We start from the raw sequence: 47,500 nt of genomic DNA on the forward strand, positions 1-47,500 counted from the left end.
TGTACCGCAAACCGACACAGGTAGGCGAGGAGAGAATCCTAAGGTGTGCGAGAGAACTCTGGTTAAGGAACTCGGCAAAATGACCCCGTAACTTCGGGAGAAGGGGTGCTTTCTTAACGGAAAGCCGCAGTGAATAGGCCCAAGCGACTGTTTAGCAAAAACACAGCTCTCTGCGAAGCCGTAAGGCGAAGTATAGGGGGTGACACCTGCCCGGTGCTGGAAGGTTAAGGAGAGGGGTTAGCGTAAGCGAAGCTCTGAACTGAAGCCCCAGTAAACGGCGGCCGTAACTATAACGGTCCTAAGGTAGCGAAATTCCTTGTCGGGTAAGTTCCGACCCGCACGAAAGGTGTAACGATTTGGGCACTGTCTCAACCAGAGACTCGGTGAAATTATAGTACCTGTGAAGATGCAGGTTACCCGCGACAGGACGGAAAGACCCCGTGGAGCTTTACTGTAGCCTGATATTGAATTTTGGTACAGTTTGTACAGGATAGGCGGGAGCCATTGAAACCGGAGCGCTAGCTTCGGTGGAGGCGCTGGTGGGATACCGCCCTGACTGTATTGAAATTCTAACCTACGGGTCTTATCGACCCGGGAGACAGTGTCAGGTGGGCAGTTTGACTGGGGCGGTCGCCTCCTAAAGTGTAACGGAGGCGCCCAAAGGTTCCCTCAGAATGGTTGGAAATCATTCGTAGAGTGCAAAGGCATAAGGGAGCTTGACTGCGAGACCTACAAGTCGAGCAGGGACGAAAGTCGGGCTTAGTGATCCGGTGGTCCCGCATGGAAGGGCCTTCGCTCAACGGATAAAAGCTACCCCGGGGATACCAGGCTTTTCTCCCCCAAGAGTCCACATCGACGGGGAGGTTTGGCACCTCGATGTCGGCTCATCGCATCCTGGGGCTGTAGTCGGTCCCAAGGGTTGGGCTGTTCGCCCATTAAAGCGGTACGCGAGCTGGGTTCAGAACGTCGTGAGACAGTTCGGTCCCTATCCGTCGTGGGCGTAGGAAATTTGAGAGGAGCTGTCCTTAGTACGAGAGGACCGGGATGGACGCACCGCTGGTGTACCAGTTGTTCTGCCAAGGGCATAGCTGGGTAGCTATGTGCGGAAGGGATAAGTGCTGAAAGCATCTAAGCATGAAGCCCCCCTCAAGATGAGATTTCCCATAGCGTAAGCTAGTAAGATCCCTGAAAGATGATCAGGTTGATAGGTTCGAGGTGGAAGCATGGTGACATGTGGAGCTGACGAATACTAATAGATCGAGGACTTAACCATATAATATGTAGCAAATGTTATCTAGTTTTGAAGGAATATGCCTTCATAGTTTGGTGATGATGGCAGAGAGGTCACACCCGTTCCCATACCGAACACGGAAGTTAAGCTCTCTAGCGCCGATGGTAGTTGGGACCTTGTCCCTGTGAGAGTAGGACGTCGCCAAGCAACTAAAAACACAAGTCATTTGACTTGTGTTTTTTTTATATTGTTAAAAAGAATGGGAAAGAAGTAATGGAAATACAAACACGTTGCCCAAGAGTTAATCATATTATATAAAAGATGGGTGTATATTTTTCTGTAAATTGTTAAGGATTAGAAGTATAAAATAGGTTCACTTAAATAGGGAGGGAAGATTATGAAATTACAAAGTGAAGTTTGTATTGTTTGTGAGACAAAAAGAAAAGAAGGTATATATGTTTATAATAATTTAATATGCCATGAATGTGAAAAGGATATGGTGAATACAGAGACAGATGATCCGAAATATATATATTATTTAAAGCAGCTTCGAAAATTAGAAGTATCATATTTTTAAATAGGCATATGCCTATTATTTTTTTTGTTCTGTATAATAGATAGAGAATGAATAATAAGGAAGAGATGTAGATGAATCAAAATCGTATGCCTTTATATGAGGCGTTAATAGAGTTTAAAGAAAGAGGGCCGTTATCCTTTCATGTTCCTGGTCATAAGAATGGTTTAAACTTCCCTCAGGAGGCAATAAGAGAGTTTAAAGGTATTCTATCTATTGATGTAACTGAATTAGCAGGACTAGATGATTTGCATAGTCCGTTTGAATGTATAGATGAGGCACAACAATTATTGGCTGAAGTTTATAATACAAAGAGAAGTTATTTTTTAATTAATGGTTCAACAGTCGGGAACTTAGCAATGATTTTGTCTTGTTGCGGGGAACATGATATTGTTCTTGTACAAAGAAATTGTCATAAATCAATTATTAATGGTTTAAAACTTGCGGGAGCAAATCCCATTTTTTTAGATCCATGGATTGATGAAGCTTATAACGTACCAGTGGGAGTTCGTAATGAAATTATTAAGAACGCAATTGGAAAGTATCCAAATGCGAAAGCACTTATTTTAACGCATCCTAATTATTATGGTATGGGGATGGATTTAGAGGCAAGCATCGCTTTTGCACATGCACATAAAATCCCTGTTTTGGTAGATGAGGCACATGGGGCACATCTATGTTTGGGAGAACCATTTCCGAAGTCAGCATTAACATATGGTGCAGATATTGTAGTTCATTCTGCACATAAAACATTACCCGCAATGACAATGGGTTCCTATTTACATATAAATAGTCATTTAGTAGACGAAGATAAGGTTACTACTTATTTAAGTATGCTACAATCTAGTAGTCCATCGTATCCAATTATGGCTTCCTTGGATATAGCACGCTTTACAATGGCGCGTATAAAAGAAGAAGGTCACAGTGAAATTGTTGAGTTTTTACGAAGATTTAAGGAACAATTACGTTCTATTCCCCAAATCGCCATTTTAGAATATCCGTTGCAAGATGAGTTAAAGGTCACCGTACAAACTCGTTGTCAGTTATCAGGGTACGAATTACAGTCTGTATTTGAAAAGGTCGGTATATATACAGAGATGGCTGATCCGTACAATGTCCTATTTATTTTACCCTTACAAGTAAATGAGGGATATATGAAGGTTATAGAGATGATCCGAGTAGCATTGCAACATTATGAGGTGAAAGACAAGAGGGAATCTATTCGTTATACTTATAATGGTGAATTCTCTCTTTTACCGTATACGTATAAACAACTAGACGGATATGAAACAAAGATAGTATCTATAGAAGAGGCTGTTGGAATGATAGCGGCGGAAATGGTGATTCCGTATCCACCTGGAATTCCATTAATTATGTATGGAGAGAGAATTACTTCAGAGCATAAAGAGCAAATTATGTATTTAGAAAGAGCAGGAGCTCGTTTTCAAGGTAATACGAAATATATGAAAGTGTATGATATAGAAAGTAGGTTTTAGGATGAAGGGATTATTTGTAACAATTGAGGGCCCAGAAGGTTCAGGTAAAACAACGTTAATTAAAAGCTTATTGCCATATTTTGAACAAAAAGCACAGAAGGTAATGGCGACAAGGGAACCAGGCGGTATTGCAATTTCTGAGGACATTAGGACGATTTTACATAAACAAGAATATACGATGATGGAAGCACGTACAGAAGCGCTTCTTTATGCTGCTGCGCGCAGACAACATTTAGTAGAAAAAGTTATGCCAGCACTTAATGAGGACTACCTCGTGTTATGTGATCGTTTTATAGATAGCTCTTTAGCATACCAAGGCTATGCAAGAGGATTGGGTATGGATAAGATATTTGAAATAAATCGTTTCGCAACAGAGGACTGTATGCCTAGTTTAACAATTTATCTAGACATTGAGCCTGAGGTTGGTTTGGCTCGGATTGAAAAAGATGCAGGACGTGAAGTAAATCGACTAGATATGGAAGATATCTCTTTCCATAAACGTGTGCGCGAAGGGTATTTACAAGTTGTAGAACGTTTCTCGGATCGTATTGTATTGGTAAATGCTGATCAACCGATGGAAAAACTTATAGAAGAAGTTGTTCAGATTATAGAAGATAAATTGTTATAATAGAAGGAAAGAATGAAATAAGTGAGGTATGCATTATGACGAAGACGTGGGAGCAGCTTTCTGCTATACAACCCATCGGTGTAAAAATGTTGATGAATAGCATTGCAAAAGAGCGTATATCCCACGCTTACTTGTTAGAGGGAGGGAAAGGGACAGGAAAGTTTGCGACAGCAATTCAAATGGCAAAGAGTTTCCTCTGTTCTGAGCGGAATGGAGTAGAGCCCTGCCATGTATGTACAAACTGTAAGCGAATTGATTCAGGTAACCACCCTAACTTACATATTGTAAAACCAGACGGATTATCTATTAAGAAGCAGCAAATTCATGATTTACAAGAAGAGTTTTCCAAAACAGGATTAGAGGCAAATAAAAAAATATATATTATTGAGCACGCAGATCGTATGACAGCAAATGCGGCAAATACACTTTTGAAATTTTTAGAAGAACCAAGTAGTGATACAACTGCTATTTTACTTACTGAACAAAGTCATCAAATTTTAAATACGATTTTATCTCGCTGCCAAGTTGTTACGTTTAGACCGTTACCTACGGAATCTTTAATTAGAAGATTACAGGATGAAGGGATTACAGCATCTTTATCGACACTTGCTGCTCAACTTACAAATAGTTTTGATGAAGCTTTAGCTTTATGTAGTGATGAATGGTTTGCACAAGCACGAGCTTTAGTGATAAAATTATGTGAAGCGCTCGAAAAAGATAAAACCTCTATTTTTTTTGTACAAGAAAAATGGGGAAAACACTTTGGAGAGAAAGAACAATTACAGCAAGGTTTAGATATGTTACTCCTTATTTATAAGGATTTATTATATGTTCAACTTGGAGAAGAAGATCGTCTTGTTTTTCATGAGCAGAAAGAGATGTTTGAATCGTTTTCCTATGCTCAGAAGCGCATTGTATCAGCTCTCTTTAATATATTAGAGGCAAAAAATAGAATCAACGCTAATGTAAATGCGCAGCTTGTGTTCGAACAGTTAGTGTTGCGGTTGCAGGAGGGATGACCGTTTTGTATGATGTAGTAGGTGTTCGCTTTAAGAAGGCCGGAAAGGTATATTACTTTGATCCAAACCAGTTCGATATCTCTGAAAATGAGTTTGTCATTGTAGAAACGGTAAGAGGTATTGAATACGGAAAAGTAGTTATTACCAAAAAACAAGTTGATGAAAACGACGTTGTATTACCGCTAAAAAAGGTTATTCGTATTGCAAATGAAAATGATCGTACCATTGTTGAAGAGAACAAACATGCTGCCAAAGAAGCATATCAAGTCTGTCAACAAAAGGTAGTAGAGCATAATCTTGATATGAAACTTGTAGATGTAGAGTATACATTCGATCGTAATAAGATTATTTTCTATTTTACTGCGGATGGTCGGATCGATTTCCGCGAACTAGTGAAGGACTTAGCCGCAATTTTTAGAACAAGAATTGAACTAAGACAAATTGGTGTTCGTGATGAAGCGAAGATGCTAGGTGGTATTGGTCCATGTGGTCGTATGCTTTGTTGTTCTACTTTTTTAGGGGATTTTGAACCTGTATCCATTAAAATGGCAAAGGATCAAAATTTATCATTAAATCCTGCAAAAATCTCTGGTTTATGTGGTCGCTTAATGTGTTGCTTAAAATATGAGAATGATGAATATGAGGCAGCAAAGGAACAACTTCCTGATTTAGATCAACGTATACAAACCCCGCATGGTACTGGCCGTGTTATCGGATTAAATATTTTAGAAAGATTAATTCAAGTGGAACTAGTAGACAAGGAACGGATAGTAGAATATACGTTAGATGAGTTAGTGAATAAAGGGGTCGTTTCGAGTCAAACCACAGATTAATGAGGTGGGTGCTTGTGGAGAAAAAAGATATTTTTGAATCGGTTTCTAGTATGGAAGAGCAAATTGGACATTTATATAAACAGTTGGGAGAGTTAAAACAGCATCTTGCAGAGTTGTTGGAAGAAAACCAGCATATAAAAATGGAAAATAACAATTTGCGACACCGTTTTGAAGAAGTGCAGAATAAAGAAAAACAAAAAACTCAAAAACGTAAAGAAGTGAAGCCGAAAACAGATATTGGTGAAGGCTATGACAATTTAGCGAGACTATATCAAGAAGGTTTTCATATTTGCAATCTACATTATGGAAGTGTACGTAAAGAGGGAGATTGTTTGTTCTGTCTTTCATTCTTAAATAAAAAGTGAAATTACCTTTCCAATTATAATTGGAAAGGTAATTTTTTATACATGAAATAGGGTAGGTTAAGGGTAAGAAAAGGAGCAGTATATGAATTTATATGAAGATGAACGTTTAGATTACTTATTAGCACAAGACATGAAGATTATACAAAGCCCATCAGTATTTAATTTTTCTTTAGATGCCGTTTTACTTGCAGATTTTGCATGGGTACCAATTCAAAAGGGGAATTTACTTGATTTGTGTACAGGTAACGCGGTTGTTCCCCTTCTATTAAGTACAAGAACAAAAGGAAATATTACTGGTGTGGAAATTCAAGAACGCTTATATGATATGGGAGTAAGAAGTGTTCAATACAATGGGTTGGAAGAAAGAATTCACCTCATACATGGAGATTTGAAAGATATGCCAGAGAAACTTGGACGTCATCAATATGATGTTGTTACATGTAATCCACCATATTTTCAAACACCTCAAACTTCAGAGAAAAATATGAATGAACATTTAGCGATAGCTCGTCATGAAATTATGTGTACATTAGAAGATGTTGTATCTGCAAGTAGTCAGTTAGTAAAACAAGGTGGGAAAGTAGCGTTTGTACATCGTCCAGGGCGATTACTAGACATTGTCACATTAATGCGTAAATATAAAATTGAACCAAAGCGTGTACAATTTGTTTATCCTAAGGTTGGAAAAGAAGCAAATACATTGTTAATTGAAGGAATTAAGGATGGAAATGCAGATTTGAAAATTTTACCGCCTCTCGTTGTATATGAGAACAATAACGAATATACAAAGGAGCTACGTTCAATTTTATATGGAGAAGAATAAGCACTTTTTTTATGTGGTAGAGTGCTCTGATGGAAGTTATTATGCTGGATATACAAACCATATAGAAAAGAGAATTCAGACTCATAATAGCGGCAAAGGGGCTAAGTATACACGCGTCAGGCTTCCTGTCGTTTTAAAATATGTAGAGACCCACGATGATAAGCGTACAGCTATGCAAGCGGAGTATTACTTTAAGCAATTAACGAGAAAACAAAAAGAGGCATATATGCAAAAAGGAGAACGCTATGTGGCAACAAAAAAGCTTTCAACAAAATGAAAAGGGAGTTTTATATTTAGTACCAACTCCTATTGGAAATCTAGAAGATATGACATTTCGTGCAATCCGAATTTTAAAAGAAGTTGATTTAATTGCTGCTGAAGATACGAGACAAACGAAAAAACTTTGTAATTATTTTGAAATTGAAACACCTGTCACGAGTTATCATGAGCACAATAAAGAAGTAAGTGGGAAGAAACTATTAGAGAAATTAGAGGATGGAAAGAATGTAGCACTTGTTAGTGACGCTGGTATGCCGTGTATTTCTGATCCAGGTTACGATATTGTCGTTGAGGCAGTAGCTGAGCAATATCATGTAATTCCGCTTCCTGGAGCAAATGCAGCCCTTACAGCATTAATTGCATCCGGTCTTGAAACAAAGCAGTTTTATTTCTATGGTTTCTTGCAGAGAAACAAAAAGGAACGGAAGATGGAGTTAGAAAAGCTTCGTTATGTACAAACTACAATGATGTTTTATGAAGCACCTCATCGTTTAGATGATACTTTAATTTCGATGCAGGAAGTATTGGGAAATAGAGAGATTGTATTATGTCGAGAGTTAACGAAAAAATTTGAGGAATTTATTCGAGGAACAATCGAAGAAGCAATTGAGTGGACGAAGCAAAATGAAGTACGTGGTGAGTTTTGTATTTTAGTAGCTGGTTCAACAGAAGAACCTGCTCCAGAAGAACAATGGTGGGAATCTTTTTCGGTATATGATCATATTGAATATTATATAAATGAAAAAAGTATGAATTCAAAAGAAGCGATTAAAACAGTCGCTAAAGATCGAGATTTGTCGAAAAGAGATGTATATCAAATCTATCATGTCGATAAAAAATAAGCTTCTCATAATTGAGAAGCTTATTTTGCTGTTTCGATATAATCTTGAAGTTCGTTTAAGATTTGCTCAGCGCCTTCTTTGCTTAAGATGATTTTACCTTCAGCTAAAGAAAGGTTACCGTCAGATACTTCACCAGTTACTTGGCAAGTCATGTTTGGTTTATATTTCTTTAAGATGATTTTTTCGTCATCAACATAGATTTCAAGAGCGTCCTTTTCTGCAATACCTAAAGTACGGCGTAATTCGATTGGAATTACTACACGACCTAATTCATCAACTTTACGAACAATACCAGTAGATTTCATAATTTTTTTCCTCCTAAATAAATAGTTTATAAGTTTCGAGTCTATTTTTAGATTCGTCATTTTTCGACAAAATACCCTATGGACATATGATACCAATCATTTACATTTCCGTCAATTCTTAAATTCTATATTTTTTAAAAAGATTTATAGATTTCTTATTTCTTATATATAATAGATTGAGAGGAAATTCCACAATTATTTATATTATTTTCTGAAAAAATAATAAATTAAAAGTGGATATTGTATATTTTTTTGAAATATGAGCAATAGATGATAAAGATATTGAGCATTAAGACCTAAATTGAAAATTAGGTTGGCGTAAAGAAGATAAGTTAGATTTGGGCTGCTCGTAAAAGCCCAATTAACGTGGGCTAATAATTAGTGGGGAGGAACAAAAACCCTACTGATTAAAGTTTCACTTTATATATGAGTTTTTGATATACTGTTTATAAATACATATGAGGTTATTCGGGAGGTCCAAAACAATGACAGAGGAAAATAAGTCCTTTTATATTACTACCCCAATTTATTATCCAAGTGGAAAATTACACATTGGACATGCTTATACGACAGTAGCAGGAGATGCGATGGCACGATATAAGCGTATGCAAGGTTATAATGTGCATTATTTAACAGGAACTGATGAACATGGACAGAAGATCCAAAAGAAAGCAGAAGAGTTAAATATTACGCCACAGGCATATGTTGATAACATTGTTGCAGGAATTAAAGAGCTTTGGGAGAAGATGAATATTTCTTATGATGATTTTATTCGTACAACTGAAGATCGTCATAAAGATGTTGTCGAAAAAATCTTTAAACAATTAGTAGATCAAGGTGACATTTATCTTGATGAATATGAAGGTTGGTATTCTGTACAAGATGAGACGTTCTATACAGAGCACCAATTAGTAGATCCAATTATGGAAGGCGACAAAGTAGTTGGAGGAAAAAGCCCAGATAGTGGTCATGATGTAGAACTTGTTCGTGAAGAATCTTATTTCTTTAGAATGGGTAAATATGTCGACAGACTATTAAAGTTCTATGAAGATAATCCACATTTCATTCAGCCGGAGTCTCGTAAAAATGAAATGATTAATAATTTTATTAAACCGGGATTAGAAGATTTAGCAGTTTCTCGTACTTCATTTGACTGGGGAGTTCGTGTTCCTGGTAACCCAAAACACGTTATTTACGTATGGGTTGACGCATTATCTAACTATATTACGGCGTTAGGTTATGGAACAGCAAATGAAGAGAAATATAAAAAATTCTGGCCTGCAGATGTGCATTTAGTTGGGAAAGAAATTGTTCGTTTCCATACAATTTATTGGCCGATAATTTTAATGGCATTAGATTTACCTCTTCCGAAGAAAGTCTTTGCTCATGGCTGGATTTTAATGAAAGATGGAAAGATGAGTAAGTCAAAAGGAAACGTAGTAGATCCAGTTACATTAATCGATCGTTACGGATTAGATGCATTACGTTATTACCTACTTCGTGAAGTTCCATTTGGATCTGATGGCGTATTTACACCAGAAGGATTTGTGGAGCGTATTAATTTCGACTTAGCAAATGACTTAGGTAATTTATTAAATCGTACAGTAGCTATGATTGATAAGTACTTTAGCGGAGAAATCCCTGCATTTAAAGCAAATGTGACGGAATTTGATGAAACGTTAGTAGCGTTTGCACAAGATACTTTGAAAAAAGTAGAAGAAGCAATGGAGAATATGGAGTTCTCTGTAGCGTTAGGATCTATTTGGCAACTAGTTAGTCGTACGAATAAATATATTGATGAAACACAACCATGGGTATTAGCAAAAGATGAGAATGATCGTGAAAAGTTAGCCTCTGTAATGGCTCATTTAGCAGAAGTACTTCGTCAAACAGGTATTATGCTTATGCCATTCTTAACAGTAGCACCAAGCAAGATGTTTGCTCAGCTTGGCCTTACTGATGAAGCTCATAAATCTTGGGAAAGTCTATCTACAATTGGCTGCATTCCAGCTGGAACAAAAGTAGAAAAAGGAAACCCAATTTTCCCTCGTTTAGAAATGGAAGTGGAAGTAGAGTACATTAAAGAACAAATGAAAAGCTCTGCTCCTAAAGTAGAAGAGAAAAAAGAAGAAGAACCGAAGGCAGAAGAAATTACAATTGATGATTTCTTTAAAGTAGAATTACGCGTAGCTGAAGTACTATCTGCTGAACCTGTGAAAAAAGCAGACAAGCTGTTAAAAATTCAACTAGACTTAGGTACAGAAAAGCGTCAAGTTGTTTCTGGAATTGCAAAATTCTATTCGCCGGAAGACTTAAAAGGTAAAAAGGTTATTTGTGTAACAAACTTAAAACCTGTAAAATTACGCGGTGAATTATCGCAAGGTATGATTTTAGCGGGTGAAGAGAATGGCGTATTGTCATTAGCATCAATTGACCAAAATCTACCAAATGGTACAAAAATCAAGTAATTAAGACAAGAAAAGAGATGTTTCACGTGTAACATGTGTGAAGCGTCTTTTTTCTTTTTATACTCTCTATTTTTGCATTAAGATTGTAGTATTGTTATCGTTAAGTTATTAAAGAACTTATTTTTGTAGAATAAACTTGATTTCAATATAAAAGGAGTTATGTATTATGTTGTTTGATACACATTCACATTTGAATGCAGAGCAATTCGAAGGAGATTTGCAAGAGGTTATTGCCCGAATGAAAGAAGCGGGAGTTACTTATACAGTTGTTGTTGGTTTTGATGAAGTAACGATAAAAAAGGCGATGGAATTAGCTGAAGCCTATGATTTTATTTACGCTGCGGTTGGGTGGCACCCAGTTGATGCGATCGACATGACAGAAGAACATTTAGCTTGGTTAGAAGAACTTGCTTCTCATCCTAAAGTCGTTGCACTTGGAGAAATGGGCTTAGATTATCACTGGGATAAGTCTCCAAAAGAAATACAGAAAGAAGTATTCCGTAAACAAATTGCATTAGCGAAAAAAGTAAAATTGCCGATTATTATACATAACCGCGATGCGACTCAAGATATTGTTGATATTCTAGAAGAAGAGAATGCAGCTGAAGTAGGAGGCATTATGCATTGCTTTAGCGGCAGTGTAGAGGTAGCAGAGCGATGTGTTGATATGAACTTTTTAATTTCGTTAGGTGGACCAGTTACATTTAAAAACGCTAAGAAGCCGAAAGAGGTTGCTACGGAGATTCCATTAGAGAAATTGTTAATAGAGACGGATTGTCCGTATTTAACACCGCATCCATTTCGAGGGAAACGAAATGAACCGAGTTATGTAAAACTCGTAGCAGAAGAAATTGCGAATTTAAAAGGGATTTCTTATGAGGAAGTAGCAGAAATGACAACTAAAAATGCAAAAGTTTTATTTGGTGTTGAATAAAAAAGAATGGGGAAACCTGTTCTTTTTTATTTTGAGAAAAACTAGTAGAAGTGATGAAGAAAATAAATGTGAATGATGAAGTGTTACAATAAGGACAGAGAACAAAGATTTTTCTATTCTATTTTTTAAAATATAAGAATGGGGAAAATAATAATGGAAAAGTCGTCATTTTTTTGTTTTACTAAGTAGAGACGAAATGAGTGTGGAGGCAAGCATGAAAATAAAAGAGATTATCGTTGTAGAAGGTAAAGATGATACAGTTGCGATTAAGCGTGCTGTTGATGCGGATACAATTGAAACGAACGGTTCAGCAATCGGTGATCATGTTATTGAGCAAGTTAAATTAGCGCAGCAAAAAAGGGGCGTTATTATTTTCACAGATCCGGATTATCCTGGAGAGCGTATTCGAAAAATTATTTCTGACAAGGTTCCTGGCTGTAAGCATGCCTTTTTACCGAAGGAAGAAGCGCTTGCTAAAAGGAAAAAGGGTGTTGGGATCGAACACGCTTCTAATGAGTCGATTCGCCGCGCTCTAGAGAATATACATGAAGAAATGGAAGCTTACACGGGTGAAATTAGTTGGAGTGATTTAGTCGATGCAGGCTTAGTGGGCGGAGAAATGGCAAAGAGCCGCAGAGAAAGAATGGGTAAGCTATTAAAGATTGGTTATACAAATGCAAAACAGTTACATAAACGATTACAGATGTTTCAAGTTTCAAAGGAATCATTTGCAGAAGCTTATAAGCAAGTAATACAGGAGGAAAAAAAATGAAGGATATCGCAACGCCAAATCGTACAAAAGACATTGTTGAAAAGTATGGATTTTCATTCAAAAAAAGTTTAGGACAAAACTTTTTAATTGATACAAATGTATTAAATCGTATTGTCGATCATGCAGAAATTGGTTCAGAAAGTGGTGCAATTGAAATTGGACCAGGTATTGGTGCATTAACAGAGCAATTAGCAAAGCGTGCTAAAAAAGTAGTGGCTTTTGAAATTGATCAAAGACTATTACCAATTTTAGATGAGACGTTAGCGCCATATGGTAACGTTACAGTTATTAATAAAGACGTACTAAAAGCAGATGTACATGAAGTATTTAATGAGCAATTTGAAGAAGGGCAAGATGTAATGGTAGTAGCTAACTTACCATACTATATTACAACGCCAATTTTATTTAAATTGCTTGAAGAAAAGTTACCAGTTCGTGGATTTGTTGTTATGATGCAAAAAGAAGTTGGAGATCGTTTAGCTGCTAAACCTGGAACGAAAGAGTATGGTTCTTTATCGATTGCTATTCAGTATTATACAGAAGTTGAAACAGTTATGACTGTACCGCGTACAGTGTTTGTACCACAGCCAAATGTTGATTCTGCAATTATTCGCCTTCTAAAGCGTCCGAAACCGGTTGTAGAGGTGACAGATGAAACATTCTTCTTTGAAGTAGTACGAGCAAGTTTCGCACAGCGCCGTAAAACTTTGATGAATAATTTATCAAATAATTTAAATGGTTTCCCGAAAGATAAGGAATTATTGGATCGAATTTTAACAGAAGTAGGAATTGATCCAAAGCGAAGAGGCGAAACGCTATCTATTGAAGAGTTTGCAACATTAAGTAATGCATTAGTTCTTCATAAATTATCATAAGAATATGAAAGGGACAGTTCAAGTTGAACTGTCCCTTTTGTCACCTTTCTCTCTTTAAATTCATACTTTAAAAACAGGTAAGATGGCCTAATGAGTTTGGAGGTAGGAGAATGGTTTTACATGTTGGAGAATTAGTGGAACGATATTCTCATAAGAGGGATATTCTTTTTCGTATTATAGAAATAAAAGGCGAGATAGCTATATTGTTTGGAGAGGAAATTAGACTGGTGGCGGATGCGCCACTTGAAGATTTAATTAGTATAGATCAAAGAGAACATAAAAAAAGGGTGAAGCGTGAGAAAGAAACAATGGAGCGCACGTATCGTTTGTTTCAACAAGATTATGTACTGATGAAACAAAGGCATGAACATACTTCAACTGGTGGATACACAAGTGAGGTGAATTATTTTCAAATGCCGGGACGTGTATTGCATATAGATGGAGACCCTTTATATTTGCGCAAGTGCTTAGATTTATATAATAAAATTGGCGTTCCTGTTCAAGGTATTCATTGTAAAGAAACGGAGATGCATGAAAAAGTAGTAGACTTAATAGATCACTTTCGCCCAGACATTCTCGTTATTACAGGGCATGATGCATATACAAAATCAAAAGGAGTGAAGGGAGATTTAGCGGCATATAGGCATTCAAGACATTTTGTACAGGCTGTTCGTGAAGTGCGAAAAAAATATCCATCATTGGATCAACTTGTTATTTTTGCTGGGGCATGTCAATCACATTTTGAGGCACTAATTCGTGCAGGGGCCAATTTCGCTAGTTCACCATCTAGAATTAATATTCATGCACTAGATCCTGTATATGTAGTTGGTAAAATTAGTTTTACTTCATTTATGGAGAGAGTCAATGTATGGGATGTCGTACGTAATACAATTACTGGTGAAAAGGGACTAGGTGGAATTGAAACGAGAGGGATTTTACGAACGGGATTACCTTTTCAACATTACGAAGAGTAAGCAGGATACATATGTATCTTGCTTTTTTGTATGGAAGGATTTAAATGAATTTGGATAAAAAGAGGTAAGAACGTGCAGACTACGTAATGATACTTTTACAATATAGTATTTCTTCTATCTATTCAAACGCAGGATGATATTAGCTGTGAATCGCGGTTAATAATTAGGATAGATATATCGTGCTTTAAGTGTTCAATCTAAATTACAGCGAGGTGTAGCGAAGTATATGTCAAAACGTTTAGATGAAATTAAAAGCGAATTAGATCACCATCTTGGACAGCGACTTATGTTAAAAGCAAATAGTGGAAGAAGAAAAACTGTGGAGCAATCAGGTGTACTAGCAGAAACATACCGTTCCGTTTTTGTTGTACAATTAGATCAACAAGAAGATGCGTTGCAACGTGTATCTTATAGTTATGCAGATGTTTTAACAGAGACAGTAGAGTTAACATTTTATGGAGACCCTCATAATGAGGTCATTTTATAATCCGTATATCATTACATATATTCCCATAAATGAAAAGCTATATTATTTTGCATACTAACTATACCGTAGCAAAATAAGGAGGGACTCTGCATTGAGTAGACGAAGAGGTGTCATGTCAAACCAATTTAAAGAAGAGCTAGCAAAAGAGCTTGGCTTTTATGATGTTGTTCAGAAAGAAGGATGGGGCGGAATTCGTGCGAAAGATGCTGGTAACATGGTGAAACGTGCTATAGAAATTGCAGAACAGCAATTAATGAAACGAAACCAGTAGTTGTAAGATACTTTCTATGCTACGGTAGCCGAGGAGACATTCCTCGGCTTTTTGTACTCTAAAAGGTGCCATCATTTTACATAAGTAGTTTCATTCTGAATGCTTTTCGTTATAATTAGGGAAGTGTCATCGTCTTACTATAAATTTATGGTAAAATAAACGATAAAAGATTGAGTACATAGAGTGGGTGAATAGATTGAAGCTACTAGTGAAAGCACCAGCAAAGATTAATCTGTCGTTAGATGTACTGGGAAAAAGACAAGACGGATATCATGAAGTGAAAATGATTATGACAACCATTGATTTAGCAGATCGTCTAGAACTAACGGAATTAGCAGAAGACCGTATTGAAATTTTATCCCATAATCGGTATGTCCCAGACGACCAACGAAATTTAGCTTATCAGGCAGCGAAATTATTAAAAGAGAAGTTTAATGTAAAAAAAGGTGTATCTATTACTATTGAAAAAACGATTCCAGTAGCAGCTGGATTAGCAGGTGGAAGTAGTGATGCAGCAGCCACATTACGTGGTCTTAATAAATTATGGAATTTAGGGCTTACAATTGATGAGTTAGCAGAGCTTGGCGCAGAAATTGGATCAGATGTATCGTTCTGTGTATACGGAGGCACAGCAATTGCCACTGGAAGAGGAGAGAAAATTGAGCATATAAAGACTCCGCCTTCTTGTTGGGTTATTTTAGCGAAACCACATATAGGTGTATCTACTGCTGATGTGTATGGAAATTTAAAGTTAAATCGAGTTACACATCCGAATGTAGATAAAATGGTTGATGTCATAAATTCTGGTGATTATAAAGGAATTTGTGATACTGTTGGTAACGTTTTAGAAGATGTAACATTTGGAATGCATCCTGAAGTTGCCCGTATTAAATCACAGATGAAGCGATTTGGAGCGGATGCTGTATTAATGAGTGGAAGTGGTCCAACTGTATTTGGACTTGTACACCATGATTCACGAATGCATCGCATTTATAACGGATTAAAAGGATTTTGTGAACAAGTCTATGCGGTACGTTTATTAGGAGAGCGAGAAACGCTTGAATAAAGACGTATAATACGTTATGATTTGTTTAGAATATTCGTGATTTGAGGTGAGAGTATGAAAATTAGAAGAAGTACAAGATTAGTCGATATGACTTATTACTTGCTACAAAACCCTCGTCAGCTAGTATCTCTCACTTTTTTTGCTGAAAGGTATCAATCGGCTAAGTCTTCCATTAGTGAAGATTTAGTTATTATTAAGCAAACGTTTGAACAACAAGGGGTCGGCACATTGCAAACGATACCAGGAGCAGCAGGAGGAGTGAAATATATACCGTATATAAGTGAAGAAGAGGCAGATCTAATTATTGATGAGCTTTGTGGCTTATTTGAAAACCCAGATCGTATTTTGCCTGGCGGTTACTTATACATGACAGATTTATTGAGTAATCCTCGCCATATTAATGGCGCAGGTCGTTTGTTTGCTTCTGTTTTTGCTAAGCAACCAATTGATGCAGTTATGACGGTGGCAACGAAGGGGATTCCACTTGCTTATGCAGTGGCAAATTACTTAGATGTACCAGTTGTAATTGCAAGGAAAGATAATAAGGTAACAGAAGGTCCGACTGTTAGTATTAACTATGTGTCGGGTTCTTCTAAACGAATTCAAACAATGACGTTAGCAAAACGCAGTCTTCCAGAAGGGTCGAATGTTTTAATTATTGATGACTTCATGAAAGCTGGCGGAACAATTCAAGGTATGATGAGTATGTTAGAAGAGTTCAAGGCTAATGTTGTTGGTATTGGTGTATTAGTAGAATCCACAGATATTGAAGAACGACTAATTAATAATTTTGTATCATTAATTCGTCTATCGGAAGTTGATGTGAAAGAAAAAACGATTCAAGTGGAAAAAGGGAATTATTCTCTTGCGCCATTTGATGAAGGGATTGTAGAGGCGGAATAAAAGATAGAGCAGATAGCTCTATCTTTTTTTATTTTATTTATAGATTATAAAATAGATGGACAAACTGCCTTTCGTACACTATTTTTAAAGAGTAAAATAAATAATAAAAGGGTGAAAAGTATGAAAGTTGTTCAAACAAGCAAGGCACCACAAGCAATTGGACCTTATTCACAGGGGATTATTGTAAATAACATGTTCTATAGCTCAGGACAAATTCCATTGACGGCAAATGGGGAGCTTGTAACAGGAGATGTAACAGTACAAACAGAACAAGTATTTCAAAATTTACAAGCGGTATTAGAGGAAGCAGGTGCTTCATTTGATACAGTCGTAAAAACAACAGTATTTTTAAAGGACATGGATGATTTTAATGCTGTGAATGAAGTGTATAGCTCTTATTTCTCTACTCATAAACCAGCTCGATCTTGTGTGCAAGTAGCAAAATTACCGAAAGATGTTTCCGTTGAAATTGAAGTAATCGCCCTAGTTAAGTAACCTTTTGTAAGCGATAACCTCCACTAATCTCTATATTCAACTACTTTAAAAATTTTTATCTTAAAAATTTTTAAAAAATTAAAGGGAAAATAGAAAATTTGTGGAATTTATACAAATATATCGCTTATTTAGAAAAGGGTGGTGAACACAAGATGGAAGTGACTGACGTAAGATTACGCCGCGTAAACACAGAAGGCCGCATGAGAGCAATTGCCTCTATTACTCTAGACCATGAATTTGTTGTTCATGATATTCGTGTAATTGATGGTAATAATGGATTATTTGTAGCAATGCCAAGTAAACGTACTCCAGATGGAGAGTTCCGTGACATTGCACATCCAATTAATTCTGGTACACGCTCTAAAATTCAAGATGCGGTTTTAACAGAGTATCATCGTTTAGGCGAGTTAGAAGAGGTTGAGTTTGAAGAAGCGGGTGCTTCGTAAAATTCGAATGAAAAGGGCTTTTGACAAAAAGCCTTATAATTTTGTAGCAAACTCCTGTAAGCATTTACAGGGGTTTGTTTTTTTTTGCTTTATATTTGGAAACTGCATAATTTATTAACATAAAAAGAAGAAACTACTAATTTTTTCAAAATCATTTTAAATAGTATAGCTTATTTCTTAAAAAAGATACTAAAGAGTAAAACATCTTATAAGAATTATGGTAAAATTTAATAGTTAAAATGTGTTTCTTGAAATATATGATGATTTAGGATAATATCTTTAATGGATAAATAGGTTGCGATGGAGGGTCTATATGTCAAACAGATTTGCAGTGATTCTAGCTGCAGGTAAAGGCACACGTATGAAGTCTAAGCTATACAAAGTGCTGCATCCTGTATGTGGAAAACCTATGGTACAACACGTAGTCGATCAAGTATCTCAATTAGGATTGCAGAAACTTGTAACGGTTGTTGGACATGGTGCTGAAATGGTACAAGAACAGCTAGGGAACGTAAGTGAATTTGCATTACAAGCAGAACAACTTGGTACAGCACATGCTGTAGATCAAGCTGCAAGTGTACTTGCAAATGAAGAAGGAACAACTTTAGTTATTTGTGGTGATACGCCTCTAATAACTGCTGAAACAATGGAAGCATTACTTCAGCAACATAAAGAAGCAGGAGCAATGGCGACGGTGCTAACAGCATACATAGAAGAGCCTGCTGGATATGGCCGTATTGTTCGTAATGAGAATGGTCATGTTGAAAAGATTGTTGAGCATAAAGATGCAAATGAGAAAGAATTAGCTATTAAAGAAATCAATACAGGTACGTATTGTTTTGATAATAAGGCTTTATTTGCTTCACTTTCTAAAGTTTCAAATGATAACGTGCAAGGTGAATATTACCTTCCAGATGTTATTGAGATTTTAAAAAATGAAGGTCATATCGTATCAGCTTATCAAACAGAGCAGTTCGACGAAACGTTAGGTGTTAACGACAGAGTCGCTCTATCGCAAGCGGAAATTATTATGAAAAACCGTATCAACCGAAAGAACATGGTAAACGGTGTTACAATTATTGATCCAAGTAACACTTATATTTCTGCTGATGCAGTTATCGGTAGTGATACAGTTCTTCATCCAGGAACAATTATTGAGGGGAACACTGTAATTGGCTCTGATTGTGAAATTGGACCGCATACAGTAATTCGCGATAGTGAAATTGGAGATCGTACGACAATTCGACAATCTACTGTACATGATAGTAAGCTTGGTACAGAAGTATCGGTTGGTCCATTTGCACATATTCGCCCAGATTCAGTTATTGGAGACGAAGTACGCGTTGGAAACTTCGTGGAAATCAAAAAAACTGTCTTTGGTAATAGAAGTAAAGCTTCACACTTGAGTTATATCGGGGATGCACAAGTTGGAGAAGACGTGAATCTTGGTTGTGGTTCAATTACGGTGAACTATGACGGTAAGAATAAATTCAAAACTGTGATTGGTAATGGGGTATTTATTGGATGTAATTCAAACCTTGTTGCTCCAGTAACAGTTGAAGATGGTGCTTATGTGGCAGCAGGCTCTACAATTACAGAGAATGTTCCATCAAAAGCATTATCGGTAGCACGTGCACGTCAAGTTAACAAAGAAGACTATGTTGATCAATTGCTGAATAAGAAAAAATCATAATGTGGAGGGTTAATCTAGATGTCGACTCAATATCTAAATTCTAATTTGAAAGTATTCTCTTTAAACTCTAATAAGGAACTTGCTGAGCAGATTGCAAAGCATATTGGAGTAGGGCTAGGAAAATGTTCTGTTGATCGTTTTAGTGATGGAGAAGTTCAAATTAACATTGAAGAAAGTATCCGTGGTTGCGATGTATTCATTATTCAATCTACAAGCTTCCCAGTAAACGAACATATCATGGAATTACTTATTATGATTGATGCATTAAAACGTGCATCTGCGAAAACAATTAATATTGTTATTCCTTACTATGGTTATGCGCGTCAAGACCGTAAAGCGCGTTCTCGTGAACCAATTACATCGAAACTTGTAGCAAACTTGCTTGAAACAGCAGGTGCAACTCGTGTAATCACTCTAGATTTACATGCTCCACAAATTCAAGGATTCTTTGATATCCCAATCGACCACTTAATGGGTGTACCGATTCTTTCAGATTACTTTGAAACAAAAGGTCTTAAAGATATCGTAATCGTGTCTCCTGACCATGGTGGTGTAACTCGTGCAAGAAAAATGGCAGATCGTCTAAAAGCGCCAATCGCTATTATTGATAAGCGTCGTCCTCGCCCGAACGTATCAGAGGTAATGAACATTATCGGTAATATTGAAGGTAAAACAGCGATTTTAATTGATGACATCATTGATACAGCTGGTACAATTACATTAGCAGCAAACGCTCTTGTTGAGAACGGTGCTTCTGAAGTATATGCTTGCTGTACACACCCAGTATTATCTGGTCCAGCAATTGAGCGTATTCAAAATTCAAATATTAAAGAGTTAGTTGTAACGAACTCTATCGTATTACCAGAAGAGAAGAAAATCGACAAAGTACATGAACTTTCAGTTGCTCCATTAATCGGAGAAGCAATCATTCGTGTATACGAAGAAGAATCTGTGAGTGTATTATTCAATTAATTGGATAGAATGAGACGTAACCAAAATTGGTTACGTCTTTTCGTATCGAAAAAAGAAAGTAGTGGTACAAGAATGAAATTGATAGTAGGACTTGGGAACCCAGGTAGAGAATATGAATTAACAAGGCATAATATTGGATTTATGGCCATTGATGAACTTGCGAAGCGTTGGAACATTTCTTTGAATGAACAAAAATTTAAAGGTGTATTTGGTGCAGGGTTTGTTAATGGAGAAAAGGTAATCTTATTAAAGCCGCTAACATACATGAACTTATCTGGGGAAAGTATTCGTCCACTCATGGATTATTATAAAATTGATGTTGAGGACTTCGTTGTTATGTACGACGATTTGGACATTCCTGTAGGTAAATTGCGTCTTCGCATGAAAGGTAGTGCTGGTGGACATAATGGTGTAAAGTCAACGATTTCGCACCTAGGAACACAAGAATTTCAACGTATCCGTATGGGAATCGATCGCCCGAAAAATGGAATGAAGGTAGTCGATTATGTATTAGGACGCTTTACATCTGAAGAGATTCCGGATGTTAACCATTCTATTGAAAAAGCAGCGGATGCATGTGAAGAGTGGCTAAATAAGCCTTTTCTCCAAATCATGAATACTTTCAATAGTTAAAAATGAGATTGGGAATATTTCTCTTTTGTTTTACCCATACTAGTAGTAATTGAATTTTTAGGAGGCTAGTATGGAAGGGTATTATTATTGCAGACACTGCGGAGGTAATGTAGGCTCCATTAACGCAGAAAAAGTATATAGCGACGTTTTATTTCAACTAACAGAGCAAGAAGTAGTAGAAATGATTCATTTTCATGAGAATGGAAATATATATATAAAAACGATTTGTGAATCGTGTCAAGAAACGCTCGCATCTTATCCTGAGTATTATGAGTATGAAAAATTTCTGCAATAAAATGTTGTCGCTTTGGCATGTCCAAAGCATTTTTCTGTTTTCCTTTTCCAAAATATTTGCATAAAATAGAATGACTTGCTCTTTATGTTGAGAGGAGTTTTAAAAATGATAGGTTTATTAGAGCAATTTTATAAAAATGAAGAGATACAATCGGTTATTAATGGATTAGAAGATGGGTTAAAAGAACAACTTATATCAGGGATGGCAACGTCTTCTCGTTCGTTATTAATGGCGGCTTTATATAAAAAAACAAAAAAATCACAATTAATCGTGACACATAACTTATACCAAGCACAAAAAGTACATGAAGATTTAGTGGCGTTACTTGGTGAAAAAGATGTGTGGCTATATCCAGTGAATGAACTGATAGCATCGGAAATTGGGGTTGCAAGTCCAGAATTGAAGGCGCAACGTATAGAAGTGTTAAATCGCTTGGCTGCGGGAGAGAATGGAATCATTGTAGCGCCAGTGGCAGGATTGCGTAGATTTTTACCAATAAAAGAATTGTGGAAGCAAAAGCAAGTTGAAATCAATCTAGGGCAAGAGATTGATTTAGATGCGCTCTTGCATACTTTACATCATATTGGCTATGAACGTAAGTCGATGGTAGAAGCTCCAGGGGAGTTCAGTTTGCGTGGGGGAATATTAGATATTTATCCTTTAACTGAAGAACTACCATTTCGTATTGAATTCTTTGATACAGAAGTCGATTCTATTCGATTATTTGATGTGGATGAACAGCGTTCTCAAGGTAAAAAAGAAAGCGTTAGGTTTGGTCCGGCAACAGAGTTTTTATTTTCACAGGAAGAATTAAAATCAGGAATTCAGCATCTTGAAGAAGGTTTAACTAAGACGATGCAAAAACTTTCTGATGATAAACTAAAGACTACAGTGCTTGAGACGGTAAGTCATGAAATTGAGATGTTGAAAAACGGGCAAAGTATAGAACAGATGTTTAAATACTTATCTATTTTCTATAAAGAACCTGCTAGTCTGATAGATTATTTACCAGAAGACGGTGTTGTAATTTTAGACGAGATTTCCCGTATTCAAGAAACAGCATCGCATCTTGAAACAGAAGAGGCGGAATGGTATATATCACTTCTTGGTGAAGGAACAATTATTCAAGATTTATCTTTCTCTCACCCATTCGAGGGGTTTCTTCATCATAAAAAAAGAAGTTTTGTATATTTAACGTTATTCTTGCGTCATATCGCACACACACATCCGCAAAATATTGTTAATGTAACATGTAAAACAATGCAAGATTTCCATGGACAGATGAATTTGTTAAAAACAGAAATTGATAGATGGAATGAAGGGCATTTTACGACTGTTGTACTTGGAACAGATGATGAACGTGTGAAAAAATTACAACATATTTTAAGTGATTATGATATTGAGGCAGATATTGTAGAAGGTACAGATATCTTATTGCCTGGAAGGTTACAAATTGCTGTAGGTGATTTACATGCAGGATTTGAAATGCCGATGCAAAAGCTTGTTGTCATTACTGAAAAGGAGCTTTTTCATAAGAAAGTTAAAAAATCACAACGTAAACAAAAGTTATCGAATGCTGAACGTATTAAAAGTTATTCGGAATTAAAAGTTGGAGATTATGTAGTTCACGTAAATCATGGTATAGGTAAATTTTTAGGTATTGAGACATTAGAGATTAATGGTGTTCACAAAGATTATTTAAATATTAAATATCAAGGTAATGATAAGCTATACGTTCCAATTGAACAAATTGATCAAGTCCAAAAATATGTAGGATCTGAAGGTAAGGATCCGAAAGTTTATAAATTAGGCGGTAATGATTGGAAAAAGGTTAAAACGAAAGTTGAAAAATCTGTACAAGACATTGCGGATGACCTAATTAAACTATATGCTGAGCGCGAAGCTTCAAAAGGCTATGCATATACGCCAGATACGGCAGAACAACAAGAGTTCGAATCCTCTTTCCCATATCAAGAGACAGAGGATCAGTTACGTTCTATTGACGAGATTAAAAAAGATATGGAACGCGGACGCCCGATGGATAGGCTCCTTTGTGGTGACGTAGGGTATGGAAAGACTGAAGTGGCTATTCGTGCGGCATTTAAAGCAATTATGGATGAAAAACAAGTTGCAATTTTAGTACCGACAACGATTCTTGCGCAGCAACACTATGAAACAATTCGAGAGCGTTTTCAAGATTATCCGATCAATATAGGCTTATTAAGTAGATTCCGTACGAGAAAACAACAAAATGAAACAATTAAGGGCTTAAAGGATGGAACAGTAGATATCGTAATCGGAACACATCGTATTTTATCTAAAGATGTTACGTATAAAGATTTAGGGCTTCTTATCATTGATGAAGAACAAAGATTTGGTGTAACACATAAAGAAAAAATTAAACAATTGAAGGCAAATGTTGACGTATTAACATTAACGGCAACTCCGATTCCGCGGACGCTTCATATGTCTATGCTTGGTGTGCGCGACTTATCTGTTATTGAGACACCACCAGAAAATCGTTTCCCAGTCCAAACGTATGTAGTCGAGTATAATCCAGCGTTAATGCGAGAGGCAATAGAGCGAGAGCTTGCAAGAGGTGGTCAAGTTTACTTCCTATATAACCGTGTAGAGGATATTGAAAGAAAAGCAGATGAAATTTCGATGTTAGTTCCAGATGCCCGCGTAACGTACGCACATGGGAAAATGAACGAAAGCGAATTAGAGTCTGTTATGCTATCATTTTTAGAAGGACAGCATGATGTTCTTGTAAGTACAACAATTATTGAGACGGGTGTAGATATTCCGAATGTAAATACGTTAATTGTATTTGATGCAGATCGTATGGGATTATCACAGTTGTATCAGCTTCGTGGGCGTGTTGGACGTTCTAATCGTGTTGCGTATGCATACTTTGCATATAAACGTGACAAAGTGCTGTCAGAGGTTGCAGAGAAGCGTCTACAAGCAATTAAAGAGTTCACGGAACTTGGATCTGGTTTCAAAATTGCGATGAGAGATTTATCTATTCGTGGAGCAGGTAATTTGTTAGGGGCAGAACAGCATGGATTTATTGATTCTGTCGGATTTGATCTATATTCGCAAATGTTAAAAGATGCAATTGAACAGCGTAGAGGAACAGATGGGGCTGAAAATATAGTTAATGTTGAAATTGACTTAGAGGTAGATGCATATTTACCAGATGCTTATATTTCAGATAGTAAGCAAAAAATTATGATGTATAAACAATTTAGAGGTGTTTCTGCAATTGAGGATATTGAAGAATTGCAGGAAGAAATGATCGATAGATTTGGCGATTATCCACAAGAAGTTGGTTATTTATTACAAATTGCAAATATTAAAGTGTTGGCAATGAAAGAACAAATTGAATTAATTAAGCAGAATAAATTTGAAGTAACATTCCTATTTTCTGAACAAGCAAGTCAAAATATTGATGGTGGAAAATTATTCATGCTCGGAAATAGTTTTGGACGTATGATCGGTTTAGGAATGGAAGGATCACAATTGAAAATTGTTATGAAAACAAATGACTTAGAGACATCGAAGTGGTTAACAATTGCTGAAAATTTATTAAAAGGCTTACCAGATGTAAAAAAAGAAGTAATAAATGCCTAAAATAAGATAAAAAAATACAATTCGACGTGCATAGAAGAACTAATGTGTAAAATACTATGTCTAACAGTTGGTGATTTTTACATGAACAGGTAAATTCACCACTTTGATCATCAGTAGAAAGTGAGGCAGCATTAGAATGAAAGCAACTGGAATCGTACGTCGAATTGATGATTTAGGCAGGGTAGTAATCCCGAAGGAAATTCGTAGAACTTTACGTATTCGAGAAGGAGACCCACTAGAAATATTTGTTGATCGCGATGGAGAGGTAATTTTAAAGAAATATTCTCCAATTAGTGAGCTAGGTGATTTTGCAAAAGAATATGCTGATGCTTTATATGACAGCTTAGGACATAATGTGCTTGTGTGTGATCGAGATTCTATCATCGCAGTATCAGGCGTATCGAAAAAAGAATACTTAAATAAAAGTGTTGGCGATCTAATTGAAAAAACGATGGAAGAACGAAAGTCTGTTATTATGACGGATGAAAGTGATATTTCCATTATTGATGGTGTAACAGAAAAGGTTCATTCTTATACAGTTGGACCGATTGTTGCAAACGGAGATCCGATTGGAGCCGTCATTATTTTTTCAAAAGAAGCCATTATAAGCGAGATCGAGCATAAAGCGGTTAATACTGCTGCCAGTTTCTTAGCGAAACAAATGGAACAGTAAGGGTATATTGATTTTAGAAGTAGCAATCTTTCCTAATTATGATCTTTCTTTTTGAGAAATCAATTATTTGGAGATATATGTATATTGAATGAAGGTAGCACTTTGCTACCTTTTTTCGTTGAATATTTTTAACATTTAGGAACTCATTATTACCCGTGTTGGTAAGGGAGTTTGTTCTTTTCTTTATGATATAATACGAGAGGTGAGAATAGAAAAAGGAGTTTTCTTGTATGGAAGCGAAGAAGTATCAAGCCTTTTGGCGTGGGGCTATTATATTAACGATTGCAAGTTTCGTTACAAAAGTATTAAGCGCTTTTTACCGTATTCCATATCAAAATATAGCGGGGGATGTTGGGTTTTATATTTACCAACAAATTTACCCGTTTTATGGATTTTGTTTAATTTTAGCTACTTATGGATTTCCTGTTATCATTTCGAAAATGGTTGCAGAACGACTAGAGCGGGGAAAACAAAAAGAAGCAGAAGAAATTATTTGTGTATCTTTTTGGTTCTTATTAGGGATTGGTTTTATAGGCTTCTTTACATTGTTTTTTGGGGCCGAAACAATTGCGGTAGCTATGGGCGATATACACTTAGATAAGTTACTACGTGTTATTTCATTTTCATTCTTATTGATGCCATTTTTGTCTGTAGCAAGAGGGTATTTTCAAGGATTCAATAATATGATGCCAACGGCTGTTTCGCAAGTAATAGAACAAACAATTCGAGTTTCTATTATTGTATTTTTATCGCTATTCCTAATTGCTCACGGATTTGATTTATATACAGTTGGTGCAGGGGCTATGTTAGGCTCAATTGCGGGTGGACTTATTGGGATTATTGTACTTATATTGTATATGCGTCAAGATTTTCGTTCTATATTCTTCAAAAGTGCAGCGAGAATTAAGGGTAAAAGGAAGATAGTTAAAATCCTTTTTTGGCAGGGGTTAGCGATTTGTGTTAGTAATTTAGTGCTTATTTTTATACAGATGGCTGATTCAGTGTCCTTTTACAGCTTACTTATTGGTGCGGGAGAACAGGCTGAAAATGCAAAGGTATTAAAGGGTGTTTATGATAGAAGTATTCCGCTAATGCAATTAGGTACTGTTGTGACGACTTCTTTCTCGTTGTCACTTATTCCGATTATTACAGCGGCGAAGGAAAGAGGAGATCTTTCCTTTATTCAAGAAAAGGTAAAGTTAGCAATGAAAATAACATTTGTTATTGGACTTGCAGCAGCTATTGGACTAACTTGTATTATTCAACCTACCAATATTATGTTGTTTGAAAACAGTGATGGATCAGATGTTTTATCTATTTTATCGTTATCTATTTTATTTAGTTCATTGTCAATTACGACAGCTTCTATTTTACAAGGATTAGGGCAAACGTTTAAGCCAGCGTTATTTGTTGTATTTGCAGGTTGCTTAAAGTTAGCGTTAAATTATATATTCATGCCTTATTTTGGTGTGAAAGGTGCAGCTTTTGCGACTTTATGTGCGTTAATTATAATCTCTGGATTAAATAGTTTGTTGCTTACGAGAGCTGTATCAGGGTCACTTATCAATAAGCGCAATATGTTAGGGATAGTAATTAGTGGTATCTGTATGGGGTTTGTATTAATGATGTTCACACGTGTGTTACAGATGTCTGGATTAGTAATTAATACGGAACATAGAGGAAGCGCGACGCTTGAAGCGTTGTTAGGTGTAGCCATCGGCGGATTGACATATATGTTTTTTATTTTGAAATTACGTGTATTTACAAAAAAAGAATTAGGAACCGTTATGAAACAAGAGAAAAAAGAAGGTTCATTGAAGAAGAGTGGATAGAGGTGACTGGTTGTGAGTGGAATCATTACTATTTTAGGTTTAGGAGCTGGTGAATTAGATCAGCTAACGATGGGTGTATATCGAAAAATAAAAGAAGCAGACCATCTGTTTGTTAGAACGAAGGAACATCCAGTTATAGAAGAATTGGAGAAAGAAGGCGTACAATATACGTCTTTTGATGCTGTATATGAAGCGCATGATACGTTTGAAATTGTATATGAAACAATTGCGAATAAATTGCTAGAACAAGCTGAAGGTACAGAAATTATCTATGCTGTTCCCGGGCATCCACTTGTAGCAGAAAGAACAGTTCAGCTGCTGTTAGAAAAAGGAGAAGTTTCAAATGTTGAAGTGCGAATTGAGGGTGGACAAAGTTTCCTTGATCCTATGTTTGCAAGTCTAAAGATTGATCCGATTGAAGGATTCCAATTACTTGATGCTACATCATTTGAAAGAGGGCAATTAGAACTGCGTCAACATTTAATCTTTTGCCAAGTATATGATGCATTCGTTGCATCTGATGTGAAATTAACATTAATGGAGATGTTACCAGATGATTATGAAGTGTATATCGTAACAGCTGCAGGAACTTCATTTGAACAAGTAAAGAAGGTACCGTTGTACATGTTAGATCATGAAACGGAATTGAATAATTTAACGAGTGTGTACATGCCGCCAGTTCAGGAGCGTGCGTCCTTGTATCAACAGTTTGATGTTCTTAGAGAAATTATTGCGGAACTTCGTGGTCCAAATGGTTGTCCGTGGGATAAAAAGCAAACACATCAATCATTAAAGAAATATTTAATTGAGGAAGCTTATGAAGTGTTGGAAGCAATCGATGAAGAGGATGATGATCACTTAGTAGAAGAATTAGGTGATATATTATTACAAGTTATGCTTCATGCTCAAATCGGAGAAGATGAAGGTTGGTTCTCTATAGATGATATCATTCGAACTCTATCTGAGAAAATGGTTCGTCGCCATCCGCATGTGTTTGGAAATACGGATGTAAACAGCGCTGATGAAGTGATTGCAAATTGGGAAGAAATTAAAAAACAAGAAAAAGGATTCGTGAAAGAATCTGTTTTAAATGGCGTTCCAAAAAGTTTGCCACAGTTACTACGCGCCTATGAAATTCAGAAGAAAGCTGGTAAGGTTGGATTTGATTGGGTTGATGTGCAACCGATGATAGAGAAAGCTTTGGAAGAATGGCAAGAGTTCCAACAAGAGGTTACAAATATGGATGAGGAAAAGATGCTGGGTGAGTTTGGTGATTTACTATTTGCATTTGTTAATATAGCTCGTCATTACAAAATAGATCCAGAAGAGGCGTTACGTTCAACTAATGAGAAATTTACTGGTCGTTTTTTATACATGGAGGCAAAAGTAGCTGAAATGAATAAAGAGATGAAAGATTTATCATTAGAACAGTTAGATGTTTTATGGGAAGAAGCGAAACAAACAGAGCGTTAATAGGGGGATTTGATATGCGTCTAGATAAGTTTTTAAAAGTATCACGTTTAATTAAAAGAAGAACATTAGCGAAAGAAGTAGCTGATCAAGGAAGAATATCTATTAATGGTCAAGTGGCAAAAGCGAGTTCTGATGTGAAAGTAGCTGATGAATTAACAATTCGTTTTGGTCAAAAAATAGTGACTGTGAAAATAAATGAATTAAAAGAAACAACTAAAAAAGAAGATGCAGCAAATATGTATAGCTTAGTTCGTGAAGAAAAAGTAAAAGCGGAAGAAGGCTTGTTCTAAAATCATGTATCCCCTCATACATTACTATTAGCTAGTAAAAACCTATGGGGGGATTTACGTGAATAATGGTTACTCACCTACGTCTTCTAATCAACAAAATGTTTCTGTAGAGCATGACATTATTATGCGTGGCAGGCGTATAATCGATATTACCGGTGTGAAGCAGGTAGAGAGTTTTGATAGCGAAGAGTTTTTACTAGAGACCGTAATGGGTTTTTTAACGATTCGTGGTCAAAATTTACAAATGAAAAATTTAGATGTGGAAAAAGGTATTGTGTCGATTAAAGGGAAAGTTAATGAGATGCTGTATATTGATGAAAATCAAGGGGAAAAAACTAAAGGTTTCTTTAGTAAGTTGTTTAAATGAGCTTAACAATTCAGTTGTATACAATGCTTTCAATGATTGGGATGGGTGCTTGGATTGGAGCGTCTTTAGATACATATCAACGTTTTTTAAAGCGCCAAGAACGTAAACGTTGGCTTGTATTTATACATGATATATTATTTTGGATTGTCCAAGCATTATTCGTCTTTTATGTATTGCTTCTCGTAAATGAAGCTGAGCTACGTATATATGTGTTTTTGGCATTATTATGTGGTTTTGCGGCATATCAAAGCTTATTGAAGGCACTATACATGAAGCTGTTAAATTTTCTCATCTATATTTTTATGCAAACAACATATTTTTTTGTTCGAATTATACAGCTACTCATGATAAAACCTGTTATTATTATAGCGCAGCTATTTATTGCATTTATATTATTCTTATTTCGTATACTGCTTTCAATTGGACATGTGTTATGGAAAATGGTGATTTGGATATTACTTTTCATATGGAAAGTTTTTTTCTGGCCTGTTCGATTTATTGCTTCGCTCATATGGAAACTTCTCCCTAATCGTGTTAAACTTTTTATAGTGAAACATATAGGGTTCCTGCAATATATAGCAAAATTGAAGGGACATATCTTCCAACTATGGGAGCATATAAAAAAGAAGTTAGGGGGACCTCGGAAATGAGGGAACTGAGACAAAGAACAATCGAAAAACAGAGTCCAAATCCTGTTAAAGAGCATATAATACAAACGGATGAGAACAGGAAGCGACTTTATCGCCGTTTAGCGGTTTTTCTTGTCTTTACTTTTACAATTATTGCGAGTATTAGTGTAACGTTTTATCAACAAAACAGTTCCATTAAAGCAAAAGAAGCAAAAGTTAAGGACATGAAAAAAGAACTGGATTCATTAACGAATAAAGAAAAAAGTCTAAAAGACGAAGTTCAAAAGTTAAATGATGAAGAGTACGTATTAAAGATTGCTAGAAGGGATTATTTCTTCTCTGGTAAAGGGGAGATAATTTTTCCTGTTTCTAAGTAGAGTATGTCTTATTGACACTATATTTTAGGATTATATATAATAAAGTAAAATTTGACTTTTTAACCACTAAGGAGGAGCATTTTTTTTATGTCAATCGAGGTAGGCAGCAAGTTACAGGGTAAAGTAACAGGTATTACAAATTTTGGGGCTTTTGTGGAGCTGCCAGAGGGATTAACGGGTCTTGTTCATATTAGTGAAGTTGCTGATAACTATGTAAAAGATATTAACGATCACTTAAAAGTGGGCGACCAAGTAGAAGTAAAAGTTATTAATGTTGAAAAAGATGGAAAGATTGGTTTATCTATCAAAAAAGCGAAAGAACGTGAAAAAACAGAAGGAGATCGTCCACGTGGTGAATACCAACGCGGTGGTGATCAACAACGTTCTGGACGTCCACAACGTAATAATCGCTCTTTCAACAGAGATAATCGCGGTGGCGGTAACGACCGAGCTCCGAAAGAAACATTTGAGCAAAAGATGGCACGCTTCTTAAAAGATAGCGAAGATCGTTTAACTTCTTTAAAGCGTAACACAGAGTCTAAACGTGGTGGCCGTGGCGCGCGTCGCGGATAATAAGGACGTTTAGTTTTTAACATATAGAGAGGTACCCAGAGTAATGTCTCAGGGTGCTTTTTTATATGTAAAAAATATTTTCAAAAAAGTTTTTGAGATGTGTTGACTTTAATTAGTATCTGATGTAAGATACTAATTGTCCGTTAAATAAGACGACATGGCGGTGTAGCTCAGCTGGCTAGAGCGTACGGTTCATACCCGTGAGGTCGGGGGTTCGATCCCCTCCGCCGCTATATTTAATTTAACGGCCCGTTGGTCAAGTGGTTAAGACACCGCCCTTTCACGGCGGTAACACGGGTTCGAATCCCGTACGGGTCATCTAAAAAGATCATGCAAATTTGCATGATCTTTTTTTGTTAAATAAATTAAGATATACAACACTTCTACAAAATCACCCTATATTTTCTGAATGTTTAATTAAAATATCGAAAATAACTTACATACCCTGTATATCTGTAGAGTTATTTCGAATAAAAAGTCGAACGATTATAAAAGTGAAAACTGTTGTTTTGACAAAAAAACCAACAATCATCTTTTATAATGACAGTAATTAAACTATGCAGGTGGTGTTAAAAATATGCCTAAAGCAGGAAGGAATACTATGAATACAAGTGCATTGGCAATGAATGAGAGTCAGCTTGATGGAATAAAGTGGACGAGTAAGTTGCGAATGAAATTTGAGCAAGTTTTCTTTAGATGGGGATTTATTATTGTTGTTATTGGTTTTCTTTTGGGACGAGCATATATATTAACAAATATTTTACCGTTTGCACTGCCATTTTTTGCTGCTGTTTATGTTATGAAGCGGGATAAGATGCCGCTAGCATTTTTAGCTCTAATGGGAGGAGCTCTTTCAGTATCGATAGATAATTTGTTTTTTACCTTTGCATCTATCTTTACCTTCTTCATTTATAATATCTTCTTTAGTCGATTTACACGTAAAACTGTTGGACTTGTTCCATTTCAAGTATTTATCTCCGCATTAACCGCACACTTAGTTGTTGTATATTTTGCGCAACAAACTGTCACCATGTACGATTTACTCGTTAGTACCATTGAGGCTGGGCTTAGTTTTGTATTAACTATGATATTTTTACAAAGTGTCCCACTTTTAGTGGAAAGGAAAGGAAAACAACAGGCATTAGAGACGGAAGAAATTGTTTGTTTGATTATATTACTAGCATCTGTTTTAACGGGTACAACAGATTGGTTTGTATATGATGCTTCTATTCAACATATTTTTACAAGGTATTTAGTGCTAGTATTTGCATTTATTGCGGGTGCTGCCACAGGGTCTACAGTGGGGGTTGTAACAGGACTAATATTAAGTTTAGCAAATGTGTCTAGCTTGTCTCAGCTTAGCCTTCTTGCTTTTTCTGGATTGCTTGGTGGATTGTTAAAAGAAGGAAAGCGTTTAGGTGTTAGTTTAGGTTTATTAATTGGGACAAGCTTAATTACATTATATGTAGACAAACAGACAAATATTGTAACAACTTTAATTGAGTCAGGTGTAGCGATTGTTATCTTCTTATTAACACCGAAGCTTGTTTTGGATCGTATTGCTAAATTTATGCCAGGTACACAAGAGCATTCGCAAGATCAACAACAATATTTAAGAAGGATGCGTGATGTTACAGCAAATAAAATCAACCAATTTGCAAATGTATTTGCTGCTTTATCTAATAGCTTTTCTGTATATGGGTATGTAGAGGAAGAAGATAAAGAGACAGAAGCAGATTTGTTTTTGAGTACAATTACTGCGAAAACATGTCAAACATGCTTTAAAAAGGATCAATGCTGGGTAGTGAATTTTGATAAAACGTACGATTATATGAAACAAATAATGAATGAAACGGAAGAAGGAACCCTGCAACATAATCGTAAATTAGTTCGTGAGTGGGACAAGCATTGTGTGAGAGGGAAAAAAGTGACGGATTTAGTAGCCGGTGAATTAGATCACTTCTATGAGGGACAAAAATTACGAAAACAAATGAAGGAAAATCGTAGAATAGTAGCGGAGCAACTATTAGGTGTATCAAAGGTTATGGAGGATTTTGCTAAGGAGATACAACGAGAGCGTGAAAATCATCAAGTGCAGGAAGAACAGATTATGCAAGCGTTCCGAGATTTTGGTGTCGAAGTAGAGCATGTTGATATTTATTGTTTAGATAGAGGAAGTATTGATATTGAAATGTTAATTCCAGTTGCATCTAATGAACATGGTGAGTGTGAAAAGTTAGTTGCACCGATGCTTTCAGATATCCTTAAAGAAAATATTGTCGTTAAACATGAAGAAAAGTCTTCTTATCCAAATGGCCATAGTTTAATATCATTTGGTTCGGCGAAGACGTATTCTCTTGATACAGGATTGGCTACAGCTGCAAAAGGCGGTGGATTTGTTTCGGGTGACTCTTATGCGATGATGGATTTAAGTGTTGGTAAATATGCACTTGCGATTAGTGATGGTATGGGTAATGGGCAAAGAGCTCATATGGAAAGTAAGGAAACGGTGAAATTATTACAAAAAATACTCCAATCAGGCATTGATGAAGAAATAGCAATTAAGTCTATCAATTCAATTCTTTCTTTGAGAACGACAGAAGAAATGTTTACGACATTAGATTTAGCTATGGTAGATTTGCGGGATGCGAGTGCAAGGTTTTTAAAGATTGGATCAACGCCGAGTTTTGTTAAACGCGCAAATAATATTTTGAAAATTGAAGCAAGTAATTTGCCGATGGGAATCATCGAAGATGTTGAAGTTGATGTGGTGGGTGAACAATTAAAAACGGGCGATATTCTTATTATGATGAGTGATGGGATTTTTGAAGGAGCACAGCATGTGGAGAATCATGAATTGTGGATGAAACGAAAAATTAAAGAATTGCAAACCGAAGACCCGCAAGAAATTGCTGATATCATTATGGAAGAAGTGATTCGCTCTTGTGATGGTTATATAAATGATGATATGACTATTGTAGTGGCAAAAGTGAAGAAAAATATGCCGAAGTGGGCTACGATTCCGATTGTAGGAATGCAAGCGCAGTAAAATGTAAGTGGAATGTTTATCTATAATTTGATTTTAAAAACCTAGGTGAATACCTAGGTTTTTTTGTGGGAAAAGGTAATGTTATTAATTTTGTGAATAGACACGGAGGATGTAAGATAAAAATGTAATTTTTGTATATCTTTTTTTTGCACAATGTTTGTAAAAGTTGTACCATTGTAGACAAGGTGACTAAGGTTGCTGTTCTTGTTTAATGAAAGGTGATTGCGAAGTTGAAAGATACATTTGTTGAAAAAGTAGATGACTTTGTAAAGCAGCATGATGTATTAAAGAATGATTCAACAATTGTTGTGGGAGTTTCTGGTGGTCCTGACTCGTTAGCGCTTTTATATTATTTATTAGAAAAAAGAGCGGAAAAACAGTTGGAAATTGTAGTTGCTCATGTGGATCATATGTTTAGAGGTGATGAATCTTATGAGGATTTACAGTTTGTGCAGGGCCTTTGTGAAGAACTGGGAATTATTTGTGAAACGATAAGGATTAATGTATCACAATATCAACAGCAATACGGAATGAATGCACAGGTTGCTGCGAGAGAATGCAGATATGCATTTTTGGAAAGAATAATGAAGAAATATGATGCGAGATATGTTGCTCTTGGACATCATGGAGATGATCAAGTCGAGACAATTTTAATGCGTCTTGTAAGAGGGAGTACTCCGAAAGGATATGCAGGAATTGCAGTGAAGCGTCCTTTTCATAATGGATATTTAATTAGGCCGTTACTTGGCGTAACGAAGGAAGAAATTGTTGATTACTGTAATAAGCTAAATTTAATGCCACGTATAGATCCGAGTAATAAAAAGGAAGTATATACAAGGAATCGATTACGTAAATATGTCCTTCCTCATTTGAAAGAAGAAAATCCACAAATGCATGAGAAATTCCAAAAATTTAGCGTGCAGATGCAAGAGGATGAGGCTTATTTGCAGGAATTAGCTTTTGAGAAAATGAATAAAGTAATTACAAAAAAAAGTGATAAACAAATTAGCTTATCAATTCCTGCCTTTGAATCCATGTCTATGCCTTTACAAAGAAGAGGGATTCAACTAATATTAAACTATCTTTATGAATATAAGATTCCATCTTCTCTTTCTTCTATACATATTGACAAGTTGATTGAGTTTTTTAAGCGGACACAACCTTCAGGTTCACTTGATTTTCCGGGTGATTTGAAAATTGTTCGTTCATACGAGGAGTGTAGCTTTAGATTTAAACAAGAAATTGTCTCTCCTTTTTCACAAGATTTATTAGTACCCGGGACCATTACGCTATTGAACGGGGATAAATTTGTAACAGAGGTGAGCGAAGATATACCAAGTAACATGAATGAAACAGTATTTGTTGCTAAGTATAATGATATATCATATCCACTTCGTATTCGTTCTAGAGAAAATGGAGATCGCATGTCAATACAAGGTATGAATGGCACGAAAAAGATAAAAGCTATTTTTATCGAAGCGAAAGTACCGAAAGAAAAAAGAGAAGAATGGCCGGTCGTTTGTGATGCAAGTGGGACTATTATTTGGGTACCCTTGTTGAAACGATCTGCATTTGCAATTTCGAAAGAGATGGCAAAGAAGGATAAATATATGATTATTCACTACAAAAGCAAGGAGTCTTCCGGGAGGATAATGAAATGATGAATCAAGATATCGAAAAAGTATTAATTTCTGAAGAGCAAATACAAGAAAAGGTGCGCGAACTAGGTGCAATTATTGCAGAGGATTATAAAAACACAGTACCTCTTGCAATTGGTGTATTAAAAGGCGCAATGCCATTCATGGCAGATTTATTAAAGAGAACAGATACATATCTTGAAATGGATTTTATGGCTGTATCTAGTTACGGTCACTCTACAGTTTCAACAGCCGAAGTGAAAATTTTAAAAGATCTTGATACTTCTGTAGAAGGTCGCGATATTTTAATCGTCGAAGATATTATTGATAGTGGTCTTACACTAAGCTACTTAGTAGACTTATTCAAATATCGTAAAGCGAAGTCTGTAAAAATTGTTACATTTTTAGATAAGCCAACAGGCCGTAAGGTTGATCTGAAAGCGGATTATGTTGGATTTACTGTTCCACATGAATTTGTAGTAGGATATGGATTAGATTATAAAGAGCAATACCGTAATCTTCCTTATGTAGGCGTATTAAAACCAAGCGTTTACTCAAATTAATTAAATATAGGCTTCACAATTGTATAGGAAAGTTTTTCTATGTTACGATTTACTATAGTGTTTATGCCGTGAGAGGAGGTTAGGAATGAATCGTATCTTCCGTAATACCATCTTTTATTTACTGATATTCTTAGTAGTAATTGGAATCGTGAGCTATTTTAATGGTTCGACACAAAAAACGACATCAGTTAGCTACGACAAATTCATTACTAAACTAGAAAGCGGTGAAGTGCGTAATGTGCAACTTCAACCGAAAAATGGTGTATTTGAGGTAAAAGGACAATTTAATAACTCTAGCCAAGGAGAACAATTTGTTACTTATGCACCAAATACTGAGGAATTACAAAAGAAAATTAATGATAAAGCGAAAGGTGCCGAAGTTAAGTATCAACCAGCAGAAGAAACAAGTGCTTGGGTAACATTCTTTACTTCAATCATTCCATTTGTCATCATCTTCATTTTATTCTTCTTCTTATTAAACCAAGCTCAAGGCGGCGGTAGCCGTGTTATGAACTTCGGGAAAAGTAAGGCGAAGTTATATAATGATGAAAAGAAAAAAGTTCGTTTCAGAGATGTTGCTGGTGCGGATGAAGAGAAACAAGAACTTGTTGAGGTAGTTGAATTCTTGAAAGACCCTCGTAAGTTCTCTGAAGTTGGTGCTCGTATTCCAAAGGGTGTCCTATTAGTTGGACCTCCAGGTACAGGTAAAACTTTATTAGCACGTGCTGTTGCAGGTGAGGCTGGCGTTCCATTCTTCTCTATCAGTGGTTCTGACTTCGTAGAGATGTTTGTCGGTGTCGGTGCATCACGTGTACGTGATTTATTTGAAAATGCAAAGAAAAATGCTCCTTGTATCATTTTCATTGATGAAATTGATGCAGTAGGTCGTCAACGTGGCGCAGGTCTTGGTGGTGGTCATGATGAGCGTGAGCAAACATTGAACCAATTACTTGTTGAAATGGATGGATTCGGTGCAAACGAAGGTATTATTATCGTTGCTGCGACAAACCGTCCAGACATTCTTGACCCAGCGTTATTACGTCCAGGTCGTTTTGACCGTCAAATTACAGTAGATCGTCCAGATGTAAATGGCCGTGAAGCTGTACTGAAAGTACATGCGCGTAATAAACCACTTGATGAGCATATTAATTTAAGAGCAATTGCGACTCGTACACCAGGATTCTCTGGTGCGGATCTTGAAAACTTATTAAACGAAGCTGCTTTAGTAGCTGCACGTCAAGATAAGAAGAAAATTGATATGAGTGATATCGATGAAGCGACGGATCGTGTTATTGCAGGTCCAGCTAAGAAAAGTCGTGTTATCTCTGAAAAAGAACGTAATATCGTTGCTTTCCATGAAGCAGGTCATACTGTAATTGGTGTTGTTCTTGATGAAGCAGATGTCGTTCATAAAGTAACAATTGTCCCTCGTGGTCAGGCTGGTGGATATGCGGTAATGCTTCCGAAAGAAGATCGTTACTTCATGACGAAACCAGAGTTACTTGATAAAATCACTGGTTTACTTGGTGGCCGAGTAGCTGAGGAGATTGTATTTGGTGAAGTGAGTACAGGTGCTCATAATGACTTCCAACGTGCGACTGGTATTGCAAGACGTATGGTTACGGAATTTGGTATGAGTGACAAACTTGGACCGATGCAATTTGGTAGCTCGCAAGGTGGTCAAGTGTTCTTAGGAAGAGACTTCCACTCAGAACAAAACTATAGTGATGCGATTGCACATGAAATCGATATGGAAATGCAATCAATTATGAAAGAATGTTATGCTCGTGCAAAACAAATTCTTACTGAAAACCGTGATAAACTAGATATTATCGCACAAACGTTACTTGAAGTAGAAACGTTAGATGCAGAGCAAATCAATCATTTATGTGATTACGGCAGATTGCCAGAACGTCCAACATCTTCAGATGATGTGAAAGTAAACATCAACATGAAGAAAGACGATGAGGATAAAGAAGATAAGTAAGAAGTGAAGGAGTGACTATCGTCACTCCTTTTTTGTTTGTTAAAATCTTTGTTAATTACTATTGAGAACTTAGTGGATAAAGTAATTTAAGTAAACCTAGTATTAAAAATTGAAATAGAGAGCAATCTTTTTGTAAAATGATGAGGATAGGAAAGCTGATTATATAAGTATGTGTGATATGATGTTTTTATAAGTTTTATACATACTGCACAAATATAGATTAAATAAGATAAGTGGTGAGAATATGATTTTTGTATTGGATGTAGGGAACACAAATGCTGTACTAGGTGTGTTTGAAGAGGGGGAACTTCGTCAGCATTGGCGCATGGAAACAGATCGTCATAAGACAGAAGATGAATATGGAATGCTTGTAAAGCAATTGCTTGAGCATGAGGGTCTTTCGTTTGAAGATGTGAAAGGTATTATTGTGTCTTCAGTCGTACCACCAATTATGTTTGCTTTAGAGCGCATGTGTGAAAAATATTTTAAAATTAAACCGCTTGTAGTAGGGCCTGGGATAAAAACAGGACTAAATATTAAATATGAAAATCCGCGTGAAGTAGGCGCAGACCGAATTGTAAATGCAGTAGCAGGAATCCACTTATATGGAAGTCCGCTCATTATTGTTGATTTTGGTACGGCTACTACATATTGTTATATTAACGAAGAAAAACATTATATGGGTGGAGTTATTACGCCAGGAATTATGATTTCAGCAGAGGCTTTATATAGCAGAGCAGCAAAACTTCCTCGTATCGAAATTACAAAACCAAGCAGTGTTGTTGGGAAAAATACAGTAAGTGCGATGCAATCTGGTATTCTTTATGGTTATGTTGGACAAGTGGAAGGTATTGTTAAGCGTATGAAAGAAGAAGCTAGACAAGAACCTAAAGTTATTGCAACAGGTGGATTGGCAAAATTAATTTCCGAAGAATCGAATGTAATTGATATTGTAGATCCGTTTTTAACGTTAAAAGGTTTGTATATGTTATATGAACGTAATGCAAATTTACAGCATGAGAAAGGTGAATAAATACGTATGAAAGATTATTTAGTAAAAGCGTTAGCATTTGATGGAGAAGTGCGTGCGTATAGTGTGCGTACAACAAATACAGTAAGTGAGGCGCAAAGACGTCATGATACATGGAGAACAGCTTCAGCGGCACTAGGGCGTTCTTTGACTGCGGGTACAATGATGGGCGCAATGTTAAAGGGCGAGCAAAAGTTAACGATTAAGGTAGAAGGTAACGGTCCAATTGGCCCTATCTTAGTAGATGCTCATGCAAATGGAGATGTACGTGGTTATGTAACGAATCCGCATGTTGATTTTGAAGGAACAGAACAAGGGAAGTTACGTGTATATCAAGCGGTAGGTACAGAGGGGTTTGTAACTGTAATTAAAGATATTGGAATGCGTGAGCCGTTTATTGGTCAATCTCCAATCGTTTCAGGAGAATTAGGAGAAGACTTTACGTATTATTTTGCAGTTTCTGAACAAACGCCTTCTTCTGTAGGTGTTGGTGTTCTTGTAAATGGAGATGATAGCATATTAGCGGCAGGTGGATTCATCCTTCAAATTATGCCGGGTGCGCAAGATGAAACGATTTCATTTATTGAAGACCGTTTACAAAAGATTCCACCTGTATCAACGTTGATTGAACAAGGTCTTTCTCCGGAAGAGCTACTATATGCAGTTCTTGGAGAAGATAAAGTAAAAGTATTAGAAACAATGGATGTTCAATTTAATTGCACATGCTCACGCGAGCGTATTGAGAGTGTATTAATTAGTTTAGGTAAAACAGAGTTAGAGCAAGTTCGTGAAGAAGAGGAAGAGACAGAAGTTCACTGTCATTTCTGTAATGAACGATACAAGTTCTCTAAAGAAGATATTACAAATTTAATCGAGAATTTGTAATAAGGGAATTAAGAGGAGCAATCCTCCAAATGAATTGACAAACAGGGAATTTTCTGACAAAATCTAAATATAGATAAAACCAATAAAAATACTCGGTGTTAGGAGTGACAGGAATGCGAGTGGCACAATCAGTTTCAGAATTAATCGGGAAAACGCCGATCGTTAAGTTGAACCGCATCGTAGAATCAGACAGCGCAGATATATACTTAAAATTAGAATTTATGAATCCGGGGAGTAGTGTTAAAGATCGTATCGCATTAGCTATGATTGAAGATGCTGAAAAAAAGGGATTATTAAAAGAGGGCGATACAATCATTGAGCCGACAAGTGGTAACACAGGAATTGGTTTAGCGATGGTAGCGGCTGCTAAAGGATATAATGCAATCTTAGTAATGCCAGAAACAATGAGTATTGAGCGTCGTAATTTATTACGTGCTTACGGTGCGGAATTAGTATTGACTCCAGGGCCTGAAGGAATGGGTGGAGCAATTCGTAAAGCGACTGAATTAGCAAAAGAACATGGCTACTTTATACCACAACAGTTCAAAAACCAATCGAATCCAGAAATTCACCGTTTAACAACAGGTCCAGAAATTATTGAACAAATGGGCGACCAATTAGATGCGTTTATTGCAGGTATTGGTACAGGTGGAACGATTACTGGTGCTGGTGAAGTACTGAAGGAAGCGTATAAAGATATTAAAATTTATGCAGTAGAACCTGCAGATTCACCAGTATTATCTGGTGGGAAGCCAGGTCCACATAAAATCCAAGGAATTGGGGCGGGATTTGTTCCGGAGACGTTGGATGTAGAAGTATATGATGAAATTATTCAAGTGAAAACAGAGCAAGCATTTGAATATGCGAGAAGAGTGGCTAAAGAGGAAGGTATTTTAGTTGGTATCTCTTCAGGCGCAGTTATTTATGCAGCAACAGAGGTTGCGAAAAAGTTAGGTAAAGGGAAAAAGGTACTTGTTATTATCCCGAGTAACGGTGAACGTTATTTAAGTACACCACTTTATCAATTTGAATCCTAATTAAACGCGATTGAAAAAGCATCCTTGAAAAAGGGTGCTTTTTCTTTTGGGATTGGAAATAGGAAAAGAGTGAATGACTAGAAAACTTCATGTAAAATAAGAGGTAGTATAATTAAATTATTTTCACTAGCCTTCGAGTATAATCAATCTCTATATAAATAACTTATGTAGTTTGAGCTGGTTTATCTAAGAGGGTGGGATAAAAGAAGACGGGGTGTTGATATGCAACGAAGAAAATCTTTAGCGCTTTCTATTCCATATCAGTTAGATTTCTTTAAGCAATATAAATTTCTTTCTCAGGGTAAATCGCAACATATTTTGTTAGAAAGCGGCCGTGGCGGTCGTTATAACATTGTAGGGCTGAACCCAGTAGCGGTAATCCGAGGGAAGGATGAAACGTTACATATAAGTGAAAGTGGTAAGGGAACAATAAAACGAGGGAATCCGTTAGATTTAATGCAAGAATATATGGAACAATGGAAGACGGACTATAACCCAGAGTATCCGCCTTTTCAAGGTGGTGCAATTGGCTATTTCAGTTATGACTGTATCCGTTATATTGAAAAGCTGCCTTCTCTTGCGGAAGATGATATTGATATACCTGACATCTTCTTTTTATTATTTGATGACGTATTTGTCTATGATCAAAAAGAACAAGTGTTATGGGTTATTACGCATTATGTAGATAAATATGAAGAGGCGAAAGAACGGCTAAATGAGTGGAAGAGTCTTTGGATGACAGAAGCGCCTGAAGTGACCGTGCCCTTTGAAAGTCCTGAAAAGAAAAGTGAAGCAGTTGCTTTTACTGAAGCTGGCTTTATGAAGGCAGTTGAATGTATTCAAGAATATATTGGAGCGGGTGATGTGTTCCAAGTAAACTTGTCGATGAGACAAGAAAGAACGTTACAGACACACCCACTAGAAATTTATACAAGTCTTCGTGAAATTAATCCATCTCCATATATGGGTTACCTGGAGCTTGGGGATTTTCAAATCGTTAGTGGATCGCCAGAGTTGTTAATTAAGAAACAAGGAACTGAAGTAAGTACAAGACCGATTGCTGGAACGAGATCTAGAGGCGCGGATGAGCAAGAGGATGAAGAATTAGCAAGAGAATTAATTGAGAACGAAAAAGAAAGAGCAGAGCATGTAATGCTTGTGGATTTAGAAAGAAATGATTTAGGACGTGTTTGTAAATATGGCACTGTAGAAGTAGATGAATTTATGGTAATTGAGAAATACTCACATGTTATGCATATTGTTTCTAATGTGCGTGGTGAGGTGGAAGAAGATAAAGATGCTTTTGATTTAGTGAAGGCTGTATTCCCTGGGGGAACAATTACTGGTGCCCCAAAAATACGTACGATGGAAATTATTGAGGAATTAGAACCTGTTCGAAGAGGGATTTATACAGGGTCAATCGGTTGGATTGGTTATTCTGGAGATACAGAATTGAATATTGTAATTAGAACACTTCTTGCTAAAGATGGAAAAGCTCATGTACAAGCAGGGGCGGGAATTGTAATTGATTCAAATCCGGAAAATGAATATAAAGAGTCGTTAAAAAAGGCGATTGCTTTATGGCGTGCAAAAGAACGTAGTGAAGAAACGGTTAGGTGAGAGAAATGATATTAATGATTGATAATTATGATTCTTTTACATTTAATTTAGTGCAGTTTCTTGGAGAACTTGGACAAGAGCTCGTTGTTAAACGTAACGATGAAGTGACCATTTCAGATATTGAGAATATGAAACCAGATTTTCTAATGATTTCTCCAGGTCCGTGCAGTCCTAATGAAGCTGGGATTAGTATGGAAGTTATTAAATACTTTGCTGGAAAGATTCCGATTTTTGGTGTTTGTCTAGGGCATCAATCCATTGCACAAGTGTTTGGTGGAGAGGTTGTCCGTGCAGACCGATTAATGCATGGAAAAACGTCGCTTATGCATCATGATGGAAAGACGATTTTTTCGGATATTCCTAATCCGTTTACTGCGACGCGCTATCATTCCCTTATTGTTAAGAAAGAGACGTTACCCGATTGCTTAGAGGTAACATCTTGGACAGAGGAAGGGGAAATTATGGCACTTCGTCATAAGACATTGCCGATAGAGGGTGTGCAATTCCATCCAGAATCTATTATGACTTCTCATGGGAAAGAGCTGTTGCAGAATTTCATTCGTAAATACAGTCCAAGTGCGACATTATGTTAATTTACGTAAATGGTCAGTATGTAGAAGCAAGTGAAGCGAGAATTTCTCCTTATGATCATGGTTATTTATATGGTCTTGGAGTTTTTGAAACGTTTCGTATTTATAATGGTCATCCTTTCTTATTGGATGATCATTATAACCGTTTAATAGAGGCGCTGGATACATTGCAAATTAAATGGACAATGACAAAAAATGATGTGATGCTTATTTTGAAAGATTTACTCGCTAAGAATGAATTGAAGCATGCATATGTACGTTTTAATGTATCGGCGGGTATAGATGAAATAGGATTACAAACGGAAATGTATGAAGAGCCTTCTGTTATTGTTTTTATAAAACCTTTAACAGCTCCAGGGGATGTAGTGGAAAAAGAAGGTGTTATTCTAAAACAAGTGCGAAATACACCGGAAGGGACATTTCGCCTGAAGTCTCATCACTATTTAAATAATATTTTAGGGAAGCGTGAAATTGGAAATGTTGTGAGTAAGGAAGGTATTTTCCTTACTGAAGCAGGTTATGTTGCAGAGGGCATTGTTTCGAATCTATTTTTTGTGAAAGGTGATGTTTTATATACACCTTCGTTAGAGACAGGGATTTTAAATGGTATCACTCGTGCGTTTATTATAAAGAGTGCTGAAGAATTAAATATAGAAGTAAAGGAAGGTTTCTTTACAAAAGATGAGCTACTTTCAGCGGATGAAGTCTTCGTAACAAACTCCATTCAAGAAATTGTTCCGCTTTATCGTATAGAAGCGCAGGATTTCCCGGGTAAAGTAGGAGTGGTTACAAAAAGTTTAATGTACCTTTATGGAATGCAAAGAGAGAAATTATGGAGCAGAAATGAACTACGAAGAGGAGATGTGTAGTTTGAAGTGGGATTATGATTTGCGCTGCGGCGAATATACATTGAATTTAAATGAAAAAACATTAATTATGGGGATTTTAAATGTAACACCAGATTCGTTTTCTGATGGTGGGAGTTACAACGAGGTAGATGCTGCGGTACGTCACGCAAAAGAAATGCAAGGTCAAGGTGCTCATATTATTGATATTGGTGGCGAATCTACTCGCCCAGGTTTTGCTAAAGTATCAGTAGAAGAAGAAATAAAGCGAGTTGTCCCGATGATTCAAGCAGTTTCAAAAGAAGTAAAATTGCCTATATCTATCGATACATATAAAGCTGAAGTTGCAAAGCAAGCAATTGAGGCTGGTGCTCATATTATTAATGATATTTGGGGAGCGAAGGCGGAGCCAAAAATTGCTGAAGTCGCAGCTCATTATGATGTACCCATCATTTTAATGCATAACCGCGATAATATGAATTATCGTAATTTAATGGCGGATATGATTGCTGATTTGTATGACAGTATTAAAATTGCTAAAAATGCTGGTGTGCCAGATGAGAATATTATTTTAGATCCAGGTATCGGTTTTGCTAAAACACCTGAGCAGAACTTAGAGGCGATGCGTAATTTAGAACAGTTAAATGTGCTAGGTTATCCAGTTCTCTTAGGTACTTCGAGAAAGTCCTTTATTGGGCACGTATTAGATTTGCCAGTGGAGGAACGCCTTGAGGGAACAGGAGCTACCGTTTGTCTTGGTATTGAAAAGGGCTGTGAGTTTGTTCGTGTCCATGATGTGAAAGAAATGGCGCGTATGGCTAAAATGATGGATGCGATGATTGGTAAGGGGGTAAGGTAATTGGATAAAATTTATATCCATGATATGGAGTTTTATGGTTATCATGGTGTGTTCCCAGAGGAGAATAAATTAGGTCAGAGATTTAAAGTTGACTTAACGGTGGAGTTGGATTTAAAGCGTGCAGGGGAAAGTGATGACTTAGAGCATTCGGTCAATTATGGAGAGCTTTTCGAATTATGTAGAAAAGTTGTTGAGGATAGAAAGTATAAGCTTGTGGAGAGTATCGCTGAAAATATTGCTGCAGATATATTAAAACAATATGAAAGTATTTCACGCTGTACAATTAAGGTAATTAAGCCGGATCCACCGATACCGGGTCATTATCGTGCTGTAGCAGTAGAAATTACGAGAGAACGTCCATGAACAATATAGCTTACATTGCATTAGGGTCAAATATTGGAGAGCGTTATACGTATCTAACTGAAGCGATTCAGTTTTTAAATAAAAATCCTTATATTCAGGTTGATGATATTTCATCTGTATATGAAACTGAGCCAGTTGGCTATACTGACCAAAGTTGCTTTTTAAATTTAGTTATAAAAATTTCTACCAATTTATCACCACAAGAGTTATTGAAAGTAACACAAAAAGTAGAAAATGACCTAGGAAGAAAAAGGGAAATTAGGTGGGGGCCGAGGACTATCGACCTTGACATTTTACTTTATAATCAAGAGAATATTGAAGCAGAGAATCTTATTGTTCCGCATCCGCGGATGTTTGAAAGAGCTTTTGTTATCGTTCCGTTGTTAGAGATTAATCAAGACATAAAACAAAACATTTCACGTTCACAAGTAGAAGAAATGAAAAGGCGAGAGGGAGTAACGATATGGAAGCAGAAAAATGGGGAAGACGCATTCGTGCTTTTCGAAAGCTAAAAGGCTATACACAAGAAGGTTTTGCTAAAGAACTAGGGGTATCTGTATCTGTTTTAGGTGAAGTTGAGAGAGGGAATAGATCGCCTTCTCAAGATTTTGTAGTAGAAGTTGCTAAGGCATTAAATGTTTCGATAGAGGAATTAATGCCAAAGTGATTGTACAGGAAGGAGTAGGTTGATTGTTAAAGATTGCAAATATCGAGATGAAAAATCCGGTTGTACTAGCACCGATGGCGGGAGTGTGTAACTCTGCATTCCGTTTAACAGTAAAAGAATTTGGTGCCGGCTTAGTTTGTGCTGAAATGGTAAGTGATAAGGCAATATTACTTAATAATAAAAGAACATTAGATATGTTATATATCGACGAGAGAGAAAAGCCATTAAGTTTACAAATTTTTGGTGGAGAGAAAGAAACTCTTGTAGATGCTGCGAAATATGTAGATAAATATACGACAGCAGACATAATTGATATTAATATGGGTTGTCCAGTGCCGAAAATCGTTAAATGTGATGCGGGGGCAAGGTGGCTTTTAGATCCGAATAAAATATATGAAATGGTAGCAGCGGTTGTAGATGCTGTAGAAAAGCCGGTTACAGTTAAAATGCGTATCGGTTGGGATGAAGAACATATTTTCGCAATAGAAAATGCTAGGGCTGTTGAGCGTGCTGGTGGCCAAGCTGTGGCGGTTCACGGACGTACACGAGTGCAAATGTATGAAGGAAAAGCGGATTGGGATATTATTAAACAAGTAAAACAATCTGTAAATATCCCGGTTATCGGAAATGGTGATGTCGCAACGCCGCAAGATGCAAAGCGTATGCTTGATGAAATTGGTGTAGATGGTGTTATGATTGGTCGTGCGGCTCTTGGAGATCCGTGGATGATTTATCGTACGGTAAAGTATTTGGAGACAGGTGAATTAATGCCGGAACCAACAGTGCGCGAGAAAATTGATGTATGTATGTTACATCTAGATCGTCTTATTGACTTAAAG

49 protein-coding genes, 2 tRNA genes and 2 rRNA genes (2 of these 53 cut by a window edge) are annotated in these 47,500 nt (G+C 36.5%); 52 read left to right on the forward strand and 1 reads right to left on the reverse strand.

Features of this window, described 5'->3' with window-relative positions; all coding sequences use genetic code 11:
* From BC_RS00165 to rsmI, 11 genes are all read left to right on the forward strand, one after another.
* Positions 1-1,273 (forward strand): 23S ribosomal RNA (locus BC_RS00165); it begins 1,649 nt to the left of the window's first position.
* A gap of 49 nt (positions 1,274-1,322) precedes the next feature.
* Positions 1,323-1,438: ribosomal RNA gene (gene rrf, locus BC_RS00170) — 5S ribosomal RNA — on the forward strand.
* A 190-nt stretch (positions 1,439-1,628) separates the two neighbouring features.
* Positions 1,629-1,808, forward strand: a complete 180-nt coding sequence (locus BC_RS00175) for a sigma factor G inhibitor Gin (protein WP_000776278.1) — start codon at positions 1,629-1,631, stop codon at positions 1,806-1,808.
* Positions 1,809-1,879: 71 nt separating this feature from the next.
* Positions 1,880-3,301: an aminotransferase class I/II-fold pyridoxal phosphate-dependent enzyme gene (locus tag BC_RS00180; protein WP_001075300.1), complete on the forward strand. Its 1,422-nt coding sequence runs from the start codon at positions 1,880-1,882 to the stop codon at positions 3,299-3,301.
* Between the two features lies 1 nt (position 3,302).
* Positions 3,303-3,929, forward strand: coding sequence for a dTMP kinase (tmk, locus tag BC_RS00185; protein WP_000677216.1), 627 nt, complete (start codon positions 3,303-3,305; stop codon positions 3,927-3,929).
* A 35-nt stretch (positions 3,930-3,964) separates the two neighbouring features.
* Positions 3,965-4,948, forward strand: coding sequence for a DNA polymerase III subunit delta' (holB, locus tag BC_RS00190; RefSeq protein ID WP_000169561.1), 984 nt, complete (start codon positions 3,965-3,967; stop codon positions 4,946-4,948).
* 5 nt (positions 4,949-4,953) lie between these two features.
* Complete coding sequence (locus BC_RS00195; RefSeq protein WP_000272429.1) at positions 4,954-5,781, forward strand: PSP1 domain-containing protein; 828 nt, start codon at positions 4,954-4,956, stop codon at positions 5,779-5,781.
* Between the two features lie 14 nt (positions 5,782-5,795).
* Positions 5,796-6,146: a DNA replication initiation control protein YabA gene (gene yabA / locus BC_RS00200; RefSeq protein WP_000412063.1), complete on the forward strand. Its 351-nt coding sequence runs from the start codon at positions 5,796-5,798 to the stop codon at positions 6,144-6,146.
* A gap of 82 nt (positions 6,147-6,228) precedes the next feature.
* Positions 6,229-6,969, forward strand: a complete 741-nt coding sequence (locus BC_RS00205) for a tRNA1(Val) (adenine(37)-N6)-methyltransferase (RefSeq protein WP_001055366.1) — start codon at positions 6,229-6,231, stop codon at positions 6,967-6,969.
* The gene (locus BC_RS00210; RefSeq protein WP_000414350.1) at positions 6,956-7,246 is read left to right on the forward strand and encodes a GIY-YIG nuclease family protein; all 291 of its coding nucleotides are present in this window, start codon (positions 6,956-6,958) and stop codon (positions 7,244-7,246) included. Before BC_RS00205 ends, BC_RS00210 begins: the two co-directional genes overlap by 14 nt.
* Complete coding sequence (gene rsmI, locus BC_RS00215; RefSeq protein WP_000267819.1) at positions 7,215-8,090, forward strand: 16S rRNA (cytidine(1402)-2'-O)-methyltransferase; 876 nt, start codon at positions 7,215-7,217, stop codon at positions 8,088-8,090. The genes BC_RS00210 and rsmI overlap by 32 nt, the downstream gene beginning before the upstream one ends.
* 20 nt (positions 8,091-8,110) lie before the next feature.
* Here rsmI and BC_RS00220 read toward each other — a convergent pair whose 3' ends face one another.
* Complete coding sequence (locus BC_RS00220; RefSeq protein ID WP_000843036.1) at positions 8,111-8,395, reverse strand: AbrB/MazE/SpoVT family DNA-binding domain-containing protein; 285 nt, start codon at positions 8,393-8,395, stop codon at positions 8,111-8,113.
* Between the two features lie 485 nt (positions 8,396-8,880).
* On the opposite strand from BC_RS00220, the gene metG reads away from it, so the two are divergent.
* From metG to dusB, 41 genes are all read left to right on the forward strand, one after another.
* Positions 8,881-10,863, forward strand: a complete 1,983-nt coding sequence (gene metG, locus BC_RS00225) for a methionine--tRNA ligase (RefSeq protein ID WP_000134141.1) — start codon at positions 8,881-8,883, stop codon at positions 10,861-10,863.
* Between the two features lie 166 nt (positions 10,864-11,029).
* Positions 11,030-11,797, forward strand: a complete 768-nt coding sequence (locus tag BC_RS00230) for a TatD family hydrolase (protein ID WP_000895851.1) — start codon at positions 11,030-11,032, stop codon at positions 11,795-11,797.
* Between the two features lie 214 nt (positions 11,798-12,011).
* Positions 12,012-12,569, forward strand: coding sequence for a ribonuclease M5 (gene rnmV / locus BC_RS00235; protein ID WP_000692834.1), 558 nt, complete (start codon positions 12,012-12,014; stop codon positions 12,567-12,569).
* Positions 12,566-13,444 (forward strand): 16S rRNA (adenine(1518)-N(6)/adenine(1519)-N(6))-dimethyltransferase RsmA, encoded by an 879-nt coding sequence (rsmA, locus tag BC_RS00240; RefSeq protein ID WP_000651548.1) that lies wholly within the window; start codon positions 12,566-12,568, stop codon positions 13,442-13,444. The genes rnmV and rsmA overlap by 4 nt, the downstream gene beginning before the upstream one ends.
* A 110-nt stretch (positions 13,445-13,554) precedes the next feature.
* Entirely contained in the window at positions 13,555-14,418 is an 864-nt protein-coding gene (yabG, locus tag BC_RS00245) for a sporulation peptidase YabG (RefSeq protein ID WP_000242868.1), read from the forward strand.
* 226 nt (positions 14,419-14,644) lie between these two features.
* Positions 14,645-14,905: a biofilm formation stimulator Veg gene (veg, locus tag BC_RS00250; protein ID WP_000044347.1), complete on the forward strand. Its 261-nt coding sequence runs from the start codon at positions 14,645-14,647 to the stop codon at positions 14,903-14,905.
* A 91-nt stretch (positions 14,906-14,996) separates the two neighbouring features.
* Positions 14,997-15,176 carry an acid-soluble spore protein SspF gene (sspF, locus tag BC_RS00255; protein ID WP_002094215.1) on the forward strand — a complete coding sequence of 60 codons (180 nt, stop codon included), beginning with the start codon at positions 14,997-14,999 and terminating at the stop codon, positions 15,174-15,176.
* A 196-nt stretch (positions 15,177-15,372) separates the two neighbouring features.
* On the forward strand, positions 15,373-16,242 hold the full coding sequence (gene ispE / locus BC_RS00260; protein ID WP_000772104.1) for a 4-(cytidine 5'-diphospho)-2-C-methyl-D-erythritol kinase: 870 nt from the start codon (positions 15,373-15,375) through the stop codon (positions 16,240-16,242).
* A 54-nt stretch (positions 16,243-16,296) separates the two neighbouring features.
* The gene (gene purR / locus BC_RS00265) at positions 16,297-17,145 is read left to right on the forward strand and encodes a pur operon repressor (protein ID WP_000702464.1); all 849 of its coding nucleotides are present in this window, start codon (positions 16,297-16,299) and stop codon (positions 17,143-17,145) included.
* Positions 17,146-17,265: 120 nt separating this feature from the next.
* A complete protein-coding gene (locus BC_RS00270; protein ID WP_000869815.1) occupies positions 17,266-17,640 on the forward strand; it encodes a RidA family protein in 375 nt (124 codons plus the stop codon).
* Positions 17,641-17,792: 152 nt separating this feature from the next.
* Complete coding sequence (gene spoVG, locus BC_RS00275) at positions 17,793-18,086, forward strand: septation regulator SpoVG (RefSeq protein WP_000454041.1); 294 nt, start codon at positions 17,793-17,795, stop codon at positions 18,084-18,086.
* A 313-nt stretch (positions 18,087-18,399) separates the two neighbouring features.
* On the forward strand, positions 18,400-19,779 hold the full coding sequence (gene glmU / locus BC_RS00280; RefSeq protein ID WP_000071041.1) for a bifunctional UDP-N-acetylglucosamine diphosphorylase/glucosamine-1-phosphate N-acetyltransferase GlmU: 1,380 nt from the start codon (positions 18,400-18,402) through the stop codon (positions 19,777-19,779).
* Positions 19,780-19,797: 18 nt separating this feature from the next.
* Complete coding sequence (locus BC_RS00285) at positions 19,798-20,751, forward strand: ribose-phosphate diphosphokinase (protein ID WP_000107420.1); 954 nt, start codon at positions 19,798-19,800, stop codon at positions 20,749-20,751.
* Positions 20,752-20,823: 72 nt separating this feature from the next.
* Complete coding sequence (pth, locus tag BC_RS00290; RefSeq protein ID WP_000767702.1) at positions 20,824-21,384, forward strand: aminoacyl-tRNA hydrolase; 561 nt, start codon at positions 20,824-20,826, stop codon at positions 21,382-21,384.
* Positions 21,385-21,454: 70 nt separating this feature from the next.
* Complete coding sequence (locus BC_RS00295) at positions 21,455-21,679, forward strand: anti-sigma-F factor Fin family protein (protein WP_000399438.1); 225 nt, start codon at positions 21,455-21,457, stop codon at positions 21,677-21,679.
* 105 nt (positions 21,680-21,784) lie between these two features.
* Positions 21,785-25,315 (forward strand): transcription-repair coupling factor, encoded by a 3,531-nt coding sequence (gene mfd, locus BC_RS00300; RefSeq protein ID WP_000579687.1) that lies wholly within the window; start codon positions 21,785-21,787, stop codon positions 25,313-25,315.
* A gap of 136 nt (positions 25,316-25,451) precedes the next feature.
* Positions 25,452-25,988, forward strand: a complete 537-nt coding sequence (gene spoVT, locus BC_RS00305; RefSeq protein ID WP_000648302.1) for a stage V sporulation protein T — start codon at positions 25,452-25,454, stop codon at positions 25,986-25,988.
* Positions 25,989-26,218: 230 nt separating this feature from the next.
* Positions 26,219-27,820, forward strand: a complete 1,602-nt coding sequence (locus tag BC_RS00310; RefSeq protein WP_000387598.1) for a putative polysaccharide biosynthesis protein — start codon at positions 26,219-26,221, stop codon at positions 27,818-27,820.
* A gap of 12 nt (positions 27,821-27,832) precedes the next feature.
* Positions 27,833-29,293: a nucleoside triphosphate pyrophosphohydrolase gene (mazG, locus tag BC_RS00315; protein ID WP_000014237.1), complete on the forward strand. Its 1,461-nt coding sequence runs from the start codon at positions 27,833-27,835 to the stop codon at positions 29,291-29,293.
* Between the two features lie 14 nt (positions 29,294-29,307).
* Positions 29,308-29,583, forward strand: coding sequence for an RNA-binding S4 domain-containing protein (locus BC_RS00320; RefSeq protein ID WP_001234876.1), 276 nt, complete (start codon positions 29,308-29,310; stop codon positions 29,581-29,583).
* A 58-nt stretch (positions 29,584-29,641) separates the two neighbouring features.
* On the forward strand, positions 29,642-29,950 hold the full coding sequence (yabP, locus tag BC_RS00325; RefSeq protein WP_001059104.1) for a sporulation protein YabP: 309 nt from the start codon (positions 29,642-29,644) through the stop codon (positions 29,948-29,950).
* On the forward strand, positions 29,947-30,600 hold the full coding sequence (gene yabQ / locus BC_RS00330) for a spore cortex biosynthesis protein YabQ (RefSeq protein WP_000059772.1): 654 nt from the start codon (positions 29,947-29,949) through the stop codon (positions 30,598-30,600). Before yabP ends, yabQ begins: the two co-directional genes overlap by 4 nt.
* Positions 30,597-30,956, forward strand: coding sequence for a cell division protein DivIC (gene divIC, locus BC_RS00335; RefSeq protein WP_001208739.1), 360 nt, complete (start codon positions 30,597-30,599; stop codon positions 30,954-30,956). The genes yabQ and divIC overlap by 4 nt, the downstream gene beginning before the upstream one ends.
* A gap of 87 nt (positions 30,957-31,043) precedes the next feature.
* Positions 31,044-31,529, forward strand: a complete 486-nt coding sequence (locus BC_RS00340; protein WP_000021451.1) for a S1 domain-containing RNA-binding protein — start codon at positions 31,044-31,046, stop codon at positions 31,527-31,529.
* Positions 31,530-31,688: 159 nt separating this feature from the next.
* Positions 31,689-31,762, forward strand: a tRNA-Met gene (locus tag BC_RS00345).
* A gap of 13 nt (positions 31,763-31,775) precedes the next feature.
* Positions 31,776-31,847, forward strand: a tRNA-Glu gene (locus BC_RS00350).
* Between the two features lie 259 nt (positions 31,848-32,106).
* Positions 32,107-34,578 (forward strand): stage II sporulation protein E, encoded by a 2,472-nt coding sequence (gene spoIIE, locus BC_RS00355; RefSeq protein WP_001123541.1) that lies wholly within the window; start codon positions 32,107-32,109, stop codon positions 34,576-34,578.
* Positions 34,579-34,808: 230 nt separating this feature from the next.
* Positions 34,809-36,239 carry a tRNA lysidine(34) synthetase TilS gene (tilS, locus tag BC_RS00360; RefSeq protein WP_000655465.1) on the forward strand — a complete coding sequence of 477 codons (1,431 nt, stop codon included), beginning with the start codon at positions 34,809-34,811 and terminating at the stop codon, positions 36,237-36,239.
* Entirely contained in the window at positions 36,236-36,778 is a 543-nt protein-coding gene (gene hpt / locus BC_RS00365) for a hypoxanthine phosphoribosyltransferase (protein ID WP_000981841.1), read from the forward strand. The genes tilS and hpt overlap by 4 nt, the downstream gene beginning before the upstream one ends.
* Before the next feature lie 85 nt (positions 36,779-36,863).
* Positions 36,864-38,765 (forward strand): ATP-dependent zinc metalloprotease FtsH, encoded by a 1,902-nt coding sequence (gene ftsH / locus BC_RS00370; protein WP_001079674.1) that lies wholly within the window; start codon positions 36,864-36,866, stop codon positions 38,763-38,765.
* 244 nt (positions 38,766-39,009) lie between these two features.
* Positions 39,010-39,798, forward strand: coding sequence for a type III pantothenate kinase (locus BC_RS00375; protein WP_000578368.1), 789 nt, complete (start codon positions 39,010-39,012; stop codon positions 39,796-39,798).
* Between the two features lie 6 nt (positions 39,799-39,804).
* The gene (gene hslO / locus BC_RS00380; protein ID WP_000656372.1) at positions 39,805-40,680 is read left to right on the forward strand and encodes a redox-regulated molecular chaperone HslO; all 876 of its coding nucleotides are present in this window, start codon (positions 39,805-39,807) and stop codon (positions 40,678-40,680) included.
* Between the two features lie 113 nt (positions 40,681-40,793).
* Positions 40,794-41,717: a cysteine synthase A gene (cysK, locus tag BC_RS00385; protein ID WP_001261712.1), complete on the forward strand. Its 924-nt coding sequence runs from the start codon at positions 40,794-40,796 to the stop codon at positions 41,715-41,717.
* 222 nt (positions 41,718-41,939) lie between these two features.
* Complete coding sequence (gene pabB, locus BC_RS00390) at positions 41,940-43,337, forward strand: aminodeoxychorismate synthase component I (RefSeq protein ID WP_001189724.1); 1,398 nt, start codon at positions 41,940-41,942, stop codon at positions 43,335-43,337.
* A gap of 5 nt (positions 43,338-43,342) precedes the next feature.
* Positions 43,343-43,930 (forward strand): aminodeoxychorismate/anthranilate synthase component II, encoded by a 588-nt coding sequence (pabA, locus tag BC_RS00395; protein WP_000602293.1) that lies wholly within the window; start codon positions 43,343-43,345, stop codon positions 43,928-43,930.
* On the forward strand, positions 43,924-44,796 hold the full coding sequence (gene pabC / locus BC_RS00400; RefSeq protein WP_000909884.1) for an aminodeoxychorismate lyase: 873 nt from the start codon (positions 43,924-43,926) through the stop codon (positions 44,794-44,796). The genes pabA and pabC overlap by 7 nt, the downstream gene beginning before the upstream one ends.
* Positions 44,771-45,631, forward strand: a complete 861-nt coding sequence (gene folP / locus BC_RS00405; protein ID WP_002164656.1) for a dihydropteroate synthase — start codon at positions 44,771-44,773, stop codon at positions 45,629-45,631. The genes pabC and folP overlap by 26 nt, the downstream gene beginning before the upstream one ends.
* Positions 45,632-45,994 (forward strand): dihydroneopterin aldolase, encoded by a 363-nt coding sequence (folB, locus tag BC_RS00410; protein ID WP_000358062.1) that lies wholly within the window; start codon positions 45,632-45,634, stop codon positions 45,992-45,994. It abuts the gene before it with no gap.
* Positions 45,991-46,506: a 2-amino-4-hydroxy-6-hydroxymethyldihydropteridine diphosphokinase gene (folK, locus tag BC_RS00415; protein ID WP_001059449.1), complete on the forward strand. Its 516-nt coding sequence runs from the start codon at positions 45,991-45,993 to the stop codon at positions 46,504-46,506. The genes folB and folK overlap by 4 nt, the downstream gene beginning before the upstream one ends.
* The gene (locus BC_RS00420) at positions 46,458-46,661 is read left to right on the forward strand and encodes a helix-turn-helix domain-containing protein (RefSeq protein ID WP_000387031.1); all 204 of its coding nucleotides are present in this window, start codon (positions 46,458-46,460) and stop codon (positions 46,659-46,661) included. The genes folK and BC_RS00420 overlap by 49 nt, the downstream gene beginning before the upstream one ends.
* 23 nt (positions 46,662-46,684) lie before the next feature.
* Positions 46,685-47,500, forward strand: partial view of a tRNA dihydrouridine synthase DusB gene (dusB, locus tag BC_RS00425; protein WP_000912251.1) — the 5' portion only. 183 nt of this gene lie beyond the right edge of the window; the window shows 816 of its 999 coding nt (coding positions 1-816); its start codon is at positions 46,685-46,687; its stop codon lies beyond the right edge, outside the window.

Origin of the sequence: Bacillus cereus ATCC 14579 (assembly GCF_000007825.1) — a bacterium.
In the GTDB taxonomy this organism is placed as follows: Bacteria; Bacillota; Bacilli; order Bacillales; family Bacillaceae_G; genus Bacillus_A; species Bacillus_A cereus.

What these genes read in the sequence shown, in the direction of transcription:
- yabG (WP_000242868.1), top strand. Translation starts at nt 13,555, where the DNA reads ATGGTTTTACATGTTGGAGAATTAGTGGAACGATATTCTCATAAGAGG.
- rsmI (WP_000267819.1), top strand. Translation starts at nt 7,215, where the DNA reads ATGTGGCAACAAAAAAGCTTTCAACAAAATGAAAAGGGAGTTTTATAT.
- BC_RS00310 (WP_000387598.1), top strand. Translation starts at nt 26,219, where the DNA reads ATGGAAGCGAAGAAGTATCAAGCCTTTTGGCGTGGGGCTATTATATTA.
- BC_RS00230 (WP_000895851.1), top strand. Translation starts at nt 11,030, where the DNA reads ATGTTGTTTGATACACATTCACATTTGAATGCAGAGCAATTCGAAGGA.
- BC_RS00220 (WP_000843036.1), bottom strand. Translation starts at nt 8,395, where the DNA reads ATGAAATCTACTGGTATTGTTCGTAAAGTTGATGAATTAGGTCGTGTA.
- BC_RS00320 (WP_001234876.1), top strand. Translation starts at nt 29,308, where the DNA reads ATGCGTCTAGATAAGTTTTTAAAAGTATCACGTTTAATTAAAAGAAGA.
- veg (WP_000044347.1), top strand. Translation starts at nt 14,645, where the DNA reads ATGTCAAAACGTTTAGATGAAATTAAAAGCGAATTAGATCACCATCTT.
- hslO (WP_000656372.1), top strand. Translation starts at nt 39,805, where the DNA reads ATGAAAGATTATTTAGTAAAAGCGTTAGCATTTGATGGAGAAGTGCGT.
- folP (WP_002164656.1), top strand. Translation starts at nt 44,771, where the DNA reads ATGAACTACGAAGAGGAGATGTGTAGTTTGAAGTGGGATTATGATTTG.
- BC_RS00210 (WP_000414350.1), top strand. Translation starts at nt 6,956, where the DNA reads ATGGAGAAGAATAAGCACTTTTTTTATGTGGTAGAGTGCTCTGATGGA.
- yabQ (WP_000059772.1), top strand. Translation starts at nt 29,947, where the DNA reads ATGAGCTTAACAATTCAGTTGTATACAATGCTTTCAATGATTGGGATG.
- pth (WP_000767702.1), top strand. Translation starts at nt 20,824, where the DNA reads ATGAAATTGATAGTAGGACTTGGGAACCCAGGTAGAGAATATGAATTA.
- glmU (WP_000071041.1), top strand. Translation starts at nt 18,400, where the DNA reads ATGTCAAACAGATTTGCAGTGATTCTAGCTGCAGGTAAAGGCACACGT.
- rnmV (WP_000692834.1), top strand. Translation starts at nt 12,012, where the DNA reads ATGAAAATAAAAGAGATTATCGTTGTAGAAGGTAAAGATGATACAGTT.
- BC_RS00295 (WP_000399438.1), top strand. Translation starts at nt 21,455, where the DNA reads ATGGAAGGGTATTATTATTGCAGACACTGCGGAGGTAATGTAGGCTCC.
- pabB (WP_001189724.1), top strand. Translation starts at nt 41,940, where the DNA reads ATGCAACGAAGAAAATCTTTAGCGCTTTCTATTCCATATCAGTTAGAT.
- purR (WP_000702464.1), top strand. Translation starts at nt 16,297, where the DNA reads ATGAAAATTAGAAGAAGTACAAGATTAGTCGATATGACTTATTACTTG.
- BC_RS00285 (WP_000107420.1), top strand. Translation starts at nt 19,798, where the DNA reads ATGTCGACTCAATATCTAAATTCTAATTTGAAAGTATTCTCTTTAAAC.
- mfd (WP_000579687.1), top strand. Translation starts at nt 21,785, where the DNA reads ATGATAGGTTTATTAGAGCAATTTTATAAAAATGAAGAGATACAATCG.
- BC_RS00175 (WP_000776278.1), top strand. Translation starts at nt 1,629, where the DNA reads ATGAAATTACAAAGTGAAGTTTGTATTGTTTGTGAGACAAAAAGAAAA.
- pabA (WP_000602293.1), top strand. Translation starts at nt 43,343, where the DNA reads ATGATATTAATGATTGATAATTATGATTCTTTTACATTTAATTTAGTG.
- cysK (WP_001261712.1), top strand. Translation starts at nt 40,794, where the DNA reads ATGCGAGTGGCACAATCAGTTTCAGAATTAATCGGGAAAACGCCGATC.
- ftsH (WP_001079674.1), top strand. Translation starts at nt 36,864, where the DNA reads ATGAATCGTATCTTCCGTAATACCATCTTTTATTTACTGATATTCTTA.
- holB (WP_000169561.1), top strand. Translation starts at nt 3,965, where the DNA reads ATGACGAAGACGTGGGAGCAGCTTTCTGCTATACAACCCATCGGTGTA.
- BC_RS00180 (WP_001075300.1), top strand. Translation starts at nt 1,880, where the DNA reads ATGAATCAAAATCGTATGCCTTTATATGAGGCGTTAATAGAGTTTAAA.
- BC_RS00205 (WP_001055366.1), top strand. Translation starts at nt 6,229, where the DNA reads ATGAATTTATATGAAGATGAACGTTTAGATTACTTATTAGCACAAGAC.
- divIC (WP_001208739.1), top strand. Translation starts at nt 30,597, where the DNA reads ATGAGGGAACTGAGACAAAGAACAATCGAAAAACAGAGTCCAAATCCT.
- spoIIE (WP_001123541.1), top strand. Translation starts at nt 32,107, where the DNA reads ATGCCTAAAGCAGGAAGGAATACTATGAATACAAGTGCATTGGCAATG.
- BC_RS00340 (WP_000021451.1), top strand. Translation starts at nt 31,044, where the DNA reads ATGTCAATCGAGGTAGGCAGCAAGTTACAGGGTAAAGTAACAGGTATT.
- rsmA (WP_000651548.1), top strand. Translation starts at nt 12,566, where the DNA reads ATGAAGGATATCGCAACGCCAAATCGTACAAAAGACATTGTTGAAAAG.
- pabC (WP_000909884.1), top strand. Translation starts at nt 43,924, where the DNA reads ATGTTAATTTACGTAAATGGTCAGTATGTAGAAGCAAGTGAAGCGAGA.
- BC_RS00420 (WP_000387031.1), top strand. Translation starts at nt 46,458, where the DNA reads ATGGAAGCAGAAAAATGGGGAAGACGCATTCGTGCTTTTCGAAAGCTA.
- spoVT (WP_000648302.1), top strand. Translation starts at nt 25,452, where the DNA reads ATGAAAGCAACTGGAATCGTACGTCGAATTGATGATTTAGGCAGGGTA.
- spoVG (WP_000454041.1), top strand. Translation starts at nt 17,793, where the DNA reads ATGGAAGTGACTGACGTAAGATTACGCCGCGTAAACACAGAAGGCCGC.
- hpt (WP_000981841.1), top strand. Translation starts at nt 36,236, where the DNA reads ATGATGAATCAAGATATCGAAAAAGTATTAATTTCTGAAGAGCAAATA.
- BC_RS00375 (WP_000578368.1), top strand. Translation starts at nt 39,010, where the DNA reads ATGATTTTTGTATTGGATGTAGGGAACACAAATGCTGTACTAGGTGTG.
- folK (WP_001059449.1), top strand. Translation starts at nt 45,991, where the DNA reads ATGAACAATATAGCTTACATTGCATTAGGGTCAAATATTGGAGAGCGT.
- metG (WP_000134141.1), top strand. Translation starts at nt 8,881, where the DNA reads ATGACAGAGGAAAATAAGTCCTTTTATATTACTACCCCAATTTATTAT.
- BC_RS00270 (WP_000869815.1), top strand. Translation starts at nt 17,266, where the DNA reads ATGAAAGTTGTTCAAACAAGCAAGGCACCACAAGCAATTGGACCTTAT.
- tmk (WP_000677216.1), top strand. Translation starts at nt 3,303, where the DNA reads ATGAAGGGATTATTTGTAACAATTGAGGGCCCAGAAGGTTCAGGTAAA.